Annotated in this window: 47 protein-coding genes (1 of these 47 cut by a window edge); 21 read left to right on the plus strand and 26 right to left on the minus strand. The window is 70.8% G+C overall.

Translation table 11 applies throughout. The features are described 5' to 3' along the window. Window positions 1-104: 104 nt before the first annotated feature. Window positions 105-947, minus strand: coding sequence for an NmrA family NAD(P)-binding protein (locus ACFY1E_RS28260; protein WP_389080458.1), 843 nt, complete (start codon window positions 945-947; stop codon window positions 105-107). 80 nt (window positions 948-1,027) lie between these two features. Here ACFY1E_RS28260 and ACFY1E_RS28265 point away from each other — a divergent pair, with 80 nt between their 5' ends. Then, on the plus strand, window positions 1,028-2,002 hold the full coding sequence (locus ACFY1E_RS28265; protein WP_389080459.1) for a cupin domain-containing protein: 975 nt from the start codon (window positions 1,028-1,030) through the stop codon (window positions 2,000-2,002). A 194-nt stretch (window positions 2,003-2,196) separates the two neighbouring features. After that, a complete protein-coding gene (locus ACFY1E_RS28270; protein WP_389080460.1) occupies window positions 2,197-2,883 on the plus strand; it encodes a helix-turn-helix domain-containing protein in 687 nt (228 codons plus the stop codon). On the opposite strand, the gene ACFY1E_RS28275 is transcribed toward ACFY1E_RS28270, so the two are convergent. From ACFY1E_RS28275 to ACFY1E_RS28285, 3 genes are all read right to left on the minus strand, one after another. Continuing rightward, complete coding sequence (locus tag ACFY1E_RS28275; RefSeq protein WP_389080462.1) at window positions 2,866-3,267, minus strand: VOC family protein; 402 nt, start codon at window positions 3,265-3,267, stop codon at window positions 2,866-2,868. The two genes, ACFY1E_RS28270 and ACFY1E_RS28275, sit on opposite strands and share 18 nt — an antisense overlap. A 53-nt stretch (window positions 3,268-3,320) precedes the next feature. Beyond that, on the minus strand, window positions 3,321-3,953 hold the full coding sequence (locus ACFY1E_RS28280) for a VOC family protein (protein ID WP_389080463.1): 633 nt from the start codon (window positions 3,951-3,953) through the stop codon (window positions 3,321-3,323). 157 nt (window positions 3,954-4,110) lie between these two features. Then, complete coding sequence (locus ACFY1E_RS28285; protein ID WP_389080465.1) at window positions 4,111-5,154, minus strand: LacI family DNA-binding transcriptional regulator; 1,044 nt, start codon at window positions 5,152-5,154, stop codon at window positions 4,111-4,113. A 312-nt stretch (window positions 5,155-5,466) separates the two neighbouring features. On the opposite strand from ACFY1E_RS28285, the gene ACFY1E_RS28290 reads away from it, so the two are divergent. Further along, a complete protein-coding gene (locus ACFY1E_RS28290) occupies window positions 5,467-7,053 on the plus strand; it encodes a carboxylesterase/lipase family protein (protein ID WP_389080466.1) in 1,587 nt (528 codons plus the stop codon). A gap of 199 nt (window positions 7,054-7,252) precedes the next feature. Here ACFY1E_RS28290 and mmuM read toward each other — a convergent pair whose 3' ends face one another. Next, window positions 7,253-8,176, minus strand: coding sequence for a homocysteine S-methyltransferase (gene mmuM / locus ACFY1E_RS28295; RefSeq protein WP_389080468.1), 924 nt, complete (start codon window positions 8,174-8,176; stop codon window positions 7,253-7,255). 125 nt (window positions 8,177-8,301) lie between these two features. Here mmuM and ACFY1E_RS28300 point away from each other — a divergent pair, with 125 nt between their 5' ends. After that, on the plus strand, window positions 8,302-9,690 hold the full coding sequence (locus tag ACFY1E_RS28300; RefSeq protein WP_389080469.1) for an amino acid permease: 1,389 nt from the start codon (window positions 8,302-8,304) through the stop codon (window positions 9,688-9,690). Window positions 9,691-9,706: 16 nt separating this feature from the next. Here the strand turns inward: ACFY1E_RS28300 and ACFY1E_RS28305 are convergent, their stop codons facing one another. After that, entirely contained in the window at window positions 9,707-11,806 is a 2,100-nt protein-coding gene (locus ACFY1E_RS28305) for an autotransporter (RefSeq protein ID WP_389080471.1), read from the minus strand. A 187-nt stretch (window positions 11,807-11,993) separates the two neighbouring features. On the opposite strand from ACFY1E_RS28305, the gene ACFY1E_RS28310 reads away from it, so the two are divergent. Both ACFY1E_RS28310 and ACFY1E_RS28315 read left to right on the plus strand, forming a co-directional pair. Next, window positions 11,994-13,082 (plus strand): family 43 glycosylhydrolase, encoded by a 1,089-nt coding sequence (locus tag ACFY1E_RS28310; RefSeq protein WP_389080544.1) that lies wholly within the window; start codon window positions 11,994-11,996, stop codon window positions 13,080-13,082. A gap of 1 nt (window position 13,083) precedes the next feature. Then, the gene (locus ACFY1E_RS28315; RefSeq protein ID WP_389080473.1) at window positions 13,084-14,496 is read left to right on the plus strand and encodes an RICIN domain-containing protein; all 1,413 of its coding nucleotides are present in this window, start codon (window positions 13,084-13,086) and stop codon (window positions 14,494-14,496) included. Window positions 14,497-14,498: 2 nt separating this feature from the next. On the opposite strand, the gene ACFY1E_RS28320 is transcribed toward ACFY1E_RS28315, so the two are convergent. After that, window positions 14,499-16,175: a rhamnogalacturonan lyase B N-terminal domain-containing protein gene (locus tag ACFY1E_RS28320; protein ID WP_389080475.1), complete on the minus strand. Its 1,677-nt coding sequence runs from the start codon at window positions 16,173-16,175 to the stop codon at window positions 14,499-14,501. Between the two features lie 201 nt (window positions 16,176-16,376). Here ACFY1E_RS28320 and ACFY1E_RS28325 point away from each other — a divergent pair, with 201 nt between their 5' ends. Beyond that, a complete protein-coding gene (locus ACFY1E_RS28325) occupies window positions 16,377-17,420 on the plus strand; it encodes a rhamnogalacturonan acetylesterase (protein WP_389080476.1) in 1,044 nt (347 codons plus the stop codon). Window positions 17,421-17,501: 81 nt separating this feature from the next. Then, window positions 17,502-19,208, plus strand: a complete 1,707-nt coding sequence (locus ACFY1E_RS28330) for a DUF2264 domain-containing protein (RefSeq protein WP_389080478.1) — start codon at window positions 17,502-17,504, stop codon at window positions 19,206-19,208. Between the two features lie 550 nt (window positions 19,209-19,758). Here the strand turns inward: ACFY1E_RS28330 and ACFY1E_RS28335 are convergent. Further along, window positions 19,759-20,763 carry an esterase/lipase family protein gene (locus ACFY1E_RS28335; RefSeq protein WP_389080479.1) on the minus strand — a complete coding sequence of 335 codons (1,005 nt, stop codon included), beginning with the start codon at window positions 20,761-20,763 and terminating at the stop codon, window positions 19,759-19,761. Between the two features lie 470 nt (window positions 20,764-21,233). On the opposite strand from ACFY1E_RS28335, the gene ACFY1E_RS28340 reads away from it, so the two are divergent. Continuing rightward, a complete protein-coding gene (locus ACFY1E_RS28340; protein WP_389080545.1) occupies window positions 21,234-21,653 on the plus strand; it encodes an NUDIX hydrolase in 420 nt (139 codons plus the stop codon). Here the strand turns inward: ACFY1E_RS28340 and ACFY1E_RS28345 are convergent. The 4 genes from ACFY1E_RS28345 to ACFY1E_RS28360 are packed head-to-tail and all read right to left on the minus strand — an operon-like array spanning window position 21,640 to window position 25,300. After that, entirely contained in the window at window positions 21,640-22,371 is a 732-nt protein-coding gene (locus tag ACFY1E_RS28345) for a hypothetical protein (protein ID WP_389080480.1), read from the minus strand. The genes ACFY1E_RS28340 and ACFY1E_RS28345 overlap by 14 nt on opposite strands. A 46-nt stretch (window positions 22,372-22,417) precedes the next feature. After that, the gene (locus tag ACFY1E_RS28350; protein WP_389080482.1) at window positions 22,418-23,779 is read right to left on the minus strand and encodes a hypothetical protein; all 1,362 of its coding nucleotides are present in this window, start codon (window positions 23,777-23,779) and stop codon (window positions 22,418-22,420) included. Window positions 23,780-23,838: 59 nt separating this feature from the next. Next, window positions 23,839-24,663, minus strand: a complete 825-nt coding sequence (locus ACFY1E_RS28355; RefSeq protein ID WP_389080484.1) for an alpha/beta fold hydrolase — start codon at window positions 24,661-24,663, stop codon at window positions 23,839-23,841. Next, the gene (locus ACFY1E_RS28360; protein WP_389080486.1) at window positions 24,656-25,300 is read right to left on the minus strand and encodes a TetR/AcrR family transcriptional regulator; all 645 of its coding nucleotides are present in this window, start codon (window positions 25,298-25,300) and stop codon (window positions 24,656-24,658) included. The genes ACFY1E_RS28355 and ACFY1E_RS28360 overlap by 8 nt, the downstream gene beginning before the upstream one ends. 158 nt (window positions 25,301-25,458) lie before the next feature. On the opposite strand from ACFY1E_RS28360, the gene ACFY1E_RS28365 reads away from it, so the two are divergent. Continuing rightward, entirely contained in the window at window positions 25,459-26,379 is a 921-nt protein-coding gene (locus ACFY1E_RS28365; protein WP_389080488.1) for an NAD-dependent epimerase/dehydratase family protein, read from the plus strand. A 7-nt stretch (window positions 26,380-26,386) separates the two neighbouring features. On the opposite strand, the gene ACFY1E_RS28370 is transcribed toward ACFY1E_RS28365, so the two are convergent. Continuing rightward, window positions 26,387-26,878, minus strand: coding sequence for a hypothetical protein (locus tag ACFY1E_RS28370; RefSeq protein WP_389080489.1), 492 nt, complete (start codon window positions 26,876-26,878; stop codon window positions 26,387-26,389). 381 nt (window positions 26,879-27,259) lie between these two features. Between ACFY1E_RS28370 and ACFY1E_RS28375 the strand changes: the two genes are divergently transcribed. From ACFY1E_RS28375 to ACFY1E_RS28390, 4 genes are all read left to right on the plus strand, one after another. After that, a complete protein-coding gene (locus tag ACFY1E_RS28375) occupies window positions 27,260-27,457 on the plus strand; it encodes a hypothetical protein (RefSeq protein ID WP_099932078.1) in 198 nt (65 codons plus the stop codon). Then, a complete protein-coding gene (locus ACFY1E_RS28380) occupies window positions 27,454-28,089 on the plus strand; it encodes a sigma-70 family RNA polymerase sigma factor (RefSeq protein ID WP_389080490.1) in 636 nt (211 codons plus the stop codon). The genes ACFY1E_RS28375 and ACFY1E_RS28380 overlap by 4 nt, the downstream gene beginning before the upstream one ends. A gap of 7 nt (window positions 28,090-28,096) precedes the next feature. Then, window positions 28,097-28,816, plus strand: a complete 720-nt coding sequence (locus ACFY1E_RS28385) for a hypothetical protein (protein ID WP_389080492.1) — start codon at window positions 28,097-28,099, stop codon at window positions 28,814-28,816. An 84-nt stretch (window positions 28,817-28,900) separates the two neighbouring features. Then, on the plus strand, window positions 28,901-30,199 hold the full coding sequence (locus ACFY1E_RS28390; protein WP_389080494.1) for an MFS transporter: 1,299 nt from the start codon (window positions 28,901-28,903) through the stop codon (window positions 30,197-30,199). Between the two features lie 263 nt (window positions 30,200-30,462). Here ACFY1E_RS28390 and ACFY1E_RS28395 read toward each other — a convergent pair whose 3' ends face one another. Next, complete coding sequence (locus ACFY1E_RS28395; protein WP_389080495.1) at window positions 30,463-33,834, minus strand: ALF repeat-containing protein; 3,372 nt, start codon at window positions 33,832-33,834, stop codon at window positions 30,463-30,465. 391 nt (window positions 33,835-34,225) lie between these two features. Here ACFY1E_RS28395 and ACFY1E_RS28400 point away from each other — a divergent pair, with 391 nt between their 5' ends. The 4 genes from ACFY1E_RS28400 (at window position 34,226) to ACFY1E_RS28415 (ending at window position 40,051) form a co-directional block, all read left to right on the plus strand. Then, entirely contained in the window at window positions 34,226-34,765 is a 540-nt protein-coding gene (locus tag ACFY1E_RS28400) for a hypothetical protein (protein WP_389080497.1), read from the plus strand. A gap of 55 nt (window positions 34,766-34,820) precedes the next feature. After that, window positions 34,821-37,034: a trypsin-like serine protease gene (locus ACFY1E_RS28405; RefSeq protein ID WP_389080498.1), complete on the plus strand. Its 2,214-nt coding sequence runs from the start codon at window positions 34,821-34,823 to the stop codon at window positions 37,032-37,034. A 135-nt stretch (window positions 37,035-37,169) separates the two neighbouring features. After that, a complete protein-coding gene (locus ACFY1E_RS28410) occupies window positions 37,170-39,056 on the plus strand; it encodes a DNA/RNA non-specific endonuclease (RefSeq protein WP_389080500.1) in 1,887 nt (628 codons plus the stop codon). 32 nt (window positions 39,057-39,088) lie between these two features. Further along, window positions 39,089-40,051 (plus strand): hypothetical protein, encoded by a 963-nt coding sequence (locus ACFY1E_RS28415; RefSeq protein ID WP_389080501.1) that lies wholly within the window; start codon window positions 39,089-39,091, stop codon window positions 40,049-40,051. A gap of 68 nt (window positions 40,052-40,119) precedes the next feature. Here ACFY1E_RS28415 and ACFY1E_RS28420 read toward each other — a convergent pair whose 3' ends face one another. The 12 genes from ACFY1E_RS28420 to ACFY1E_RS28475 form a co-directional block, all read right to left on the minus strand. Next, complete coding sequence (locus ACFY1E_RS28420; protein WP_389080503.1) at window positions 40,120-40,485, minus strand: signal peptidase I; 366 nt, start codon at window positions 40,483-40,485, stop codon at window positions 40,120-40,122. Window positions 40,486-40,642: 157 nt separating this feature from the next. Then, window positions 40,643-41,443, minus strand: a complete 801-nt coding sequence (locus ACFY1E_RS28425; RefSeq protein ID WP_389080505.1) for an ABC transporter permease — start codon at window positions 41,441-41,443, stop codon at window positions 40,643-40,645. 5 nt (window positions 41,444-41,448) lie between these two features. Next, window positions 41,449-42,252, minus strand: coding sequence for an ABC transporter permease (locus tag ACFY1E_RS28430; protein ID WP_389080507.1), 804 nt, complete (start codon window positions 42,250-42,252; stop codon window positions 41,449-41,451). A 1-nt stretch (window position 42,253) separates the two neighbouring features. Then, window positions 42,254-43,261, minus strand: a complete 1,008-nt coding sequence (locus ACFY1E_RS28435; RefSeq protein WP_389080508.1) for an ATP-binding cassette domain-containing protein — start codon at window positions 43,259-43,261, stop codon at window positions 42,254-42,256. Then, complete coding sequence (locus ACFY1E_RS28440; protein WP_389080510.1) at window positions 43,258-44,436, minus strand: MFS transporter; 1,179 nt, start codon at window positions 44,434-44,436, stop codon at window positions 43,258-43,260. The genes ACFY1E_RS28435 and ACFY1E_RS28440 overlap by 4 nt, the downstream gene beginning before the upstream one ends. Then, window positions 44,433-47,306, minus strand: a complete 2,874-nt coding sequence (locus ACFY1E_RS28445; protein WP_389080512.1) for a glycoside hydrolase family 2 TIM barrel-domain containing protein — start codon at window positions 47,304-47,306, stop codon at window positions 44,433-44,435. The genes ACFY1E_RS28440 and ACFY1E_RS28445 overlap by 4 nt, the downstream gene beginning before the upstream one ends. Before the next feature lie 28 nt (window positions 47,307-47,334). Continuing rightward, window positions 47,335-48,201 carry a carbohydrate ABC transporter permease gene (locus tag ACFY1E_RS28450; RefSeq protein ID WP_389080513.1) on the minus strand — a complete coding sequence of 289 codons (867 nt, stop codon included), beginning with the start codon at window positions 48,199-48,201 and terminating at the stop codon, window positions 47,335-47,337. Beyond that, window positions 48,198-49,166 carry a carbohydrate ABC transporter permease gene (locus ACFY1E_RS28455; protein WP_389080515.1) on the minus strand — a complete coding sequence of 323 codons (969 nt, stop codon included), beginning with the start codon at window positions 49,164-49,166 and terminating at the stop codon, window positions 48,198-48,200. The genes ACFY1E_RS28450 and ACFY1E_RS28455 overlap by 4 nt, the downstream gene beginning before the upstream one ends. Window positions 49,167-49,186: 20 nt before the next feature. Continuing rightward, window positions 49,187-50,461: an ABC transporter substrate-binding protein gene (locus tag ACFY1E_RS28460; RefSeq protein WP_389080517.1), complete on the minus strand. Its 1,275-nt coding sequence runs from the start codon at window positions 50,459-50,461 to the stop codon at window positions 49,187-49,189. A 237-nt stretch (window positions 50,462-50,698) separates the two neighbouring features. Continuing rightward, the gene (locus ACFY1E_RS28465) at window positions 50,699-52,549 is read right to left on the minus strand and encodes a glycoside hydrolase (protein ID WP_389080518.1); all 1,851 of its coding nucleotides are present in this window, start codon (window positions 52,547-52,549) and stop codon (window positions 50,699-50,701) included. Window positions 52,550-52,560: 11 nt separating this feature from the next. Continuing rightward, on the minus strand, window positions 52,561-53,802 hold the full coding sequence (locus tag ACFY1E_RS28470; protein ID WP_389080519.1) for an ROK family transcriptional regulator: 1,242 nt from the start codon (window positions 53,800-53,802) through the stop codon (window positions 52,561-52,563). Between the two features lie 129 nt (window positions 53,803-53,931). Then, window positions 53,932-55,185, minus strand: a complete 1,254-nt coding sequence (locus ACFY1E_RS28475; protein WP_389080521.1) for an FAD-binding protein — start codon at window positions 55,183-55,185, stop codon at window positions 53,932-53,934. A gap of 108 nt (window positions 55,186-55,293) precedes the next feature. Between ACFY1E_RS28475 and ACFY1E_RS28480 the strand changes: the two genes are divergently transcribed. The 3 genes from ACFY1E_RS28480 to ACFY1E_RS28490 form a co-directional block, all read left to right on the plus strand. Then, the gene (locus tag ACFY1E_RS28480) at window positions 55,294-56,301 is read left to right on the plus strand and encodes a hydroxyacid dehydrogenase (RefSeq protein ID WP_389080522.1); all 1,008 of its coding nucleotides are present in this window, start codon (window positions 55,294-55,296) and stop codon (window positions 56,299-56,301) included. 88 nt (window positions 56,302-56,389) lie between these two features. Continuing rightward, window positions 56,390-57,052, plus strand: coding sequence for a pyridoxamine 5'-phosphate oxidase family protein (locus tag ACFY1E_RS28485; protein ID WP_389080524.1), 663 nt, complete (start codon window positions 56,390-56,392; stop codon window positions 57,050-57,052). Between the two features lie 58 nt (window positions 57,053-57,110). After that, a protein-coding gene (locus ACFY1E_RS28490; protein ID WP_389080525.1) for a radical SAM protein crosses the window boundary here: on the plus strand, window positions 57,111-57,671 show its start. The gene runs 759 nt beyond the window's last position; only the first 561 of its 1,320 coding nucleotides appear in the window; its start codon is at window positions 57,111-57,113; its stop codon lies off the right edge, out of view.

The raw sequence follows: 57,671 nt of genomic DNA on the forward strand, positions 1-57,671 counted from the left end.
AAAGGGTCGCGGGGCTGTGGATCTTGCGGCTCCGCCGCGTGGGCTCGCTCAACCGCACACGGCCCGCACTCCGCGGACGTCCCGCGCCCCAACGGCGCTCCTCGTCAAGCCTTCCAGACCCCCGCAGCGGCGGCTTCCCGCACGAAATCCCCGAAGTCACGGGGCGCACGCCCCAGCACCCGCCGGACCCCGTCCGTGAGATGCGCATTGCGCCCGTCGAGCAGCCCCTCGAACACCTCCACCAGAAACTCCGCCTCCTCCGCCGGCACACCGAACCCGGTCAGCGCCTCGCCATAAGCCCGCGCAGGCACCGGCGCATAGGAAACCTCCCTACCGCTCGCCGCAGAGATCTCTGCGACCGCCTCGCGGAACGACAGCAGCCGAGGCCCGGTCACCTCCACCATCCGCCCGACATACCGCTCCCCGGCCGTCAAAGCCGCAGCGACCACGTCGGCGATGTCCCGCACATCGACGAACGGCTCCCGCACCTCACCCGCCGGAAACACCAGCTCACCCCTGCGCAACTCCTGCACCAGCGGCCCCTCGCTGAAGTTCTGCGCGAACCACGCGGCCCGTACCACCGTCCAGTCGGCACCCGAGGCCTTCAGCGCCTCCTCGGTCGCCAGGGCCTGCTCCTCGCCGCGCGCCGACAGCAGCACCAGCCGCCGCACCCCGAGCCCGACCGCCTCCCGGGCGAGCGCCCCGACGCTCTCGGCCGCCGCAGGGGCGCCGACGTCGGACGGGTGCACGAGGTACGCCGCGTCGGCGCCCCGCAGGGTCTGCGCCCAGGTCGTCGGGTCCTCCCAGTCGAAACCGTGGGCGCGGGACGCGGCCCGCACCGCGAACCCCGCCGCCCGTGCCGCCCGCACCACGCGGCTCCCGGTGCGCCCCGAGGCACCGGTCACCACCACCGTCATGTTCTGCGTGTTCGCTGCGTCGTCAGCCATGCCCCCAGTCAAGGGCCGCACGCCCCAAGACCCCATCGCCGAACGGCTCATTCCCATGCGCGGGCGTCTACGCTCACGGCATGGACCCCCTTGCAGGTCTCCTCGACGGACCCCGCGCGCGGGGCGCCTTCATGATCCGGGCGTGCTTCGAACCGCCCTGGTGCGTACGGATCGAGGACCGGGCCCCGCTCACCGTCATGCTGATGGTCCGTGGCGAGGCGTGGATCATGCCGGACGCGGGCGAGCGAAACGAGCTGGGGGTCCCCCCGGCCGAAGGCTGGGGGAGGGTGCTGCTACGGCCCGGCGACCTCGCCATCGCGCGCGGTCCGGACCCGTACACCTGTGCCGACGCCCCCGAGACGCAGCCGCAGGCGCTGATCCTGCCGGGGGCCGAGTGCCGCTACCCCGACGGACGTTCCCTCAACGGCGTCATGGACCTCGGTGTGCGCACCTGGGGCGACCGGCTCGACGGGTCGGCCGTGCTGCTGATCGGCACCTATCTGTGGCAGGGCGAGGTCAGCGGGCGGCTGCTGGACGCCCTGCCACCGCTGCTGTCCCTCACACCCGAGGTGTGGGACTGCCCGCTCACCCCGCTCCTCATGGAGGAGATCGTGCGGGACGAGCCGGGCCAGGAGGTCGTCCTGGACCGCCTCCTCGACCTGCTGGTCATCGCCGCGCTCAGGGCCTGGTTCGCCCGCCCTGAGGCGGCGGCACCGGCCTGGTACCGGGCGCTGGCGGACCCCGTGGTGGGCCGGGTCGTCCGCCTGCTCCACGACGATCCCGCCCACCCCTGGACGGTCGCCTCCCTCGCGGCCAAGGCGGGAGTCTCCCGGGCCGCCCTCGCCCGCCGCTTCACCGGCCTCCTGGGCGAACCCCCCATGACGTACCTGACCGGCCGACGCCTGGCCCTGGCCGCCGACCGGCTGCGCGACACGGACGACACCCTGGAGGCGATCGCCCGCCAGGTCGGCTACGGCAGCCCGTTCGCACTGTCCAGCGCCTTCAAGCGGGTGTACGGCGTGAGCCCGCAGGAGCACCGGACGCGGACGCCGTAGCCTTCCGCGGGGGTGTCGCGGGGCGGTCGTGCGGACGTACGGCCTGTCTGGCGGGAGCGGGGCGCGTGCTGCTCGATCGACGGGCTTGGGGGGCGGCCGCCGGTTGGCCGGCGCAGGGCGTTCGCGGTGTGCGGTGCCGTCGAGCGGCATGAGCCCGCAGGAGCACCGGATGCCGACGGCGTAGCCTTCCGTACGTGTACACGGAGAGGGCGTCACGGCTGACCGGGGCCGTCGTGTGGACGAACAGCCCGTCCGAGGCGGGGGCCGGGCGGGTGCTCCCCGACGGCTGCATGGACCTGCTGTGGCACCAGGGCCGGCTGTTGGTCGCGGGCCCCGACACACATGCGTACGTCACCGCGGGCGAGCCGGGAGTGTGGGTCGGCGTCCGCTTCTACCCCGGCACCGCGCCCGCCCTCCTGGGCGTGCCCGCGCACGAGCTGCGGGACCGGCGCGTGGCGCTCGGCGAACTGCGGCCGGCCGCGGAGGTCCGCCGTCTCACCGCCCGAGTGAACGCCGCCGTCGAAACGGCGGACGGTCTGGAGGAGCTGGCGCTGCGGCTGGCCGCCGACACTGACCCTCCTGACCCGCTGCTACGGCACCTCGTGACCGCCCTCGGCGAGGGCCGCCCGGTCGCAGCCGCCGCCGACGAACTCGGCCTGGGAGCCCGCCAGTTGCACCGCCGCTCCCTCGCCGCCTTCGGCTACGGCCCCAAGATGCTGGCCCGGGTGCTGCGGCTGCAGCGGGCGCTGCGGCTGGCCCGGGAAGGGGTGCCGTTCGCGGAGACGGCGGCCCGGACCGGGTTCGCCGACCAGGCCCATCTGGCCCGCGACGTCAAGGAGTTGGCGGGGCTGCGGCTCGGGCAGCTACTCGGCCGCGGGTAGCTGTGCGAACAGGTCGACGCCGTTGCCGTCCGGGTCGTGCACCACGGCGTACCGCATCCCCCAGAAGGCGTCCCACGGCTTGAGTTCGCCGTGGTACCCGGCGCCCACGAGGTCCTCGTAGACGGAGTCCACCTCGGTGGGCGACCCGCACTTGAAGGCGAGCGAGATCCGGCCGCCGGCGGTCGGCGGCTGCCACCCCGGGTGGAAGGAACGGACGGTCTCCTCGGGATCCAGGGCGAGGGTCAGCCCTCCGGGCAGTTCGGCCTCGACGTGCGGCTGGTCCTCGGAGCCCTCGGGGAAGACGAGCCCGAGACGACGGTAGAAGGCGAGCGAGGCGGCCAGGTCGGAGACGACGAGGCCGACCACGGCGAATCGTGGAGTCATGCCGTCACCGTAGGCAGCGCCCCGGCGGCCGGTCTTGAAGGAATCGGACACCCTCAGCCGAAGGTCACCGGCCCGCGAGGGGTGTCCACCGTGAACGAGAGACCCACCGGCCCCTCGGTCACGACCAGCTCGGCTCCGACGGCGGCCAGGAGAGGGCGTATCTCGTCCGGGTCCGGGGCAGTCGCCGACAGCCGGAGCAGGGGAGTGACGGGCAGCCCCGCAGCCGTCGGGTGGACCGAGGACCCCCAGTCGATGAGAAAGGGAACGAGACCGGACGGATGCGCGGTGTCACCGTCGGTCAGGCGCCACTCCAGCAGCGTCCCGTCCGGCCGACGACGACTCATCGGCCGCACCGGCCCGGGATCGTACCCCCGCGCCCGAGCCGCCACGACCGCCGCATCCAGATCCGGCGAACTGATCGCCCAGGTCACCGTCCGCGCGGAGGCCAGCTGGTCGACGTCGAACGGCCGGGGCCCCTCCGGCCCCGCCTGCTCCGGATCAGGGCCGATGATCTCCAGATAACTGGAACCACCCAACGACACCAGATGATTACGCGTACCGAAACCGACATGAGCCCCACCGGGCGCGGGCGTCACACCGGTACGCCGAGCGAAGTCGGCCACCGTCGCGGCGAGTTCGGGCGTCGCAAGGACAAGATGGTCCAGGCGCGCGGGAATGGGGTTCATCGAAGCCGAGATTACGCAGGACGACCACCGCAATGGAACACCCGTGCGGCGATGGCAGCGCCCCTTCAGGGGCGCGCGGCCGTGTCGATATGCGGCTCCGCCGCGTGGGCGCGACCGGCCCCACGCAGCCGCAGACAACCGACAACCCGCAACGGCACTACCGCCGGGGGCACCCCGTACTGCCCCGCTCCACCAGCCGAGTGGACAACTCCGTACGCGTCCCCTCCGGCCGATCCCCTGCCATCATCCGCACAAGCAGGTGCAACGCCCCCGCCGCCATCTCCGACAACGGCTGCCGAATCGTCGTCAGAGCGGGAGCGACCCACCGCGACTCGGGCAGATCGTCGAAGCCCACCACACTGATGTCGTCCGGAACCCGCAACCCCCGTGCGGCCAGGGCTCGGTACACCCCCAGCGCCATGTGGTCGGAGCACACGAACACCGCCGTCGGCGGCTCGGACAGGTCCAGAAGGTCCAGCATGCGCCGATGCGCGACGCCCTCGTCGAAGCCGGCGTGCCGGACGTACTCCGGCCGATGCCGCACCCCCGCCGAGGCGAGCGCCGAGCGGTACCCGGCGACCCGGGCGCTGCTGCACATCTTGCGCTGGTGGCCGGCGATGACGGCGATGCGTTCGTGGCCGAGGGAGAGCAGGTGCTCGGTCGCGGTGACCCCGCCCTGCCAGTTCGCCGCGCCCACCGACACCACACCCGGCGGGGGTTCGAGAACCGGGTCGATCAGGACGTACGGGATGCGGTGCGTGTCCAGCCAGGCGTACTGCGAGGGCGTCAGCTCGGCCAGGTTGAACAGCACCCCGGACGAACCACGCGCGATCAGCTTGTCCAGCCAGCCGCGCTCCGGGCGCCCGCCACGGGTGCGGGTGAGTCCCGCCGAGACGACCACTTCGAGACCCGCGTCGTGCGCCGCCGCCTCCACACCGTGCAGCACCGCCCCCGACCAGGAACTGTCCAGCGAGTGCACGACCAGGTCGACCAGCCCCGGCACCTTCGCCGCGTCGAACCGGGGTCTGCGGACATAGCCGAGCCGGTCGAGTGCCTCGGTGACACGGCGGCGCGTCTCCGGAGCCACGTCCTCCCGGCCGTTGACCACCTTGGACGCGGTCGGCACGGACACCCCCGCCGCGCGGGCCACGACCGCCAGCGTCGGCCCGGCCGCCACGCTCGCACTCCCCGTGCGAACCATCGGGAACCACCTCTCCGGCCCGCCCGAGGGCCATGAAAAGTTTCGACCAGCGCGGAAACGGTAAGCGCTTCCTACCCTAAGTTCACTGGATCACGTCGGGAAGAGGCCGTACTTCGCAGGCCTTCATGGTTTCGGACTTTCGAAACTTCGAACGCAGCTGAGGCGGCGCCGACCCGGGGCAGCTAGCTCGGCTTCGGCACCCTGGTGTACGCCAAGTAGCCGGTGAATCGCGCTCTGCACCGGAATACCGGAGCGATCTGTGGTGCTCTGGTGTTACCGGTGCAGTGGCGCGGTGAGGAGGCTGGTGGTCGTATGACGGCAGCAGTCCAGGCAGACCCGGTGGTGAGCACGCCGTACGGAGCCGTACGCGGCCGGTACGAGCACGGCGTCGCGGTGTTCCGCGGCATCCCGTACGCCGCGCCCCCCTTCGGCCCCCACAGGTTTCGGCCGCCGGTACCGCCCGAGCCCTGGGACGGCGTGCGCGACGCGGGCGCGTTCGGGCCGACGCCGCCGAAGCCGCCGTACTCCGAGGCCTTCGAGAAGTACCTGTCCGACCCGGTCATCCCCGGTGACGACTGCCTCAATCTGAACGTGTGGACGCCGGAGCCGGGCCCAGGGGCCCGGCTCCCGGTACTTGTGTGGCTGCACGGCGGCGCCCTGACCAGGGGATCCTCCGCGGTGCTCGTGTACGACGGGCGAAACTTCGCCCGGGACGGCGTCGTCCTGGTCTCGGTCAACTACCGGCTGGGAGTCGAGGGTTACGGACTGTTCCCGGACGCCCCCGCCAACCCCGGCCTGCGCGACCAGCTCGCCGCCCTGCGATGGGTGCACGAGTCGATCACCGCCTTCGGCGGCGACCCCGACCGGATCACCGTCGCCGGGCAGTCCGCGGGGGCCATCAGCATCGGCGCCCTGCTGGCCGCCCCGCAGGCACAGGGGCTGGTACGGCGGGCGGTCCTGCAGAGCGGGCCGCCCGAGGCGTTCGAACGGGACAAGGTACGGCGCATGGTGCGCCGCATGGCCACCCGCCTGAAGATCCCTGCGACCGCAGCGGCCTTCGCCGACGTCGACCGTGACCTGCTCCTGCGCACCCAGGCCGACGTCGGCAAGCTCAGCAGCCCGGTGCTCGGCGGTCCCTCCTTCGGCATCGTCGTCGATGGCGACCTGGTGCCGCGCGACCCCCTGGAGGCGCTCGTCGACGGCGACGCGGCGCACGGCGTCGACCTGATGATGGGGTGGACCAGCGACGAGTACCGCCTCTGGCTCGTCCCCGGCGGCCTCCTGGAACGCGTCGACCACCTGGGCGCGGTCGCCCTGGCCGGCGCCATGGCCCGCTGCCACTGCAACACCGAGGTACCCCGCGGCTACCGCAACCTGCACCCCGAGGCCGGTACCGCCGAGATCGTCGGCCAGATGGTCACCGACCATCTGCTGCGCCTCCCGCTGCACCACCTGGCCGACGCCCGCACCGGCACCTCGTACGTGTACGAGTTCGCCTGGCCCTCCAACCTCCCCGGCCTCGGCGCCTGCCACGCCCTGGAGCTCGGTTTCGTCTTCGACACCGGCGACGTACCGGAATCGCAAAAACTCGCAGGTGAGGGCGCGCCTCAGGAGCTGGCCGACGCCATGCACGCGGCGTGGGTGCGGTTCGCGGCCGACGGGGACCCCGGCTGGGAGCCCTGGGACGCCACGCATCCGGTGCGGATCTTCGACGCGGGCGAGCCCCGGACCGTCCACGGCCCGCGGGACGCCGAAATCGCCCTGTGGACCGCCGACGCCCTCAGGACTCCGCCCTCCCCACCCGCATCGGTCCGGGTCGACGGCTCACCCGCCCGCAGCGCGGAACTGCGGTCCGTCGTACGGCGGCTGCGGCTGCCCGGCTCGGTCCGCCGACAGTGACCACCGGGGCGGCTGCCTCCGGACTGCCGCCACTGCCGTCGTAACCGGCCGGCGGAACATCGCCAGACACGTGTCCGTCGCGGAGACCACGGCCGTGAACTCCAGCCTGCGCCCCGAAAGGGGCGCGGGGAACGGCGCGAGCAGCCACAGACAAGCGGCAGCCGCGACACAGAACCCCTACGGCGAAAAGGCGAACGCTTCAGCGACCCAGCGCCCCGGCAATCCCCGCGATGGCCTCCGGCCCCACCCGGCAGCAACCACCGATCAGCCGCGCCCCGGCACCCCGCCATCCCGAAACCTGTTCGGCGGCGAAGGAGGACCGCCCCGCCCAGGTGCGACCCTCCGCATCCCAGGCCTCCCCGCTGTTGGGGTAGACGACGACCGGTTTGCCAGTGACCCGGACGGCAGTCCGCACCGCACGGTCGACATCCTCCGGCGCACAGCAATTGACGCCGACAGCGATCACTTCGTCCACGTCGGCGGCAAGGCCGAACGCCTCCTCCAGCGACTGCCCCGCACGGGTGCGATCACCGTCCACGGTGTACGAGAGCCAGGCGGGGACGCCAAGTCCCCGCACCCCCCGCAGCAGCGCCGCCGCCTCCTCGGCATCCGGCACCGTCTCCAGCGCCAGTACGTCCGGACCGGCGGCGGCCAGCACCTCCAGCCGGGGCCGGTGGAAGCGCTCCAGCTCGTCGACGCTCAGCCCGTACCGCCCCCGGTACTCGGAGCCGTCCGCGAGCATCGCCCCGTACGGGCCGACCGACGCGGCCACCCACAGGGGCCGCGTGACCCCCTTGGCCTGCGCCTGCTTCGCCGCCTCGCGGGCCAACTCCACGCTCAGAGCGAGCAGTTCGGCGGCCCGCTCCCGCCCGATCCCGCGCCCCGCGAACCCCTCGAACGTGGCCTGGTAGCTCGACGTGATCGCCACGTCGGCCCCCGCCTCGTAGTACGCGAGGTGTGCCTCGGTGATCGCCTCGGGCCGCTCGGCGAGCAGCCGCGCCGACCACAGCTCGTCGCTCAGGTCGTGCCCGGCGGACTCCAGCTGGTTGGACATGCCGCCGTCGAGCACGACGGTTCCGGCGGCGAGGGCCTCGGCGAGGGAGGAAGGGGTGTCGCTGGTCATGGGAAGACGCTAACCGAAGGGGCCGGTGACGACCGTTCATGTCCAGCACGTGAACAGATCGCCCAGCATGTGGGACGCCGGGTTACGATCACGCACCCCCGGTCCCCCTCTGCACGGAAAGCACCATGACTGCCCCCAGCCCCACCGAGGCCACCGCATCCGAGCCGGCCGCCACCGCCACTCCCCGCCGCACCTTCGGCCTCGCCGCGGCCACCGCGCTGGTCATGGGCAACATCATCGGCGGCGGCATCTTCGCCCTGCCCGCCGCCGTCGCCCCGTACGGCACGGTGAGTCTGCTCGCGTTCCTCGTGCTGTCGGTCGCCGCGGTACTGCTCGCCCTGCTCTTCGGCAGGCTGGCCCGGCGCAGCCCGGTCACCGGCGGTCTGTATGTGTACCCGCGCGACGCGTTCGGCCCGTTCGCCGGGTTCCTGTCGGCCTGGTCGTACTGGACGATGTGCTGGGTCAGCATCGCCGCGCTCGCCGTCGCGGTCGTCGGCTACGTCGATGTTCTCGTCCCCCTGCACGGCAACCACGCCCTGGAAGCGGTCGTGGCCCTTGCCGCGCTGTGGCTGCCGGCGGCCGCGAACTTCGCCGGGACCCGCTGGGTCGGCGCGGTCCAGGTGGTGTCGACGATCCTGAAGTTCGTGCCGCTGCTGCTCGTCTCCACGATCGGGCTCTTCTTCGTCGACGCGGACAACTTCGGCCCGTTCAACGCCTCCGGCGACAGCACGCCCGGCGCGCTCGCCGCGGCGGCAGCCCTGCTCCTCTACAGCTTCCTCGGCGTCGAGTCGGCCGCGGTCAGCGCGGGCGAGGTGGAGAACCCGGAGCGAAACGTCGGCCGCGCGAGCGTCCTCGGCACCCTGGGCTCCGCCCTCGTCTACCTCCTCGGCACGGTCGCCGTCTTCGGTCTCGTCCCGCACGACAAGCTGGTGAACTCCGGCGCCCCCTTCGCCGACGCCGTGAACGCGATCACCGGCGGCTCCTGGGGCGGCACGGCCATCGCCCTGGTCGCCGTCGCGTCGATCACGGGCTGCCTCAACGGCTGGATCCTGATGGCCGCGCAGATGCCGTACGCCGCCGCCCGCGACGGCCTCTTCCCGGCACCGTTCGCGAAGGTCGGCAAGGGCGGGGTGCCCGGCTTCGGGGTCTGGGCCGTCGCGGTCCTCGGCACGCTCCTGATCGCCCTGAACTACACGGCGGGCCCCGACACCACCTTCCGCGTCCTCGTCCTGATCACGACGTTCACCGGCTGCGTGCCCTACCTGCTGTCGGCCGCCGCGCAGCTGTACTGGCTGGCCCGGGGCACCCGCGAGCGCGTCCGCCCGGCCGGACTCGCCCGCGACCTGACCGTCGCCGCCCTGTCCTTCGCGTTCTCCTTCTGGCTGATCGCGGGCGCCGGTTACGCGGCCGTCTACCAGGGTGTGCTGTTCCTGTTCGCGGGGATCCCGGTGTACGTGTGGCTACAGGGCCGGAAGCAGGAGTCGGAGGGGGAGACGGCCACGCTGTCCGCGTGAGACGACACAGCGCCGGCTAGCCGTGCGCAGCGTGCCGTCCACCCCTTCGCCCGCCACTGCGCCCGCGCCTGACCGCCGGCACCACGAGCCCGACCAGCAGCCCCGCCGCCAGCACGTACGGCCACCAGCCGAGGCCGCTGGTCGCGGTGCCGCCCGCCACCGCGCCGCCGGACGATGCCGTGTCCGGGCGGGCGGCGGTCGGGGAGTGGCTCCCGGTGGTCGCGGTCAGGGTGACGTCATTGCCGTCGCCGCCGTGGTAACTGATCCGGTACGTGGTGTCGGCGAGCTTCAGCCGTGTGCCTTCCTCGAGCCCCTTGAAGGCGCCGGTGGTCCTCGACCTCCCCGAATGCTCGATGACGGTGATCGCAGGGCCCGGTTTCGTCCCGGCGGCCGACAGGTCGAGGTCTCCGGCCAGCCGGACCGATGATCCCGTCACCTTCAACGGCGTGGCGCCCAGGACCAGTTCGCCCTTCGCGCTCTGTGTGTAGCTCCCGGAGACCGTGACCCCGCCCGCCACGACACCGTCGTTGGTCACGGCCCCCTTCACGGTGCCCTTGCCGGTGAGCGTGGTGGCCACGCGCAGTCCGGACGGCCCGGGGTCGAGGCGCGAGTCCGTCGAGTCGAGTCTGATCGCCTTGCTGTGGACGAGGGTCGCACCGGAGCGCAGCGCCAGGGTGCCCTTCTCGACCGTCGTGGTGCCGGTGTACGTCACCTGGCTTCCCGTCAGGGTGGCCGTGGCGGTCCCGGTCTGCGTCAGAGATCCGCTGCCGCTGATCCGGGACAGCGCCAGGGACTTGCCCGTGTTGTTCAGCACCAGCGAGCCGTTGTCGACCACCTTGTAGAGGTCACCCTTGGTGTAGAGCCCGCCGTCCCCGCCCGGCCTGCCGCTGCCCAGTCGCAGGACCGCGCCCTTCTCGACCGTCGTCGAGCCGTTGTAGTACTGGACGGCGGCGAAGGTCACGTCGTTGCCCTTCGTCCCCTTGACGACGATGTCCCCGGCGCCGGGCGCGGCCAGCGTGTCGTGGAACCTGCCGCCGCCGATGGGAGCGCCCAGCGTCACCGGCCCGTCGTAGTCGAACGTGAGCAGCGAACGGGACCGCGCCGCGAGCAAGTTGATGTAAACCGTCTCTGCCGTGCCCGGCATGAAGATCTTGTGGGTCGTGCCGTCGCCCCACTGGACGTTCGCGCCCTTGATGTTGGTGCCGCGCTTGTTGACGTTCTTGTGCGCGGGCGTCCAGTTCAGGGACGGGTCGCTGAGTGAGGGGTCGGTGTCGCCGCCCTGGTTCGACCAGCTGTACTGGCCGGTCAGGACCACCTTGCTGCCGGGCCGGGACTGGACGTTGATGTCACTGCCGTACTCGCGCTGGTAGAAGTCCATGCCCATGGTGACGGTCTGACCGAGAGGCGTGTCCACGGTCCAGGTCCCCTGGTTGAGGACCTTGCGCACGTTCGGCAGCGAGGTGGCGAACTCCGGCGCGCCGGCGCTGAGCTGGGTGCCGTTGTCGATCACCCCCGAGAAGGAGTGGGTGCCCGACAGGGCCCAGCTGCCCCAGAGGAAGCGCGGCTGTGTGATCAGGCCCGAGCCGCTGATCGTGCCCAGGTTGTAGGCGCTCGTCAGCGACAGCCGCAGCGTGCCGTCGACCCGGATGTTGTCCTGGTTGAGCCGGAACCCCGGGGTGTTGTACGGGAAGTGCCCGATCAGCCCGGTCGTCCCGCCGACGCCGTACTGCAGGGTCGCGCCCCGCTCGACGGTGATCGCGGGCGGGTCGTCGTCGGCCGTGGTGACGTAGGGGTGGTTGCCGCCCTGCGTCCTCACCACCTGCCGCTGACGGGACCGGGGGAGCGTGAAGTCGCTGTCCTTGGTGAGGACCAGTGTCCCGCCGCCGCGCACCGTGAGTGTGCCCTCGCCGCGGAACACCCCGTCGTACGTCGTCGTCCCGGACGGCACGGTGACCACGGCGTCGCCGGTGAGCGTCACGTCCCGGTCGGCGAGCACCTCGGCGGTGACGTCACGGGTGCCGGCGGCCGCTGCGGGGGGAGCGGTGGAGAGCAGGGCGGCGACGGCCGCGAGGGCTCCGGCGAAGGCTGCTGTCTGGTGGGGGGTATGGCTGCGCACGTAGAGGAGACGGGCCGGGAGGGCGGCCGATAACAGAAAAACTGCCGCACGGCCGAAATTGGGAAAGCGCTGTCTGTCAGTCGCGTCAGACCCGTTGACCTCCCCGTTCCACACCCTTACCTTTTCGGCGTTCGTAATCACAGATGTTGTTCGCTACCTCGAACGTCCCCCCATGAGAGGCAGCCGCATGAGCCGCAACAACGACCTGCCCCAAGTGCCCAGCCGTCGCCTGATGCTCAAGGGAGCGGCCCTGGCCGCGGGCACCCTGGCGGCCGCCCCCGCCGTGGCCACCGCCGCGCCGACCGCGAAGGCGGCCCCGTTCGTGAACCCCCTCGTCCGTCAGCGCGCCGACCCGTACATCCACCGCCACGCCGACGGCCACTACTACTTCACGGCCACCGTCCCCGAGTACGACCGCATCATCCTGCGCCGCTCCCGCACCCTCAACGGACTTGCGACCGCCGCCGAGTCCGTCATCTGGACCAAGCACGCCACGGGTGTCATGGGCGCGCACATCTGGGCGCCGGAGATCCACCGCATCGGCGGCAAGTGGTACATCTACTTCGCCTCCGCGCCCGCCGAGAGCGTCTGGGACATCCGCATCTGGGTCCTGGAGAACGCCAGCCCCGATCCCTTCAAGGGAACCTGGGTGGAGAGGGGCCAGGTGAAGACCGCCTGGGAGACCTTCTCCCTGGACGCCACCACCTTCAGCCACCGCGGCACCCGCTATCTCGTCTGGGCCCAGCACGAGCCCGGCATGGACAACAACACCGCCCTGTGGTTGTCGAGGATGGCGAACCCCTGGACCCTGACCGGCCCCCAAGTGCGGCTCTCCACACCGGAGTACGACTGGGAGACCATCGGCTACAAGGTCAATGAGGGCCCCGCCGTCCTCGCCCGCAACGGCCGTCTCTTCCTCTCCTACTCGGCCAGCGCCACCGACCACCACTACTGCATGGGCCTGCTGACCGTCGACGCGAACGCCGACCTGATGGACCCCGCCAACTGGTCCAAGTCGCCGACGCCCGTCTTCACCAGCAACGACACCACCGAGCAGTACGGCCCCGGCCACAACTGCTTCACGGTCGCCGAGGACGGCCGCAGTGACGTCCTCGTCTACCACGCCCGCCAGTACAAGGAGATCACCGGCGACCCCCTGAACGACCCCAACCGCCACACCAGGATCCAGAAGCTGGGCTGGAACCAGGACGGCACCCCCCACTTCGGCGTGCCCGTGGCCGACACGGTCGCCGGCTCCGCGATGGAGAGTGCGTGACATGAGACGTGCGTACGCGGTACTGCTCGCGCTCTGTCTGGCGTTGGCCGGGGCATTGGTGACCGCCGGCCTCGCGCAGGCCGCCGCCCAGACCGTCCCCAACGGCGTTCAGTTCACGGACACTTCGGGAGGCGCCGTCCATGCCCACGGCGGCGGCGTCATCAAGGTCGGCTCGTACTACTACTGGTTCGGCGAGGACCGCAACAGCGACAACACCTTCAGATACGTGGACGCCTACCGCTCCACCGACCTGAAGAACTGGGAGTTCAGGAACCACGTCCTGACCCAGTCGTCCGCCGCCGAGCTCGGCACCGCCTACATCGAGCGCCCGAAGGTCATCTACAACGCCGCCACCGGCAAGTTCGTCATGTGGATGCACAAGGAGAACGGCGTCGACTACAGCCAGGCCCGCGCGGCCGTCGCCGTCTCCGACACCGTCGACGGGAACTACACCTACCAGGGCAGTTTCCAGCCGCTCGGCCAGTACATGTCCCGGGACATCACCACGTTCGTCGACACCGACGGCACGGCCTACATGGTCTCGGCCGCCAACGAGAACTACGACCTGCACATCTACGAGCTCACCGCCGACTACACCGGCATCGCCTCGCTGGTCGCCAACCCGTGGCCGGGCGGCCACCGCGAGGCCCCGGCCCTGTTCAAGCGGGGCGGTGTCTACTTCATGCTGACGTCGGGCGCCACCGGCTGGAGCCCCAACCAGCAGCAGTACGCCACCGCCACCAGCCTCTCCGGCCCATGGACCTCGATGACGAACGTCGGCGACTCCACCGCCTACGGCTCGCAGACCGCGTACGTCCTTCCCATCCAGGGGACTTCCGGCACCTCGTACCTCTACATGGGCGACCGCTGGGGCAACTCCTTCGGCGGCACGGTCAACGACTCCCGGTACGTCTGGCTCCCGCTGACCTTCCCGAGCTCCACCTCGATGTCCATGTCCTGGTCCCCGGAGCTCACCGTCGACACTGCCGCCGGGACCGTCACCGGCACCAGCGCCACGTACAACACGCTGATCGCACGGCACAGCGGCAGGTGCGCCGACGTGACCAACCAGTCGCTGTGGCAGGGCGCCCAGATCAAGCAGTACGACTGCAACGGCGGCACCAACCAGAAGTACTGGTTCAAGTCCCTCGGCAGCGGCTACTACCAGCTGGTGGTCAGGAACAGCTCCCTGTGCGTGCAGGAGAACGCGAGCACCGTCACCCAGGAGAACTGCAGCAGCTCTGCCACCACCCAGCAGTGGTCACTGACCACCTCCGGCTCCTACGTCAACGTCACGTCCCGCGCGAGCGGCGAGTGCCTGGACGTGTCCGGCGCGTCCACCGCCAACTCCGCCGCGATCATCACGTACACCTGCAACGGAGGCACCAACCAGCAGTGGACGCGTGGAACCTGACGTCAGGTCAGGAGATCGATCGCGTCGATCGACGTGCCCGCACTGAGGAAGGACGTCGTCCCCGAGCCGCTCACCACATTGATCTTCAGCACGTTGTACTGGCTGGTGTCGGAGAGCCAGGCACTTGCCGGAACGCTGTATGTGAACGTGTGGTTGTTGCCCCGGTACGAGCCCACGGTCAGCGACCGGGTGCTTGGCTGGCCGGGCGGCGAGGGGATCGACGAGGTCCAGTCGTTGACGCTGATCTGCGGCCGGCCGTTGGCGTACGCCGTCGTCACACCGATGCGCAGGGTGTGCGCGGCGGCGGTCTGCGCGGCCGTCAGCTTGAAGTAGACGACGATGCCGCTGTTGACGTCCTTCCAGAGGTAGCAGGGGAAGGCCGAGGTCTCCGTCCCGCTGCCGATGACGACGTTGCCGGTCCAGGACGCGGCCCGGCTGTCGGACGGGTGCGCGTACGTCATCAGGTCCGCGTTCTTGAACCCGCTCGGGGAGCCGTTCCACTCCCCGATGCGCCAGATCGCGCTCGCGTTGCCGGGGTCGTTCGACGATGGGATCGCGATGGTGTTGAGGGTCGTCGTGCCGCCCGCGGTGACCGTCACCGAGCCGGTGTGGACGGCCAGTTCACCCTTGAAGACGGTGAGCGTGTACGTCCCCGGGAGCACCCCCGGGATGGAGAAGTAGCCGTCCGAGGCGCGGGCCGGACCCCAGTACTGCGCGGCCGGGTTGGCGAGTCCGACGGTGTACGGGAACGCCGTGTTCCGCCCGGTGATCCCGACGCCGGCGACCCTGCCGCGTCCGCTCGCCGCGACGTATCCGGAGATGCCGAGCGAGTCCGCCCAGGAGGTGGTGAGGTTCGCGTGGTACAGCGCGGAGGAAGGTGCGCTGCCGTCCGTGAAGGCGATGACGTACGGGCCCTGGAGGCCGAAGCGCTGGGCCTCCGTCTGGTTCTCGCCGTAGTAGAGGATCTCGTACAGGCCGCCGCCGTCGGCGCTCTGGTGGCGCAGCAGGGAGCGGTAGAAGGGGCCTCCGGAGGCCTTCTCGTGGTTGGAGCGGACCACGTACAGGCCGACGCTCCCCGTGGACCAGCCGATGTAGTCGTAGTCGATGACGCGGAGCTTCGAGTAGTGCTTGGAGCGGGTCTGGCCGTCGGACTTCTCGAAGACGTCCGAGGCCTCGACGGTGGTCGGCGCGTAAGTGTACGAGTCGGGCTCGTCGTTGAGGAACATGCCGGCCTTGACGCGCACGATGTAGCGGGTGGCGCTGACCGAGTCGTCTGCCTTGTTGGTCCACAGGTAGACGTTGTTCTCGCCGCTGCGGGCCGCGTAGTAGTGCTTGAGGGTGCCGTGGGCGACGGAGATGAGGATTGTCGAACCGGACTGCTTGATCGTCACCGTGGAGGTGCCGAGACCGGACTCGATGTGCGAGTTCTTGCCGCCGTAGCCCTGGTACTCGGTGCCCTTGTAGACCAGCGAGGTCAGGTCGCCGTTGGTCTTGCTGACCTTGAAGACGAGGCTCGCGCCGGTGTCGACGACGTAGTTCGAGCCGTCGTCGGAGTAGCCGAACCCCGCGGCCGACGCCGTGGCGGCGAGCGGTCCGGCGAGGGCGGCCGTCCCGGCGGCAGCGGCGGAACCGAGGACGAAGGTGCGGCGGCCGACCGGTCTGTTCGCGGTTTCGGACATGGGGGGTGCCTCCTCCGGAAGCCGTGTGGGGGTGGAGTGGTTGTGAGGGTGACAGTTGAATCGATTTCGCGAAAGAGCTTTCACGCGCAGGAGGTTGGCAATCTTGCGAAATCGGTTCAAGGTCTAGAAAGCGCTTGTGGCGAGCGGTACGGTCCCTGCCGCCAGGCCTTGTCGTCGGTCGTTTCCTCGGAGGGCACCCGAATGAGACGTTTCAAGCTCGCCTTGCTGGCGGCGCTGACACTGAGCACCGGCCTGACGGCCGCACCGGCCCAGGCCCACGAGAAGCCCCGTCCCCTCGGCATGGAGAACTGCACCGCCGGCGCCTGCCACTTCGCCGTACCGCCCGGCACGTACGACGTGAAGGTCCTCCTCGGCGGCGAGGCCGCGTCCAGCACGAGCATCAGCGGCGAGACCCGACGCTCCCTGCTGCCCGAGACGGCCGCGGCGGCCGGTGAGCGGGTCGCCCGCAGCTTCACGGTGAACGTGCGCACACCGGAGGGCGAGCCGATGGGTCCGGACGGAACTCCCGGTCTGGATCTGGCGGTCGGCGGCTCGGCCCCCGCGCTCGCCGGCATCAGCGTCACTCCCGCCCGGCACGCCCACCAGATCCTCCTGGTAGGCGACTCCACGGTCTGCGACCAGCCCGCCGCCCCGTACTCCGGCTGGGGCCAGCAGCTGCCGCAGTACCTCCGCAGGGGCCTGTCCGTCGCCAACTACGCGGACTCCGGCGAGAGTACGGTGACGTATCTGCGGAACCCGCAGCTCTGGGCCACCGTCCAGCCGCTGATCCGCCCCGGCGACCTGGTCCTGATCCAGCTCGCCCACAATGACAAGACCACGGACGAGGCGACGTACCGGGCCAACTTGGAGACACTGGTGGCAGGTGTACGGGAGAAGGGCGGCGAACCGGTGCTCGTGACCCCCGTCGTGCGGCGCTGGTTCAATGCGGACGGCACTTTGAACAACGACACCGCACTGCTGGTCAACGGCCTCGGAGTGGACCATCCTGCTGTCATCCGCTCGGTCGCCGCGGCGCAGCACGTGCCGCTCGTCGACCTGACGGCCGGGACGAAGGCGCTGGTGGAGTCCCTGGGCGTCGAGGGCTCCAAGGCGATCTACCTCTACCACGAGAAGAGGGACAACACCCACACCTCCGTCCACGGCGCCACGGTGTACGCAGGACTTGTCCGCGACGCACTTGTCGCCCAGCATCTGGTACCGGAGGGACTGGTGCGGGAGCGATGAACTCCTGGGGCGTCTCGACCGGAACCGGGGCGCCCCAGGTCCCACCCTTCGTCCGTCGCCGCAGCTCCTGAAAGAGAACCGATGCACCTGCCTGCCGAGGACCGCACCGCCAGTCCGCACACCGGCTGCACCCGGGCCCACTGGGAGGCGGCCGCGGACGCCCTGCTCGCCGCGGTCGAACCGTACGCCGCGGAGGGCGGCGCGCTCTACCACCTCCCCGGCGACCGCACGAGCTGGTCCGGACGGCTCTCCGACGGCCTGGAGGGCTACGCCCGCACGCTGCTCGCCGCCGCCTTCCGCCGTGACGAGACCGTGCTGCAGCGCTACGCCGACGGGCTCGCGGCCGGTGTCGCGGGTGTCTGGCCGCGGATCGAGGACCGCAGCCAGCCCCTGGTCGAGGCGGCGTCGATCGCCCTCGCGCTGCGACTGACCCGCCCGCTGCTGTGGGACCGCCTCGACGACGGCGTACGACAGCGGGCGGCCGGCTGGCTCGAGGACGCGCTGACCGCCGAAGCCTGGCCCTGCAACTGGGAGTTGTTCCCGGTGACGGTGGGCGGATTCCTCGCCGACATCGGTCACGAGACAGAGGCGTCCCGCAAGGCGATCGACCGCGGCCTGGAGCGCATAGAGGCCTGGTACGTCGGCGACGGCTGGTACACCGACGGCGACGGCCGCAAGTTCGACCACTACAACGGCTGGGCGATGCACCTGTACCCGGTGCTGCACGCCTGGCTGGCGCAGGACACCGCCCTGCTCGACCTGTACGGGGGCAGGCTCTCCCGCCATCTCGAGGACTACGCCCGCCTGTTCGGCGGCGACGGCGCCCCGATGCACCAGGGCCGCTCGCTCACCTACCGCTTCGCGACGACGGCCCCGCTGTGGCTGGGCGCACTGACGGGACACACGCCGCTGCCGCCGGGCGAGACGCGGCGGCTGGCCTCGGGGGCCCTGAAGTACTTCCTGGAGCGCGGCGCGATGGACTCCCGCGGCCTGCTCACCCTCGGCTGGCACGGCCCCGACACGGCCGTCCTGCAAGGCTATTCGGGCCCCGCCTCCCCGTACTGGGCGAGCAAGGGCTTCCTCGGCCTGCTCCTGCCGCCGGACCACCCGGTGTGGACGGCGACGGAGGAGCCGGGCCCGGCGGAGCGCTCCGACGCCCTCACCCCGATCGCGGCCCCCAACTGGCTCCTGCAGTCCACGTGTTCGGACGGCGTGGTCCGCCTCCACAACCACGGCAGCGAGGACGTCCGCTACGACCCGTACTACACGCGCCTCGCCTACTCGACGGTGACCAAGCCCTCCTCGTCGTACGACAACAGCGTGATCGTCGGGGGCGATCCGAGCCGGACGGACATCGAGCCGTTGGGCGTGGCGGAAGGGTGGGTCGCCTCCCGGCACACTGCGGGCGGGGGAGCCCGGGTGACCAGCGTGGTGCTGGCTCGCGGGGCCGTGGAGGTGCGGGCGCACCTGGTGGCGGGTGCCGAGCCGGGGACGGCGGTGCGAGTGACCGGGTGGGCGGCGGAAGAGGGCCTGCAGGCCGAGTTGTCGCCGGTCGTCGGGCTCTCCGACGCGCTCACCGGGGTCACCGGCGCGGAAGTGACCATGTTCGTGGCGCTGGCCCGGCTGACCGGGGAGAAGGATCCCGTGCCGCTGGGGGAAACGGTGAGCGTACGGGTCGACGGGGCCGGGGAGTTGACCGTGCGCTGGAGCGACGGGCCCGAGGTCCGGGTCCGGCTCCGCGGAGTGCGGGACGAGATCGTCGTGGAGGAGTCCCGTCCCACAGGGTGATGACTCACGACGGGGGACGCGCGAGCCTGCGGAGTGGCGGCGGCGCGCAGGGCTGAACCCCGCGCGCCGCGCGGCCGGGTCCGCGCACTCGCTGGTCCGTACGGGCGCGGGCCGGGTCCGCAGGCTGCCGCCGGACCTCGTCCGGTGCCCGGCCCGGACGAGGCCGTGTCCTGCCCCGTCCCCGCCAAGTCCTGCGACGACGCGCCGGCCGAACATGCCATCGCACGAACGGCAGCGGTCGCCGTCCGCGTCCCCTCCCGCGTGTTGTGGTGACCCGGCGAAAGACAGGGGAACTTGGCCGGCAGGCTCACCGAGCTGGTGGTGACCGAGAGCCCGCAGGCGGTCGGGTCGAGGCACCGGCCGTGGCGTACGGGCACCGGCGAACGCGGCGGTCGCGGCGAGTCCGGCGACGACGGGCTTACGGGCGGTCCGGACCCGGCGGTGCGTGGTCATGGGCCTTGCCGAAGTCATGTCCCCCTGTCGCCGCCGGGCGATCGCAAGGCCGCCGCCCCGGTCTCCCGGGGCGGCGGAGGTCACCGCGTGGCGGGATTCAGCCGCCGAGCACGGGCAGGGTGAGGCCGCACTGGACGGGCTGGGCGTGGGCGGGATCGAGGGCGTTGCGCACGAGTTGGGCGGCGTTGGAGTCGTAGGCGATCGAGACGTGTTCGGAGAGGTCCTGGCGGCAGACGTCCTGGATGGTGATGTTCTTGACGGTCGCGCCCGGTCCCGGGGTCAGGAACTGGTGCGTGTACGGGGTGACGACCTCGTCGAACCTGGTGGCGATGACGGTGTAGGAGACGCCCGGCTGTGTGTCCCCGTCCCGGTCCAGGGTCTTGTTCACCTCGGAGCCCACCATCTGGTCCGCGTAGGCCTGGCCGAGGAGGAGGGAAACGGGCTGGTTGAGGCCCAGCTTGGTGGTCAGTGTGCCGAGGCCGGAGGCGGTCGTGCCGTGGTTGGACGGCGCCAGGCCGATGAGGCTGTGCACCTTGTTCCGCTTCGGGTGCGCGGGATTCGTGCCGCCCTCGAACCGCAGGTACCAGCGGGGCGTCAGACCACCCCCCTGGGAATGCCCGACGAGGTCGACCTGCTTGGCCCCGGTGGCCTGCAGCACGCGGTCGACGTAGGCGGCGATCTGCCGGGCGGAGTCCGGGACGTGCGCGGTCGCCTTGACCGGACTGCCGGGCGCCCCGCCGTAGTTGACGGCGAAGACGCAGTAGCCCTGCTGCTTCAGGTACGGCGACAGCAGGCCCCAGTTGAGCCTGGCGTTCGCGAAGGTCCCGTGCACCAGGACGACCGGGCGCGGATGCTGACGCGTGGGCTTGCAGTTCCAGTCGTCGGCCCCGGCCGGTGACCCGTCCGGGTCGAGGAGCCCGCCGACCCCCGCCGCCGGGAGGGCCAGGATGTTCCGTGGTGGCGGAGGAGGCGCGGGACTGTCGGCCGCGACCGCCGCGCCCTGCTGCGCCACGGCCAGCGACAGGGCGAACCCCGCACAGACCGCGGCCCACCTGGCGCGCCGCCGGGCCGACCGCTTCCAGGGAACATTTCGATCAGTCATCGCGCCGCTCCTCGTCTCGGGCCGGCCGAGCGCCGACGCCGAGATGATCGAGGAGCGGTGTGCGCGCGGTGCGTGACGACCGCGCGCAACGCCCCTCATGGAGCAGCGATTTCACCCGTCCGGACCGTGTCCTCTCACAACTCGGCGAGGACGAAGGGGCCGGGCGTGACTCGAACGGATGGGGCGTGAGGCGAACGGTTTACGCACGGACAGTGCGGCCGTCACCGAAACGAGGTGCTCCTGGCCTGCCGGTATGACCGGGATTCCACGGGAAACACCCGCCCGGGCCGTCACCGGCATGGTCGACCGCGTCATCGAACCGGCCGCCACCTGGACGAACCGGGCCGGTAAACCCGCCTCTCATGACCCGGCTCACAGCGCTCGGCGGTGAGTCCTTGGTAGAGTGGGGGCTTTCGTGGGTATCAGACCCTTTGGGCTCATCTCCGGCGAGGGACCGAGGAACCATGGACATGGACATCCCCGGCGACAAGCGACTGGCGGCTGCCGTCGTCATGGACGACGAGGGCCGGGTGCTCCTGGTCCGCCGCAGTGAGACGGAGAAGTTCCTGCCCGGAGTGTGGGGCGTCCCCTGCGGCAAGCTCGATCCGGACGAGAGCGCCCGGGACGGCGCGCTGCGGGAGCTGAAGGAGGAGACGGGGCTCCTCGGGGAGGTCGTCCGCAAGGTCGGCGAGTCGTCCTTCGTCAGCGAGTACCGAGGGCGCGAGATCAAGAACTGGCAGGAGAACTTCCTGGTCAGGCCGTTGAGCGAGCAGATCACCCTCCCTCGGCCCGACCAGTCCTACGCCTGGCTCGCACGCTCCGAGCTGACCACGGTCGAGATCGACGAGTACAACCTCGACATCGTGGACCAGGCCTTCATGAGCTCCTGAGCAGTTCGGCGAGTCCGCTCAGCGCTGCCAGGTAGTCGTCCCTCTCCAGCGGCACCTTCGCTACGGCGCCCGGATGCCGGCCCGCCGCGGTGAACACGTCGGTGTGCCGGCGTCGTCCGCTCCCCGTCTCCAGGAACAGCGTCACCGTGGGCACGTCCGTGTCGCACCAGGCGCGGTGCAGGGTGTGCGCGGGCAGGGCGTAGGCGCTGCCCGCCGCGTACTGCCCCACATGCGTCATCCGCAGCCGCGCCGGACCGGCCGGCTCCAGCAGCCAGTCCGCCGAACCCTCCTTCAGCGACTCCTCGTACCGGGCGGCCGCGATGCCGTCCCCGCCGCCGCCCTCGACGTCGTACAACTCCATGGCGAGCCGCCCCCGCACGACGTAAGAGGCGAGCGGGGAACGGTGGTTGTGGATGTCCTCCTTGCCGATCGCGCCGGCGCCCGGGTGCCACACGTGGGCGCGGAGCATGAGCCGCGGTCCGCCGTCGATCAGCAGCAGCTTGTCGAAGCCGAGGACGTGCCGGTACGAGAGCCGGGCGCACCCTTCCGGATCCCCCTCCCCGGAGGCCAGTTCGGCGATCAGCTCCAACAGCCGCTCGGGGGAACCGAGTTCGGCGACGACGGAGCGGGCCGCGGCGACCCGTTCGTGTTCGGGCAGTTCACCGTCCAGCGTCCCGGTCAGCAGTCGTCGCGCCGCCAGAACCTGCCGACCGCCCATGCACACATACCTCCGCGCTCACTGCTCTCGGGTCACCGCTTCCGGTTCATTCTTCCGGTCGATACATCCATACGGCATGTGCCCGCAGCGCCGAAAGACCTTGGTAGGTCATCCACATGGGATGCCGCAGCTCACTGCTGTCGGTCCGGCCCCAGGACCAGATGCCGTCCGTCTGCCCGGCCCACACGGCGGCCGCCGCGCCGTCCAGCCGCTCCCGCCACGCCTCCTCCAGCCCGTCCTGCGCCGCGACCTCGCGGGCACCCGGGGTCATCAGCGCGCGCAGCACCCAGGAGGCGGTGAAGTGCCGTACGTTCAGCACCTCGTGGCGCTCGGGATCGTCGGTGCGGGGGCGGCGCACCTCCTCGCGCAGGTTCCGCAGGTCCGGGCAGCGGGTGTGGGACGCGGCGGCGCAGGCCAGCAGCCAGCGCACGCCGTCCTCGCGGGCGGAGCGGGCGCCCGCGCCCTCGGGTTCGTCCAGCACCCGGGCGGCCCGGTCGAGGGCCACCACCGCCTGCGCGGTGTGCAGTGCGGAGGGCATGCCGTACGGCGGGTCGAGACGGTAGCTCCAGCAGCGCAGGTGCTCACGGCGCGGGTCGCTGATCGCGCCGTCGGCCAGAGCCTCGCGCAGCACGGGCAGCACGGCGGAGTCGGGCGCGGCGCGCAGCAGCCCGCGCAGCACGGTCGTCACCACGTGGGTCGACTCCCGCCCGGCGCGGTCGAGTTCACGGGTGAAGCCGGCCGCGCAGCGGCTCACCTCCGCCGCCAGCCGCTCGCCGGACGCCCCCGCCCGGGCCAGCGCACCCAGCACCAGCGCGGTGACCTCGGGCCGTGGCTCCGCGCCCTGCGACCGTGCGGACCAGCCCCCGGCGGGCAGCCGCAGCCGCCACAGCGTGTCGACGAGATCACCGGTGCGCAGCCGTCCGTCGGGTACGCCGAAGTCGAGCATGATGTGCAGGCCGTACGCGGTCCCGACGGAGGTGGGGCGGGGCGGGCTGCTCTCGCCGAGGGAGTGCGACCAGCCGGTGAGCCGTCCGCGGACCGGGTCGTCGACCGCGCACACCTTGTCGACGAGCGTGCCGTACGCGGCGGCGAAGACCTGGGGGAGCGGGCCCGGCGCGGAGGGCTGCGTGGTGACGGGGGCGGTGGTGGCGGGCCGGGAGGGCCCGGCGGCGGCCCGGGCCCTGAGCAGTGCCGCCGCGAGCCAGGCGGCCACGCCGGTCCCGATGCCGCTGACCCCTGAGATCAGGTATTTGGCGGCCTCCCCGCCGAGGGAGCCGGGCAGCACCCCGAACAGGAACTGGAACACGGCATACCCGGCGGCGGCGCAGCCGAGGCTGCCCAGCCAGCCGACGAACCGTGCGGCCTCGCTCGGCCCGCCGGGTTCCGGTGCGGTGTCGTCCGATCTCAAGGGACCGCGTCCCAGCTGCTGTTGAGACAAGGCACGCTCCCTCCCCCGAAGCTTCCAGTCTAAGTGGTCAGCGGGACAGGTGTGCCGCCGTCTGCGAGCAGCGTCTCGGCGAGCAGGTCGGCGAACGCGAGGGGATGCTCCGCCACACCGACATGCCCGCCGGGGAACTCGACGAAGCGGCTGCCGTTGCCGCTGTGTTCGGCGAGGAACCGGGCGGTGCGGTGGAGGAGCTGACCGCGGGAGTCGGTTCCTGCGCCGAGCGTGAGGCGGGTGGCGGAGGCGGTGAGCGCGGGGAGGTCAGGGGCGTACGAGGTGAACTGCCGCAGGACATGGGCGAGGAAGAGGGCCATCGGGATCCCCAACTCCTGCTCCCGGGAGAGGGGTTGACCCGACGGACTCTCCTCCGGCTTCTGTCCCGCCAGTACGGCGCCCAGCCTGACGGCGGCCGCTTGCAGCCCGGCGGCGCGATACGTGTCGTACACCTCCTGGAACACGGCCTGCTGTCGTATCCCGTCCGGGAGCACCCCCACGCACGGCGGCTCGTGCGCCACGACGTGCCGCAGCCGCTCGGGGTGCCGGGCGAGCAGGTCGAGGACGGCGATACCGCCGGAACTGGTCCCGAAGACGTACGCGGACTCGCCCTCGGCGAGCACCTCGTCGAGGACCCGGCGCGCTCCGTCGCTCCACTCCTCCACCCGCTGGTCGCCGACGGGTTCGCCGAGCCGCCCGTGGGCGAGCCCGAGGGGGTCGTACGTCACGACGGTGAAGCGTTCGGCGAGCACGTCCGTCAGCGGGGCGAATCCCATGGGGTGCCCGGCCCCACCCGGGACGATCAGCAGGACGGGCCCCTTGCCGCGTACGTCGTGGTGCAGGTCCTCAGCCATTGCTCCGCTCCTCGCTGTTCTGCTCGTCGTTGTTCTCGCTGCTGTTCTCGCCGTTGTTCTCGCAGTTGTTCTCCCGGGGCCAGTTCTCGAGCGTCACGTGCAGGGCGTCGACGGCCTTGTCCCAGGACTTCTTTACCTCGCGTGCGGCGCCGAAGCCGCCGGTGGCCTCCAGGGCGCAGTAGCCGTGGAAGGTGCTGCGCAACAGGCGTACGGCATCGGTGAGATCGGGCTCCTCGAGGCCGTAGGCGCGGAGCATGCCGTAGGTGATCTCGGCGGTACGGCGGAAGTCGGGAGAGGCGGCGATCAGTGCCTGGTCCATACGGATCTGGGTGGCTGCGTACCGCCCGGGCCGCTCCAGCGCGTACTCCCGGTAGGCGCCCGCGAAGCCGGCCAGCGCGTCCCTGCCCGCCCGTCCCGCGACCGCGACGGCGATGCGGTCGATCAGCTCGGCGCCCGCGAACAACGCGAGGCGGGTGCGCAGGTCGTCGAGGTTCCTGATGTGCGAGTAGAGGCTCGCGTCCTTCACGCCGAAGTGGCGGGCCAGGGCGGACAGGGTGACGTTCTCGAAGCCGACCTCGTCGGCGAGGTCGGCTGCCGCCGCGACGATGCGGGCGGGGGTGAGGCCGGCTCTGACCATGGATTGAATTGCCCTTCCTAGGATCCCTAGGAAACAACCTAGTAGTCCAAGGTGCTTCTCGGCGAACGAAATTTGATTCCCGTGTCACAGGCGGTCGGGCTGTCTCGTCCCAGGTCTCGAAGAAAGGCTTCGGGAACAGGTTCGGGATCAGGAAGGTGATGGTCATGCGGGTGTTCGTGGCAGGCGGGAGCGGGGTCCTGGGGCGGCGCCTGGTGGGGCAGTTGGTGGCCCGGGGGCATCAGGTGACGGCCACGACGACGAGTCCGGCCAAGCTGGACCTGCTGACGCGGCTGGGTGCCGAAGGGGTCGTGATGGACGGGCTGGATGCGGTGTCGGTCGGTCAGGCGGTGGCGGGGGCCCGGCCGGACGTGATCGTGCATCAGATGACGGGTCTTTCCGAGGCACACGCGGGCAAGCCCGACATGAGGAAGGCCGAGCGGTTCTTCACCACCACCAACCGGCTCCGCACCGAGGGGATCGACCATCTGCTGGCCGCCGCCGAGGCGACCGGTGTCTCGCACGTCGTCGCGCAGAGCCACGCCAGCTTCAACGGGAACCGAGAGGGCGGCTGGGTCAAGACCGAGGAGGACCCGCTGCAGGAGGTGGAGGGCACCAAGGCGATCGGCCACCTCGAGGACGCCGTCGTCAAGGCCGGCGGTGCGGCCCTGCGCTACGGCGCGTTCTACGGGCCGGGCGCCAACGACGATCAGGTCAAGATGGTGCGCAGGCGGATGTTTCCGCTCGTCGGGGGCGGCACCGGCTACACCTCGTGGGTGCATCTCGACGACGCGGCGAGCGCCACCGTGCTGGCCGTGGAGCAGAAGGCCAGGGGTGTCTTCAACATCGTCGACGACGAGCCGGCGCCGGTCGCCGAGTGGCTGCCGTATCTCGCGCGGTGCGCCGGTGCCAAGCCGCCGCGGCGGCTCCCGGCGTGGCTGGCGCGGCTGCTGGCCGGGGAGATGGTGGTCGGCATGATGACCGAGGGCCGCGGGTTCTCCAACGCCAAGGCGAGGCGGGAACTGGGCTGGGAGCCGCGGTACCCGTCGTGGCGCCAGGGGTTCCGTGCGGAGTTGGCGTGACCGTCGGCTAATTCTGCTTCCGCTTGCGGTTCGGGCGCAGCGGCCGGTGGACGGTCTCGAGCTCTCCCACCGCCGCCCGTACGTGCCCCGGGTCCCGCCCGGCTCCGGCGCAGCGCCACACGGGCCGCCCGTCCGCCTCGCCCAGATGCATCCCGAGGTCGTGCACGGTGCACACCGGCCAGGCCTGCCACAGGCACTCGGTGACGGTGTCCTGCGCCGCCTCGGCGACGGCGGCGAGGGCGCTGAGGGGCTCCCCGCGGGGTGAGTCGGGGGAGTACTGCCAGAGCGGGCTGCCCCACCACTCCCCGTTGGGCAGCGTGACGTACACGTTCTCCGGATCGCCCTCCTCCCAGGGCGGCAGGGCCATCAGCCGGAGCGGACCCTGACCCGGCAGGGTCGCGGCAACATCCCGGTTGACCAGGGCGAGGGCCTCGTCCAGCGCGGGGTACTCGCCCGGCTGGACCTGACGGGGCGTGGGGTCGTCGAACGGCCTGTGCATGGACCCATCCTCTGCGGTGGGCCGCACCCCGCCCGTGCGAATGTGACCTATGGCACATCACTTGAGGGCCGCACCAAGTCACGTTCGCGCAAACGGCGTTCGAAGTTCTTCGCTTTCGGTGGATGCGCAGTTCGGCAGGGGTGGCGCATGAGGCGCGAGAGTCGGCGAACCGTGGCGGTACGCGGTCGTGAATTCGCCGCTGGCCAACCGTCAGCGGAAAGCTACCCTCCGTTATAAAGATCTGTTCGTAGGACTGCACGTTTTCCGGGTCGCGTCCGGTTGTCTGTTTCCCAGAGCAACGAGGCTCTAGGTGCCAGGCCCGTCCAGTGCGGGGGACCGGGCGGTAACGGCACTGTCTGAAAGAGAAGGAAAACAGTCACTGTGAACTACGACGTAGTCAGCCTCGTGCTGGCCTTCGCCGCCGTGGCGCGCTCGTACGCGCCCGACGTGTGGTTCTTAGTGCGGCGTCTGCTCGGCGCCGGAGTCCGCGTAGGGGCCCTCGCCCTGAGCGAACAGCAGCCTCCCCCCGCTCCGACACCCCCCGCCCCGGCCTCCTGGACCGAAGGAGGCCATCGATGACAGGCCCGCACCCCGACCCCGCAGGACGCACCAGGCGCAGTGCCGACTTCGTCATGCCGCCCGAGTTCTGGGACTTCCACGCCCGCTACGACCGCGCGTGCTTCGAGTACAGCCGCATCCACCTCGGCGGCAACGCCCTCGCGGCCCGTCGGCTGGTCAACCGCACCTTCCTGTACCTGGCCACCATCTGGCCCCGCCTGGAGGCCATGGAGAATCCCGGCGCCTACGCCTGGGCCCTGTTCAAGCAGCGTGTCCACGGCGAACTCGCCGCCCAGGGCCGCAGCCCCGCCACGACCGAGACCCTTGCCTTCGCACGGGCCATCCGTGCGGCCAGCGCGCCCCTGCTCGGCGCCTTCCGCAGCGCCTTCCAGGCCGAGTACGGAGAGGAGATCGCCGAACTCGAGGAAGGACTGGGCCTGTTCCGCCAGATGTCACGGCTGAGCGAGCGCCAGTTCGACGTGATCCTGCTGCGGGACGTGCTGGAGTTCGACACCAGGGACACGGCGCTGATCATGGGCATCCGTGAGGCCACCGTCCGGTCCACCCGGCGCACCGCGATCCACCGGCTCGCGACCGCCATGGGCTACCGGACCGAGAACGCCCCGGACACCGCCGACGACGAGAAGGAGTGACCCACCCGTGAACCGCACCCCGCGCAGCATCGAGGAGGCCCTGCGCCGTTCCCGCGTCTTCCGGGGCGAGTACGGCTACGCCGACCTGGAAGCCGCCCGGCACGACCTCGCACGTGACCTGCACGAGCTGCGCTGGATGCGGTTCCTCAACACCGCCGCGCACTGCGGCCACACCGCCGGGGCCAACCCGCTCCCGGCCGCCCTGCACGAACAGGCGGCGCACGACCTGCGCCTGCTGTGCCGCGGCACCGTCCACCACCACGGTGCCGCGCGCCGCATCACCGCCTTCGACACCGAACGCGACCCCGACGGCGCCCTCACCTTCGCCTGTCTGCTGTACCTCGCCGACCAGGAGGAGGGCGCCCAGTTCTGGTGGCGCTACACCGCGGGCGCCGGCAGCGTCACCGCCGCCCTGTGCCTGTATCTGCTCCATCTGCGCCGCGGTGACATGCGTGACGCCCAGCACTGGGCCGACCAGATCCACCGCCTCAACAGCCTCGACTGGACCAGCTACACACCCGTACCGCACCACGCCGACACCACCCCCCACACCTGCGACGGCCCGGGCGTCCGCTACACGCTGCCTCCCGTTCCGCCGGCCGTCTCCGAACGGGCGGTCAAGGACGCGGTCGACGAGCTGGAGGCGCCGTACGACGGAGGCCTCGGCCCCGTCCCGCAGCCCATCCCCGCGCTCGCCGACCACTGGGACGACCTGGTCACCGCGTGAACGGCGGCCGAAATTCGGTTGCCGGAGATCGGGACGGACATAGGGTTGCCCGGCCAGGGGGCACGAGGCGGCGAGGGGGAATGCGTGACTCACGAGGTGCGCAGGCAGGACGGTGAGTCCGGCAACCGTGACGGCGAGCCCGGGAGCAGCGCACCCGACACCGCACCCCCGGCCGACCGACCCCTCTGGCGGCAACGGGACTTCGGTGTCTTCTGGGCCGCCCAGACCCTGTCCGTCCTCGGTGACTCCTTCGCCCTGATCGCCCTGCCCCTGCTGGTCCTCCAGGCCACCGGGTCGGTGGCCCGCATGGGTCTGCTGACGGCCGTGGGCACGGCCGCCGCCGTTCTCGCGGCGGTGTTCGCGGGGGTCGTGGTGGACCGTGCCGACCGCCGCAGACTCCTCATCGCCTGCGACCTCGTGAGGATGCTGCTGTACGGGCTGATTCCCGCCGTGTGGCTGTTCGGGCCGCAGCTGTGGCTGCTGTACGTGGTGCTGCCGCTGTGCGAGGCCGTCGGCACGTTCTTCGCCGTCGGCTACGTCACCGTCGTCCGCAGTCTGGTGGGCGGCGACCGGCTGACGGAGGCCAACGGCCACCTGAACGCCACGGCCGCCGCGGCCGGGGTGCTCGGACCTCTGGGTGCGGGACTCGTCGCCGCCTGGACCGGGCCGGCCGCTGCCGTCGGCGTGGACGCGGCGAGCTTCGGGGTGTCGGCGGCCTGCATGCTCCTCGTGCGCTTCCGCGCCCGCCCCTCCGACGGGAACCCACCCGAGCGCACCGGCCTCTGGCGGGACCTGCGCACCGGGATGTCCTTTCTCTACGGTCACCCGGTCCTGCGTTGCCTCACCGCCCTTCTCTTCGTCTTCAGCTTCCTCACCCTCGGCCTGACCGACCTGGTCATCTACCACCTCAAGCACGACCTCGGCCACGACGACGGCACGGTCGGCACCGTCATGGCCTGCGGCGCGCTCGGCACCATCACCGGCTCCCTGCTGGTCGCCAGGATCCGCCGCCGGCTCGGCTTCGGACGGACCTGGACGGGCGCGGTCGCGGTGTGCGGTCTGGCCTTCGCCGGCCTGGGCTGGGCGCGGGACGTACGCGTGGTGGCCGCCCTGGGCGCCACCTTCCTGGCCTGTGTCGCCGTCGCGGGCACCTGCTCCATGTCCCTGCGCCAGGAGATCACCCCCGAGCCCCTGCTCGGCCGTGTCACCTCGGCCTTCTGGACCCTCCACTACTCCGCGGCCCCGATCGGCGCGGCCGTCCTCACCTGGTCGGCGGAACATCAGGGCACGGCCCCGGTGGGTGTGGTGGCGGGCGGCTGCTGCGTACTGATCGCGGGCGCGGCCCTGTTCACGCCGATACGGCGGGCAGGGCGCGGCGGTTGACCGGCGTAGGGCCAGGCGCATGCCTTGGCTCGGACCTCGCCGGCCATCGCCTCCCACCGCACCGGGCACAGCCGCGCAGCTCCCCGACACGATCAGCGTCGCCGGTGCACCCGCGACCGGCGCCCGCCGGCCGGGGGAGATCACAGAGACGGCTGTCCTGGGAACGAACCAAGAATCAGCGGGTCGGGTGAACGGCGAGGTGAAACACCGGGCCAGTCACCCGACGGGACGCCGGGACGCCGGGACGGCTCACGGGACGGTCGTCAGAACATCGACGACAGTCCGCTGGTGATCGAGGACACGAGCTCCTTGCCCTCCTCGGCGACCTGCTTCACCACGGGAGCCACCCTCTTGGCGACCGGGGTGACCCACTTCGACTGGCCGTAGGTGACCAGACTCAGCGCGGTTCCTGCCGCGGACCACATGAACTCGCTGCTGGTGAAGCCGTGTTCGATGCCGGTGAACAGGGTGCTCAGCGCACCCGCTCCCATCGAGATGCCGCCGAAGATCGCCGCGGCCGGGACACCGACGACGGCGAACGGGGGAAAGACGGCGCTGGCGAGCCCGAGGCCCGCGGCGATCAACCCCGCTCCGACGCTGACGTAGTTGAAGGCGTCGGCCCACCAGCCGGCGTCCGTGTACCACTCGTCGTTGTCGCCGTTGCTGCCGTTCTGGTTGACGTCGTCGTTGGCGTCGTTGTCGGCCGGGTTGCTGCCGTTGTTCCGGTCCTCCTGCGCCTTCTCCGCGGCCTCCCGGGCGGCCTCGCGGGCCTCCGCCTGGCGCTTCTGGACGACGATGGCGCGCGCCTGGTTCGCCGCAGCGGCCGCCGCGGCCGCGTCCCGGCCCGCTTCGAGTTCGGACTGGCGGGCACTGGCCGCGGACTGCTGGGCGCTGTAGGCAGAGGCCAGGGCCGAACGGGCCGCGTCGATCGCCTTGTTCGCGGAGTAGTTCGCCGCACGGGAGGCGGTGCGCGCCGTCGCCGCGGCGGCCGAGGCCTTGTTCGCCGAGGCCCGTGCGTCCGCGGCCGACTTGTCCGCCGCGTCGGCGTTCTGCCGGGCCTGGTCGGAGTACTGGCCGGCCGTCTTGCCTGCGGCCACGGCCGCGTCGGCCCACTCCTGCGCCTTTTCGCCGGCGTTGCGGGCGGTCGCCGCCACCTGCGACGCCAGTGCCGCGGTCTGCTGCGCCGTGTAGGCGGTCTTGGCCGCGGCGGCGATCGCCCCCTGGATCGCGGCGACATGGGTGGCGGAGTCATGGTCGAGCTGGGCTGCCGAATGCTGCACGACCTGGACGAAGTTCCGGCGCATCCACGTCGGCCCCTCCAGGGCGACGTCCCCGTAGGCCTTGGTGTAGTCGCCGCCGTTCGCCACCGAGGTCGCGGTCTCGACCGCATCGTCCTCCCGTACCGCGGCGGGGTAGGTGCGGTCGAAGAAGTCCTGCAAGGCCTCCGGGGTGTTCTTGTCCAGTGCGTCGTTGGCCGCCTCGGTGACCGCCTTGCCGGGCTTCTGGTCGAGGATGCGGCCGATCTGCACCCGGTTGTCGTCCTGCGAGGCCTTGATCACCCCGGAGGTCAGGAAGTCGCCCACCGCCGTGGAGCTGGTGCTCGCCAGAGCCGCGTGCGCCGCCGCGGCGATGGCGGGGTTGGATATCTGCGCGATGTAGAGGACCGTCTCCCGGTCGTCCTGGTGCTGGGCGACGCCCCGGTCGAGGTCGATCCAGGAGAACACGTCGTCGTCGCTGCCGGACAGCGCGAACTGGGCGGCCTCCCGCGTCCAGGCGCCCTTGGCGTCGAGCAGCGCGGTGGCGGCCCTACGGCCCAGGGTGGCGGCCAGCGACAGGTCGCCGTCCGTGAGCAGGGCCTTCTCCGCCGCGCTGATCAGGTCCTTGGTCGCCTTGTCGGTCTGCGCCTCCTGGGCCCGCTTGTTCGCGTACTCGGCCAGCTCCGCCACCTCGATCTCGGCCAGCAGCCGGGCCTCGTCCACCCCCTGCAGCCGCTCCTGCTCCAGGCGCGCCAGCTCCGCGTCCCGGGCCGCCTTGGCGACCGCCATGGCGTCCGTCACGGCCTTGGTGGCGGTGTCGGCGGCCTTGATGGCCTCGGCGGCGTGGGCGGTGGACTTGTTCGCGAAGTCGATGGCCTTGCCCGCGTTCGCCACGGCCTCGTCGACGGCGGCGGCCGCCTTCTCGGCGTGCGCGGCGGCCGAGTTGGCGGCGTCCCGCGCGGCGCTCGCGGCGGAGGCCGCCGTGTTGGCGAGGGCCTGGGCTGTGGAGGCGGCGTTGGTGGCGCGGTTGGCGGCGGCGCTGGCGATGGCGGCCTGGCGCTTGGCCTCGGCGGCCTGCGACTGGGCGACTCCGGACGCGGCCGCGGCCTGCGCGGAAGCGGCAGCGGCGGCCGCGGAGTCACGGGCCGCGGAGGCGGCCGAGGCACTGGCGGTGACGGACTGCGCGCAGGCGGCCCGCGCGTAGTCGGCGGCCTTGGCCGCGGTACGGGCCTTGGCGGCGGAGTTGCGTGCCGCGACCGCCGCGTCCTTGGCCGCCTGGGTCTTGCTCGCGTCCTTGGAGGCGGCGATCGCCGCGTTGTAGGCACGGGAGGCGGCGCCTCCGGCGACGGACGCGGCGTGGGAAGCGGCGGTGGCCGCCCAGGAGGCGCGGCGGGAGGCGTTCACGGCCGCGTTGGAGGCGTTGATGGCGATGCGGGCGGCGTTCGCCGCGCCCGTGGCCGCGCTCGCCGCCTTGCGGGCGGCCGCGGCGGACTTCTGTACGTCCTCCTTGGCGGCCTCGGCTTCGGCCGCGGCTTTCTCCGCCGCCTTCTTCGCCTCGGCCGCGGCGGCCACGGCCCGTTCCGACGCCTCGACGGCCAGGTCGGTCTCGGCCTGGGCGCGCTTGCCCTCCCGGTCGACGACCGCGACGAGTTCCTCGATGGTGGCCGACTCCTGGTCACGGGCGCGCGCGATGTGCTGGCCGGTGTCGAGGAACCACTGGATGTCCGTCGCGGAGCCGTTCAGGGCGCGGTTCGCGTACTTCTGCACCTCGGGCCCGGCGTTGACCAGCATGGCGGCGACCTGGACCTGCGAGTCCTCAAGGCGGGCGCTGTACTGGCCCTCCGTCAGGAAGGTTTCCAGCGCTGCCCGCGTGCCCGTGTCCAGGGCGGCGGACGCCTTGCGCTGGACCGCCTTTCCACCGGTGGCCGACAGGATGGCGGTCGCCACCCGCAGGTCTTCCAGGAGCGCCGGCTCGTAACCGCCCGCGAGGAAGGCGGCGATGGCGCTGTCGCCGTTGTCGAGAGCGGCGACCGCCTCGCGGCGCAGGCCCTTGCCGGAGCGGGCGAGGTAGCTCGCGATCGCGACGCGGTTGTCCTCCGTCGTCACCTTCGGCAGCGTCTGGGCGAGGAAGGTGCTGATGTCGGCGTCGGTGCCGGAAAGGGCGTCGGCCGCTGCCGACTTGGTGGCTCTGCCGCCCGTCATCCAGGCCCTGACCACCTTGCCCCGGTCGGTGTTCGGCAGCGCGAGCGGATCGGCCGTCGTCGCTGCCGCATCGGCTGCGCGGGCCACGGGCGCCCATGTCAGGGGCGCGGTGGCGGCGGCCGTCACAGCGGCGAGCGAGCCGAGGACTCGTCTGCGGCTCCAGAAGATCGTCTGCATGTGTTTTCTGTCCCCGTGATTTCTGTGTGACCTGGTGAGGCGTAAGTGTCGCCTGCGCAATGACGTGACCATACCAATGCATCTCCTTTTGGCAATCAAATCGGCAACGCAGATCAAAGCCCGCGCCGAATCCTGCACGCCAAGCGCTCTTTGCGATGTCTTTACCGTGACCCGTACAACCTTGCGGGAATCGTGTTGAGCGTCACATGAAACCTCCAACTCCCGTCCGTTTTATGGCTGTTGGAGGAGTGGACAAACCCGAGAAAGCGAGGTGGCATCGAGGCGGGGGGAATGCGATGTGGAAGCACTCGCGGCTTTGTCGATTTCCTTCACGTCTGCCTTGAACCACGTCAAGGTCATAGATCCGCAAGCAATCGATTTTGGGAAATTAATGAAGTCGCGTATCAGATTTGCGGCACAGCCGCGCAAGAGATTCCTGACCCGCGCCCTGGGCACGGCGGCGGTCGGCGCCCTGGCGTGGGCCGCCCTGGCGGTCGGCCTCCCCGGCGGGTCCCCTGCCGAGGCGGGTACTGCCACGACGGTCGCGGGCAGCGCCCCCGGTTATGCCGTCGAGAACTTCGACTACCCGCAGGCGGACAAGATCCTCGCCGAGAAGAACATCCAGCTCAAGCGGGGTGACGGCCACATCACGCTGGCCGACTGCGCGAGCGGCACCGGTCAGCTGGAGGTCCAGGCGCGGGACAAGAGCAAGGTCTGCTTCGACGTCAAGGGCAACTCCGGCTGGCTGACCCTGGAGCTGCCGTCGGTCTACCTCATCCGCGGCAACGACTACTCGACCCAGGCGGACATGACGGTCGGCACCGAGCAGCAGTCGTACGACATCGCCAAGAACGCCTGGACCCCGGTGGGCGAGAGCGCGGACGACCAGGCCCGTGAGTGGACGCTCCTGGAGCTTCGGACCTCCAAGTAGAGCCCCGCGAGCCCTTCTGCCCGACTCCGCCACCACCCAGCAGGGAACCGACTTCATGACCTTTGCCAGACCTGTGCGCCTCGCCGCACTGGCCGCCACCCTGACCCTCGGCGCCGCCGTGCTCGCGGCCGCCCCCGCCGCCGCCGTCACCGGCCCCGCGGTCGCCGCCGCCGACACCACCTACGCCTACACCGCGCAGATCACCGTCGGCGATCACGACCGCGGCTGCTCCGGCGTCCTGGTCGACCGCGAGTGGCTGCTGACCGCGGCCAGTTGCTTCGCCGCCGACCCGGCCACCAGCCTGAGCGTGCCCGCGGGCAAGCCGGCCGTGAAGACCACCGCCGTCGTCGGCCGCTCCGACCTGACCGGCACCGCCGGCGCGGCCCGCGAGATCGTCCAACTGGTCCCGCGCACCGACCGCGACGCGGTCCTGGCCCGCCTCAACCGCCCGGTCACGGGCGTCGCCCCGATCTCCCTGGCCACCGCCGCGCCCACCGCGGGCGAGAGCCTCACCCTCGCGGGCTACGGCCGCACCAAGAGCGAGTGGGCGCCGCTGAGCCTGCACACCGGCGCGTTCACCGTGGACTCCGCCGCCACCACGACCGCCTCGGTCACCGGCACCAGCGGCACGGCCGCCTGCATGGGTGACACCGGCGGGCCCCTGGTCCGCACCGGCAGCGGCACCGCCCAACTGGCCGCCCTCGCAAGCCAGTCGTACCAGGGCGGCTGCTACGGCATCGACGCCGGCGTGACCAGCACCGGCGGTGTCGTCACCCGCGTGGACGACCTCGCCTCCTGGGTGAGCGCGACCACCGGCGCGGTCCGCATCACCGACTTCAACTGCGACGGCGTCGAGGACATCGCCATCTCCGACCCCAGGGCGACCGTCGGAGGCGTCGGCTCGGCCGGCCTGATCCGGATCGTCTACGGAGGCGGCAAGGGCACCGCCGAGATCAACCAGAACCTCGACTGGGTTCCCGGCGCCGCCGAGGCCGGCGACTGGTTCGGCGAGTCCATCGACACCGTCGACTACAACGAGGACGGCTGCACCGACCTCGTCGTGGGCACCCCGGCCGAGGACCTCGGCAGCACCGACGCCGCCGGCATGGTCGACATCCTGCACGGCGCCCCCGGCGGCCTCGGCACCGGCACGGTCAAGAACACCCACTTCGAGGAGGGCTACGGCACCGGCTCCCTGGCCACCGCGGTCCCCCAGGCCGGCGACCGGTTCGGCGACTCCATCGCGGCCGGCGTCACCGCCGCCGGTGAGCCGTTCGTGGTCGTCGGCGCGCCGGGGGAGACCGTCAACGGTCAGGCGAAGGCCGGTGCGGCCTTCTACATCCACGGCGGCACCAACATCATCTTCCACCAGGACAGCACCGACGTGCCCGGTGCCGCCGAGGCGAACGACGGCTTCGGTGGCTCGATCACGGCCGACGCCAACTTCTTCGCCGTCGGCGCGCCCGGCGAAGCCATCGGCACCGACGCCAACGCGGGCACCGTGGCGGTCTTCAGCCACACCCTGACCTCCGCGGGCCTGCCCACCCCGAAGTTCGGCCTCGACCAGGACCTCGACACCGTCTCCGGCGGCGCCGAGGCCGGCGACCAGTTCGGCTACGCCCTGGCCCTGGCGCCGTACCGCCCATCGGGCGCGGCCGGCGCCACCGACTCGATCCTCGCGGTCGGCGCCCCCGGCGAGGACCTGGACATCGACGGCGCCGCCAAGGCCGACGCCGGCACCGTCTCGACCTTCCGCATCACCGCCGCCGGCACCTTCACCCAGCTCAACACCCTCTCCCAGGGCACCGGCGACGACGACGTGACCGGCGTCTCGGAGGCCGGGGACCGCATGGGTGCCGCCCTGACCGCGATCAACACCGCCCCGCGGGCCCTGAGCACCACCGCCACGATGAAGCTCGCCGTGGGCGTCCCCAACGAGGCCATCGACACGGCGGCCAACGCGGGCGCGGTCCACACCTTCTCGCTGCTGGGCAGCCCCGGCGCGAACGACCGCTGGCTGGAGGCGGGCGACGGCGACGGCATCCCCACCGCCCCCGGCGCCGACCAGCAACTCGGCACGAGCATCCACTACACCGGCACCAAGCTGTACGTCGGCCTGCCCCTCGGCCCGAGCACCTACGGCACGCTGTACGCCCTGCCGCTGTCCAACGTCACCGCGGGCGGCACGGTGGCCCCCGTCACCACGTACCAGCCCGGCGCGGGCGGCCTCCCGGCAGCGGGCGACCGCTTCGGCTTCGCGGCGCGGTAACTCCCATGAGCCCCCTGGGGACCGGCGACCGCCGGTCCCCAGGGGGCTCGTCCGTCCGGTGCCCCCGCCAAGAGGAGAGACATGACGATGACACGTGCGCAAAGACCTGGACGAATACGTGCCAGAAAGGCCGTAGTGACCCTGCTGACCGTGGTGACGCTGGGGCTCACGACCGGCATGAGCCAGGCACAACAGCAGGGAGCTGAAGGGCATCTGCGACAAGCGGGCAGCGTTGGTCCGGCGGATGCGCCGACCACGCCCCAGACCAGGACCAGCGCTTTCCGGGCGAAAACCGGGGAGCAGTGCGAGCCCACGAAGGCTCGCTCCAAGGAACGCCGGGCCGGTGCCGTCGAGGCCTGTGTGACCACGAGCCCCGCCCCGGCCCAGCCCACGGCACCACAGCAGCGGACCCTTGCCGCGGCCACGGCCGCCGCCGGCAGCTGCGACATCACCACCCCCGGCAGCTACTCCTACCAGCGCTTCGAGTACTGCGTGACCGGGATCAACGTCGTCTACATCCTGCGTGACAGCAACGGCAAGGAACTCGGACGCGGCACCCTGGCGGTCTCCACCAGCGCGACGCTCCCGAAGGCGGGCAAGTCCTGGAACGAGCAGGTCACCGTGACGATGACCAGCGCCAGCGGCGAAGTCGCGGCCCTGAACGCCAAGTTCCGTGCCGCCTGCGGAACCGGCTGCACGGCGACGAAGACCGCCCCGTGGTACGGAGGTGACCTGACCGTCGGCCAGACCCTCACCGGAAACGTCACCTACTCCTCGGCCCCCGCCGTGGGCGCCGTCGCGGAGTTCGACACCTCGTACAAGATGTACGTGACCTCACCGGGCGCCATGGCCGTCGACCCGAACGCCTCCTGGGCGAACCCGCGCAAGGTCCGTTGTGACAACGCGGTCGGCGGTTCGTCGACCGCGGGCTGTGCCGTCCCCTCGGTCATGCCGGTCGTGAAGATGAGCGCGACGTCGTCCGATCCTGGTGGCGCCGTGGCCGCGTACGAGTGGGCGCAGAAGAACCTCAACGACGGCTGGGGCAACGGCAAGCCGCTGACCCGGTCGACGAGCGGCGTGGCCGACCGCTCGGCCCGCACCTGCGGGGGCTTCACGGCGCTGACGGACCTCGTCGCCACCGACACCTGCGGCGACTTCCCCTTCGCCGAGGCGAAGGAAGGCGGCACCTCCGGCGACCAGTGCGTCGAGGTGATCGCCAACCTCGGCAATGGCGAATGGGACTCGTACGTCCTCGGCGACAGCCGGGAGCTGGACAGGACCCGGCCCTGTGTCCGCGCCCATGTCCCGGCCGCCGACAAGCAGTTCGCCGACGCGCAGCTCGCCGAGGGCTTCACGGACCAGCGGGTGATCGACGCCGATCAGTTCAAGGTGACGTTCTCCACGCCGGACACCGGCCCGCACGGCCGCTGCCTGGACACCACACCGGCAGGTTCGCTGCCCAACGGCGACGGCTGGATCCTGAACACCACCGAAGCGGTCGCCCACGTCAACAAGACGACCGACCCGCTCGGCCCGGCCGGTACGCGGCCGACCCGGGCGCAGGCCTGCCTCGGGAAGGGGCCCGTCAAGGGCAGCGGAGCCTCCGGCGACATCACGGGCTGGCAGGACGCGCAGCTGTTCAACCAGGCGAACCCGCCGACGTCCTCGCAGGCCCGGTGCCACCTGATCGCGAACATCCTCGGCGGCAAGGGCCAGATCCTGGACGGCGGCCAGAACAACCTCGTCCCCTGCTGGCAGACCGGCATGAACACCGGCACGCCCAGCATGCGGACGTACGAGTCGATGGCGCAGAACATGCTGAAGGACGGCTCCTTCGGACCGGACGACGCGATCTTCTACCAGGTGACGCCCGTCTACACGGACGCGACGAGCACGATCCCGGTGGGTGTCACGATGACCGCTAACATCGAACGGGCGAACGGGACGACCGAGGAGCTGTTCCCCAGCGTCTACGTCCCCAACACCAAGGGGAACACGGGGTTGTTGAACCTCGGTAACTGATCACCCCCCAGTTCGTACCAGCAGGAGCCGGAATGAGTTTCACCACCCCGCCGCGGCCACTCGACGTGACCGCGCTCTTCCCTCAACTGGCTCCGCTGGCGCGGACGGCGACCCGGCTGCACCCGCGGCCGGGTTCGCCGACGGTGCATGACAGCTCCGTCGGCGGGCCGCTCCTGTGGCCCGCCGACGAGCCGTGGCCGCACTGCGACGGGGAGCACATCTGGGACAAATGGACCCCGGCGTTCTCGCCGGACGACATCCGGCGACAGCGCCGCGGGGCGGCAGCCGGTGAGGGCCGCCCGCAGCCCGAGGGCCCTATCCCCATGCTCCCCGTGGCCCAGCTGTACGCCCGGGACGTTCCGCTCCCGACCCCGCCCGGGGCCGATCTCCTCCAGGTCCTGTGGTGCCCCTTCGACCACCCGACGCATCCGCGCACCGCGCTCTTCTGGCGCTCAGCGGCCGAGGTCACCGACGTCCTCGCTGCCCCGCCCGAACCGTCCGCGGTCCAGCTCGTCACCTATCTGCCGGAGCCGTGCGTGCTCGCGCCGGAGCAGGTCACGGAATACCCCAACCCCATGGAGCTGAGCGAGGACCTCCAGCGGCAACTGAACGACGTGAGCCGCTGGGAGACGGCCGGCCCGGCCTGGAACCCCGCATACGCGGTCGCACCCCACGAGTTCTACCGGAACGAACTCGCCCACGCCCCCGGCTGGAAGACCGGCGGCTGGTCCTCCTGGGGTCTCACCGACCCCATGCCCCGCCCCTGCCCTGCATGCGGCACGGAGGCGCTCCCACTCCTGACGATCGCCAGCACCGAATGGGACGGCGGCAGCGAGAGCTGGGCCCCGCAGGAGGAGCACACCGACCCCACGCCTCTCCCTCCGGGCTACCCGACGGCGAACTTCACGATGATCGACATCGCCAGCGGCTACAACCTCCAGCTCCACGCCTGCCCGGCATCCCCGGACCACCCGCACATCGAACTGGTCCAGTGAACGAGGCTGACGCGTGAACCACCGTAGGCCCCAGCACGGTCACCTGCTGTCGGCCTCGCACACGCTGCTCACCCGGCTACTGCGTAGCCGGGCACGGACGGCCACCGAACGGTCAGTACGACCGATTCCTCCTCCGCGAACCATGAGTGGTCGACCCCGCGCCCCCACACGACGTAATCGCCCTGCTGCTCCAGAAGCACACTGCGGCCAGGAAGTTCAATGCGGAAGCGACCACTGATGAGAACCAGCAGAGCGGTGCGTTCCTCGCCCCTGACCCACTGCAGTCGCTCGTCGCCGCGCGGGTGGACGCCCCATTTGATCTCCACAGCCTCGCTGTGACGAGGATCGCCCACGTCCTTGAAATGGCCCAGAAGCCACCCCCGGTCCAGTGCCGCATCCTTGCCCGCATTGCCCACGTACACGCTGTTGTTCACGTGGCTGGACTTTAGTGCGCGCCAGGCTGCAGACCTCTGCCGCCCCCGCTGTGCGCGGCAGGATGATCAGGACGATCGCGACCCCCCGAGGACGACGAACACGAGACGCGGGTCGGGAGGCGGGCACGCAAGTCGCCGCGGGCCGTTGCAGTCGCCGTCAGCCGTTCACCCCCGTGTAGTGGTCGAGACTCCAGCGCCACAGCAGCCGTGCTCCGAGGTACGCGAGCAGACCCAGCAGTGGGGAGGCCGCCGCCAGCCAGTACGGGACGCCCGTGTCGTGTCCGTGTCCGGTGAGCACCGCAGCCGGGAAGTAGGCGACGAACGCGAGCGGCAGGCCGAAGGTGAGGAAGCCGCCCACCGCCTTGGGCAGCACGTTCAGCGGGTAGCTGCCGAAGGTGCCGAGCAGCTCCTCCAGCCAGCGGCCCCAGTAGTCGGCGGCCGGGAAGCGGAGCGCGGCGCAGGCAACAGCCGTGAACAGGGCGGCCTCCAGCAGCATGCCGCCGAGCACACAGGCGATGAGATACGCGGCCCGCCCCGCCGTCCAGTCGAGGTGGCTGCGGGACAGCGCGCCGACCATCAGGCCCACGGCGACCGTCAGGTCACCGAAGGCGTTGGTGGGGAAGAACTGCAGCTGCACCTGCCGGTGGACCGGCATCGGCCGCAGCAGATAGATGTCGATCCTCCCTTCCTGGACGAACCGGCCCAGCTGGTGCACCCGGCCCAGGCACAGCACGAACAGCCCGTGGGCCAGCATCCGTGTCGCCGGGATCAGCAGCACCTGAGAGCTGTCCCAGCCGCCCATCCCGGTGAACCGGGTCAGCAGCACGGTCGCGAACACGATCACCGACACCTGCCAGATCGCTCCGATCGCGATGTTCAGCAGGAACTCGATGCGGTACTCCATCTGGGCGCGGATGTTGAGGTGTGTGATGCGCCAGGCGATCCGGACGGCATTCATGGGCCTCAGCCTCCCTGGGAGACGACCCGGTGGGCGGCCCGCCGCCACAGGAACCGGGTGAGGAAGAAGAGCAGTACGACCCAGACGGCCTGGATCGCCAACTGCCCGCCCGCGTCGGCCAGTCGGATCCGGCCCACGTACAGCGACAGGGGCACGCTGAGCGTCGCCTGGAAGGGCAGGAAGGTGCTCATGGTGCGGAACCAGCCGGGGAAGAACCACAGCGGGGCGTACACCCCGGACAGCAGGTTCTGCGCGAAGAGCAGGATGAGCATCGCGGAGGTGTTGCGGATGGTCCAGAAGCACAGCTGGTCCAGGAGCAGCATCACGAAGTAGAGGACCAGCTGGCCCAGCAGCAGGCTGACCACGAACACCCCGGCCACCGCTGCCGACCCGGGCGGCTCGATCACCCCGGCCGCGAGGCACACCGCGTATCCGGCGAGCGCCCAGGCGGCCCCGTAGACCTGCTCGCCGAGGGCGCGCAGCGCGTGGTAGCGGGCGGGCGGCAGCGGACGCAGATACCAGTAGACGATGGTGCCGAAGTGCATGTGCTGCAGAACCGTGTCCCGGCCCGCGTACTGGTCCAACTCCCGCAGCCGGGAGGCGAGTACGGCCAGCACGGCGTAGGTGATGGCCTGCTCGCGGGTCATGCCGGCCGTGGCGCCGGAGTGTGCGTACAGGCCGCTCCACAGGGACGCCACCAGCACCACCTGGACGACCAGCCGGACCAGGACGGCCGTCATCCGGGGCGGGGCGTGCAGCTCGCCGAGCGGGGTGACGCGGGCGGCCCGCCACGCGTGCAGAACGGCCATGTCAGACCTCTTCCGCCGCGGGCTCCGCATGCGCGTACGCCACCCGCATCACGTCCTCCAGGTCCGCCTCGTCGATGGCGATGCCGGTCACCTCGTACCGCTCGATGACCGCCTTGAGCGCCTGGTGGACCGTGGGCGCCTCCGGCCCGTCCGGGCCGAACACCACCTGCGGGCCGTCCTGTCGCAACAGGGCGATGCCCAGGGGCGGTACGACGTCGGTGTGCCCGTCGGCGAGCGTCGCCCGCACCTGCCAGGTCGAGCCGAACTTGCGGCGGATCTCGTCGAGAGTGCCGTCGAGGACCAGCCGCCCGTGGTTGATCAGGACGACCCGCTCGGCGAGCCGCTCGACCTCCGTCATGTCGTGCGTGGTCAGCAGCACCGTACGGCCACGCTCCTCGACCTGGTGGCGCAGGAACTCCCGGACCTGCTCCTTGACCACCACGTCCATGCCGATGGTCGGTTCGTCGAGGAAGACGACCGGCGGGTCGTGCAGCAGGGCCGCCGCCAGGTCGCAGCGAACCCGCTGGCCGAGGGAGAGATGGCGTACGCGGGTGTCCCAGAAGGCGGACAGTTCGAGGATGTCGTCGAACTCCCGCAGCCGGGCGGTGTGTTCGGCATCCGGTACGTCGTAGATGTCCCGCAGGATCGAGAACGACTCCCGCACCGGCAGGTCCCACCACAGCTGGGTGCGCTGCCCGAACACGGCGCCGATGTTGCGGGCGTTGCGCTCCCGCTCCTCGTACGGCACCACGCCCGCCACCCGGGCCTCGCCGGAGGTGGGCGTGAGGATGCCGGTGAGCATCTTGATGGTGGTGGACTTGCCTGCGCCGTTCGGGCCCAGCAGGGCGAGGAGTTCGCCCGGCGCCACGTCGAAGCTGATGTCGGAGACGGCGTGCTTGACCGCCCGCTCCGGGTTGACGAGCGATCTGAGCGCGCCGGCGAAACCCGGACGGCGCACGGTGGTGTGGAAGGAGCGGGAGAGGGAGCGGACCTCGATACTGCCGATCACTCGACGAACCTCCGGGTGAGCTGGATCAGCCAGACGGTCACCGCGAGCGAGACGGCGGAGAGCGCGGTCAGCAGCCAGGGGACGGCGTGGATGCCCGAGGCCTCGATGCCCGCCCCCAGCAGCGGGGGAGCCGCCACTCCGCCGATCATCGACGCGGCGATGACCCAGGCACCGGCGCGCCTCGCCTGGGGAAGCGCCCTGTTCAGCCAGGGCAGTCCGGTCGGGAAGACCGGTGCGATGAACAACCCAACACCGGCGTAGGCCACCGGCGCCACTCCTTTTACACGTGCCAGCAGCAGACACACCGTCATGCCGGCCGCGCAGATCGTCAGGATCCGCTCGGGGGAGTACTTCAGGGTGATCGGCACGACGAGGAAACGGCCCGCCGTCATCATCAGCCAGTACACGGAGGTCGCCGAGGCGGCCACGGCCGTGCTGTAGCCGACGGTCTCCAGATGCGTGGGCTCCCAGCCGCCCACACCCGCTTCCACGCCGACGTTCAGGATGTACAGGGCGAGGAAGCCGACGAGGACGCGGGAGAGGCCACCGCCCAGCGAGCCGGGCTGCTGCTCCTTGTCCGTCGGCTCGACAGGGCGCGTACGCACCCCGCTCGATCCCAGCGGAACCAGCACCGCGGCCAGCACCGCACACACCCCGAAGGCATACGCGTACGCGTCCGGCCCCAGCCAGGCCACCACCGCCGGGCCGAGCACCGCCCCGATGCCGAAGTGGGCGTTGAGCACGTTCAGCATGGCCGTGGAACGGTCGCCGAAGCCGACCGCGAACAGCTGGTTGAGGCCGTAGTCGATGCCGCCGAAGCCGAGGCCGCCGAGGAAGGCGGCGGCGAGCGCGAGGGGCCAGTTCGGGGCGAGCGCGAAGCCCGCACCGCCCAGCGCCATCAGGCCGTAGCTCGCCGCCAGCAGCGCCCTGTTGCTGATCCGGGAGTGGATCGCGTTGAAGGCCAGGACGCCCGCGACACCACCCGTGAAGTGCAGGCTCAGACCGAGCCCGGCACCGGACGGGGACAGGCCGAACTCCGCACGCAGGCCCGGCACCGAGGGGCCGTACAGGGCCTGGAGCATGCCGATGAGGACGAAGCCGGCGCACGATGCCACCGCGGCCGGCCGGTTGAAGAGCCGGCCGGCCGCAGTGGACCGTATGTCCGTGTCCGTCAACTGATCTCCGAGAAGACGAAGGAGAACTCGGCCGGCTCGGCGCGCAGCTGGTACTGCGGCAGCACGCCCGGGCCGCAGGACCCGGTGCCGATGCCGTGCAGGGCGTGGTCGAGGTTGACCCAGACCGTGTCACCGGGCGTGAGATCGGTGCGGTGCGAGGCCGCGTCCAGCTGTTCGGTGGTCCAGCGCCGGGCACTGAAGGAGAACTCCGGGTCGCCCTCGATGCGCAGCCCGCCGATCTCCGCCCAGCGGACGTCGGCGCGGGCGCCGTTCTCCTGCGGGCGGAGGTACGGCGTCTGCAGTCCGTCGACCGTGGACTCCCAACGGCCGAGCTGCGAGGCCGACTTGGTGTCCGCGTACGCCTCACCGGGGCCGCCGCCGAACCAGCGCACGCGATCGGCGGTCGCGTCCAGCCCGAAGCGGACGCCGAGCCGCGGCAGCGGCACCGTCCACTCACCCTCCGGACCCACCGAGACCGTCAGCTTCAGCCGGTTGCCGTCGGACGTCCAGCGGTACACCGTCGCGAGACCGAACTCCCATGCGGCGGGGGCCACCCGGGTCCGCACGGTCAGCGCGTCGTCGCCGAGCTCCACCCCGTCGAGCCGGTGCCGCATGCGGTGCAGTCCGTACTTGCGCCACAGCTCCGCATAGCGTGTCTCGGTCTGCCATTCGGCGCCCTCGTCGTTGTCGGTGGTCGCCCGCCACACATCGAGGCGCAGACCGTCCACCGCGACCCCGCCGATGGTCCTCAGCGCACCGGTGCGGGCGTCGAAGGACGCCGGGCCCAGGGTGATGACCCGCTCGCCCAGGACGGGTCCGTCGGTCGCGGCAACCCTGGGCAGCGGCCGCGCGGCCACCGCGAACTGCCCCCACGCCACCGGGTGGCCCTTGGGTGCCCACGCCGTGTCGGCCGCGAGCGAGGCCCGCACCGTCCACTGCGTCTCGCCGCCGCCACCGTCGGCGGGCGGCTCGGGCAGCTTCACATCGCCCGACTCACCCGGGGCGAGCGCGGGCACCGACAGGGAACCCGACTCGACGGTCTCCCCGTCCACTTGGTACGACCACTCGAACGCAAAGGCGGACAGGTCGGCGAAGTCCTGCTTGTTCGTCACCCGTACGGTGCCGGCGGAGCCGTCGCCCTCGATGCCGACCGGCTCGACGACCTTCTTGAACTCCAGCAGCCCCGGCGACGGGGTCCGGTCCGGGAACAGCAGTCCGTCACAGACGAAGTTCCCGTCGTGCAGCTCCTCGCCGAAGTCGCCGCCGTAGGCGTAGCCCAGCTCGGGGTGGGTGATGCCGTGGTCGATCCACTCCCAGACGAAGGCGCCCTGGAGACGCTCGTACGTCTCGAACAGCCGCTGGTAGTCGGCGAGTCCGCCGGGGCCGTTGCCCATGGCGTGTGCGTACTCGCACAGGATGAAGGGGAGCCCGCGCCGCTTGTGCGTGCCTCCGTCCAGCTCCTGCCCGATCTGCTCGACCTCGGCGTGGCTCGCGTACATCCGCGAGTACATGTCCGTGTCACGGCAGTTCCAGTCGCCCTCGTAGTGCACGAGGCGCGAGGCGTCCCGGTCGTGGATCCACTCGGCCATGGCGGTGAGGCCGCGCCCGGTGCCGGCCTCGTTGCCCAAAGACCAGATGACGACCGACGGGTGGTTCTTGTCCCGCTCGACCATGCGGGCCGCGCGGTCGAGGAGGGCCGGGTTCCAGCGGTCGTCGTCGACCGGGTTGTCCCGCCAGGCCTGCTCGGTGAAGCCGTGGGTCTCCAGGTCGCACTCGTCGATGACCCACAGCCCGTACTCGTCGCACAGGTCGAGGAAGGCCGGGTGCGGCGGGTAGTGGGAGGTGCGGACGGCGTTGACGTTGTGCCGCTTCATCAGCAACACGTCCTCGCGCATGGTGTCGAGGTCGAGGGCGCGGCCCTTGTCGGGGTGCCACTCGTGGCGGTTGACGCCCTTGAAGAGGACCGCCCTGCCGTTGACCTTGATCAGGCCGTCCTCGAGGACGACGGTCCGGAAGCCGATGCGCAGCGGGACGCGCTCGCCCTCGGTCACCAGCTCGCCGTCGTACAGCTTCGGCGTCTCGGCCGTCCACGCCTCGACCGGGACCGTCACCGGCTCGCCCGTGGCGACATCGATGTCCAGCGCGGGCACGGTCACCCGCCCGTCCACGTCGGAGTCGACGCGCAGGGTGCCCTCGCCGGTGACGTGGTCGTAGGAGGCGTGCACGAAGAAGTCGAGGGCGCTGCCCGCCGGGCGGTGCAGCAGCGTCACGTCACGGAAGATGCCGGGCAGCCACCACTGGTCCTGGTCCTCCAGGTAGGAGCCCGCGGACCACTGGTGCACGCGTACGGCCAGCACGTTGCCGCTCGGCTTCAGCAGGTGCCCGACCGCGAACTCGTGCGGCAGCCGGGAGCCCTTGAACTCGCCGATGTCCGTGCCGTTCAGCCAGACGCGGGCGCAGGACTCGACACCGTCGAACCGGATCACCGCACCGCCGTCGGCCGGCCAGTCCTCGGGCAGGTCGAAGACGCGCAGGTGGTCGCCGGTCGGGTTCTCCGTCGGGACGTGCGGCGGATCGACCGGGAAGGGGTAGAGGTGGTTGGTGTAGATGGGCAGGCCGAAGGCGCCGTCGCCCTGGAGAACCCAGTGACCGGGGACCGTGACCTCGGGCCAGCCGCCGGCGTCGAATCCGGGCTCGGCGAAGGAGTCGTCCTCGGCGTCGATGGTCGGTGAGACGCGCAGGCGCCAACTTCCGTTCAGAGAAAGCGACTTGGCGTCGGAGGTGGCGTACCAGGCGCGGGGCGGAAGGGCGCCGCTGCCGGGTGAGACGTCCTCGACGTAGTCGATGGCCGTGGTCGTGCGGGAAGTCATCGGTCTCCAGGTCTCGGGATTGCGGGTGTCAGCCCTTGATGCCGGTCTGCGCGATCCCCTGCACCAGCCAGCGCTGGAGGAAGAGGAACACGAAGATCAGGGGCAGGATGGAGATGGCGGTGGCCATGAAGATCAGATGGAAGTTCACGGTCTGGTTGGTCATGAAGGAGGACAGCGCGATCTGGACGGTCCAGGAGCTCGGGTCCTGGCCGATGACCAGCGGCCACAGGAAGGAGTTCCAGGCGCTGATGAAGGTGATCGTGGCGATCGCCGCGAAGAAGTTCAGCGAGTTGGGCACGACGATCCGCCAGTACGCGCCCCAGTAGCCGAGCCCGTCCACACGTGCCGCCTCCTCCAGTTCCTTGGGGAATCCCAGGAAGTACTGCCTGAAGAGAAAACACGTGAAACCGCTGAACAGGCCCGGGATGATCAGTCCGCGGTAGGTGTCCACCCAGCCGAGTGACGAGACCAGCACGAAGCTGGGCACGAAGGTGACGGCCGTCGGGACCATCAGGGTCGCCAGGACCGCGTAGAAGACCTTGTTGGCGTGCTTGTACGGGATGCGGGCCAGGCCGTAGCCAGCCAGTGAACAGACCAGGAGGGTGCCGAAGGTGGTCAGGACGGCGACCACCAGCGAGTTGATCATGGAGCGGCCGAAGTCGACCGTGGGGTCGTCGAACAGCTCGGAGATGTTGCCCCACTGGAAGGAAGGCAGCACCTTCCAGTTCTCGCCCGTGATCTCCAGGTCCGTGGACAGGGAGTTGCGGACGATCAGGTAGAACGGGATCAGGAAGAGCAGCGCGGCGACGCCGACGGCGATGTACAGCCCCGTGTTGCCGAAGACGCCCCGGCCCTTCTTGGGCTGCTTGCCGACCTGGGGTGCGGTGGTGGTCACTTGGACTCGTCCCCCCTTCCGAAGCCCATGAACTTCCCCTGGATCAGGGTGACGACGCAGATGAGCAGTGACAGGATGACCGCGCCCGCGCTGCCGGCGCCGTAATCCTGGCTGGTGCCGAGGGCCGATTTGTAGAGGATCATGAGCGGTGTCTGGGCCCATGTCGCCTTCTGCCCGATGATGTTGAAGAACTCGTCGAACGCCTGGTAGGCGGCGATGAGCAGCAGCAGGATCACCGCGGTCGAGGTGGCGCGCAGCTGGGGCAGCGTGATGTACCGGAAGGTCTGCCAGCCCTTCTTCGCACCGTCGATGGCGGCGGCCTCGTACAGCTCGGCCGGGATGTTCTGCAGCGCCGCCAGGAAGAGGATCATGTAGAAGCCGGACTGGATCCACAGGCGCAGGGTCACGATGACCAGCCAGTACCAGGGCGGGGTGGGGTTGGACATCCATGCGATGGTGTCGGCGCCGAACCAGCCGATGACCGTGTTCGCGAGTCCGAAGCGGACGCCGCTGAAGATGGACATCTTCCAGATCAGGGCCGCGGCCACGTAGGAGACGGCGGTCGGCAGGAAGAACACCGAGCGGAAGAACGCCCGCATGAAGCGCAGCCGGTTGACCAGCAGCGCGAGGCCCAGCGACAGCGCCCAGGTGGTCGGCACGATGAACGCGGCGAACACGGTGAACGTCACCAGCGAGTCGGGGAACTCGCTGTTGGTCAGGATCTGCTTGTAGTTGTCGAAACCGATGAAATGGCTCGGCGTGACGGTGTAGCGGGCGTCGAAGAAGCTGAGCCAGATGCTCCAGACGATCGGCACGAAGACGAAGATCGCCAGGCCGATCAGGAAGGGCCCGGTGAAGAGCCAGAAGTTGACGGTGGCGTTGCCCCGCAGGCCCCGCCGCGGCCGGGCCTGGGAGGCCTTGGCCGGGGCGGGCTGGGCGACCCCGCGTGTGGTGGTGGTCGACATGTCGTGGTCTTCCCGGCGGCCTATCCGAACAGCTTCTTGAGCTCGACGTTGACCTTCTTGTCGCAGGTGTCGAGAGCCTTCTCCGGGTCGCCGTTCTTACGGACGGAGGACGCGATCACCTCGGCGAACGCGTTCTGCATGGTCTGGTCGTAGGCGATGTTGTCGAAGTGGCCGTAGTCGGTGAAGAGCTTCACGCCCTCGGCCGGCAGACCCGACTTGAGCTTGGTGGCCTTGTTGGCGATCGAGGTGCGCGGCGGGATGTGGAAGCCGTACGAGGTGGCCCAGTCCTCCTGGTACTGCGTCTGGTCGATCCACAGCCACTTCACGTATTCCTTGGCCTCCTCGACGTGCTTGCCCTTGGCGTTGACGAAGATCGACCAGCCGCCGTTGTAGACGGACGGCTTGCCCGCGCTGCCGATCTTCGGGAACGGGAAGATGCCGAGGTCGTCGCCGAGCGCCTGCTGCATGGCCGGCATGGACCACATGCCGCCCCACTGGATGGCGCACAGGCCCTGGTTGAGCGCGGACGGGTCCCAGAAGTCGGTCGGGGCGTCGAGGAGCACGTTGCCGCTGGTGAACAGCGTGCGGAGCTTCTTGAGGCCCTCGATGACGCCGTCCGTGTGGTAGGCGATCTCGTTCTTCTCGTTGATGGTGTCGGCACCGGCGGACCAGATGATGGGGTTCTGGATCGCGCTGAAGTCGTTGCCGAGGAAGACGCCCTTGACCTTGCCGGTGGTGAGCTTGGCGGCGGCCTCGACCAGCTCGTCGAGCGTGGTCGGGACGTCGACCTTCGCCTTCTCCAGCATCGACTTGCGGTAGTAGAAGAACTGCGGGTCGTCGATCATCCGGATCCCGTAGATCTTCCCGTCGACCGTGTGGGACTTGATGTCGTTCGGGTTGAAGTCGCTCTTGACCGGGTCGATGAGGTCGGTCAGGTCCGCCACCTGGCCGCTCTTGACGAGCTGAAGCTGCGGGTGGAACTCGAAGACGTCGGGTGCTTTCGAGGTGAGCAGCGCCGCGAAGAGCGCGGACTCGAAGTTGTTGCCCGTGATCCAGTTGGTGTTGACGTCGGCCTTCTTGTAGGCCGCCGCGTACCGCTTGAGGGCCTGCTCCGTGCCCGCCTCGCCGTAGGCGTGGAAGTACTGGGTGAGCGGCGTGCCCGAACCGGACCCGCCGGACCCGCCCCCACGCCCGTTGTTGCTGCCGCACGCAGCCAGCGTGCCGGCCGCGGCCATGCCCGCGGCGGCCCGGAATATGGACCGACGGGAGAAGTTGCTGTTGCTCATTGCCGACATGCTGACGTCCTTGTCTCGATTGCGGCTGCGGCTCCACGGCTCCAGCGCACCTGGCTGCTGCGTGGCTCGAATTGCGTTGTGGTGCGGGGACGTTAACCTTCGGCTAAGGCTTCGGCAAGGGGTTGGACGAAGTCTGTTCGAAGCGTTAAATCCGGTTCGGAATCCCGAACATGGGGGTGGTGCGGGGGGTGAGGGCCGCCGGGTCAGCGTGTGGCCGGCGGCCCTCGATACCGGTGGCTAGGCCTTGTTCCAGACCTCGTTGGTGCCGCCGTTGCAGCTGTACAGGATCACTTTGCCGCCGTCGGCGGTCGCCTGCCCGCTGACGTCCAGGCACTTGCCGGACGCCTCGCTGAGGATCTGGCCGTTGGCGTTGAGGAGCCAGCGCTGGCTTGCGTCACCTGTGAAGTCGGCGGTCGTCGTCAGGCCCGAACCCCCGGCCGTGAGATAGCCGTTCGGGCCCTTGAGGGCGCCCTTGCCGTCGTACGACCACGACTGCTCGGTCCCGCCCGTGCAGGTGCTGATGGCGGCCCCGGTGGCGCCCGCGGTCAGGCACTTGCCGGACTGCTTGCCCTGCAGCGCACCCGTGATCGCCGAGCTGCCCTTGCCCTTCTGGTCGAAGACGTACGTCGTGATGGAGCGGGCCGCGAGGGTCGTGGACGCCGTGCCGCCGCTCACCGTCGGCCTGGCGACGTCCGCCCAGTCCTCGGTGGCCGAGGTCCGCACGGCCTGCACGGCCCGCACCGGCGTCTTGTTGTTGAAGTGCAAACTCAGCGGTGTGTCGGTGGAGTTGTGGTTGTTGACCACGACGACCCACTTGCCGTTCCGGTCGTACGACGACACCTCGACGCCGTCCGGCGCCCCGGTCACGTTGTGCGCGACCGAGCCCGGCCTCACGAACCTGCTGTACTGGCCGAGCGCGTAGTACCGCTTGGTGAAGTAAAGCTTCTGGTTGCCGTTCGTCGCGTAGTCGGGGTCGTAGTAGATCAGGCCGTCGTTCCAGCCCGTGTCGTTGCGTTCGGTGGGTGAGGTGCCGTAGCCGCTGGCCAGGGCCACCCACCACTGGAACGCCGAGTCGTGCGAGCTCGCGAAGTCCTTGTAGATGATCCGCGACATCAGCAGGGCGTTGTCGATGGTGGGGTCGTACTCCTGGTTCCAGCCCGTGGTGCCCTTGCCGAAGCAGCAGATCTCGGTGGCCCAGGACTTCTTGCCGACCGCCCTCGACGTCTCGTAGACGTTGCCCAGCTGGCCGTCGTTGGGGTTGTTGTACGTGTGGTGGGCGAGCGCGGACACATACTGCGCGGTGCCCGGCTGCGAGATCCACTGCGGCAGCTCGTCGGTGAACTGGGTGGTCTTGCTGGACTCGTCCGCGATGATCGACGTCCGCTGCTTGCGGGCCCGCTGCTCGGCGCCGAGCGCCCGCACGATGTCGTCGCGCTGGTCGACGGTGACCTGCATGCCCTCCTGGCCGCAGTCCCCGAAGTCGTTGTCCGGCTCGTTGAACGGGCTGATGTGGTCCAGCTTCACGCCCTGCTCGGCGAAGTGGTCGGTCACGTCCGCCACGTACTTGGCGAAGTCCGGCTCGCTGCCCGCCTTCAACTGGCCGCCGCAGCTCTGGCCGTTGGTCGTCCACTGCGCGGGCGCGCTGTTGACGAAGCCGATCAGGTCCTTGACGCCGTACTTCGCGGCGTACTTGAGGAAGGTACGGCCCCCCTTGTCATTGCTCCAGTCGTACGAGCCGTCGGGGCCCAGGAAGTCCTGGGCGGCGCGGGCCGGGGTGGTGACCGCGACGCCGCCACCGCCGAGGTTGTAGCGGTACGAGGAGAGGGCCAGGCCCTGCCGGGAGAAGAGCAGGCCCGCGACCCGGGCCTGCACCTCGGGCTTGAAGTGCTGCAGGTCGTTGACCCACCAGGCGCCCGAGGCGCCGATGTCGTCGATGGTCTGGGCGGCGTGCGGGGAGACCTCGGCCGCCGTGGGGGTGGCGGCCGAGGAGGACGGGGCGGATATCAGGGGACCCGCGACGGCGAGAGCGGCTGCGGCCGTCCACAGGGCGGATCTGCGGGGGTGGGGGTGGGGGTGAGACACGTGCATCCCTTCCGTCGTCATGAAGGTGGTGCGGTACGGCTCCTTGTGGGGGTGCGTTTGGCATTCCTCTGCCCGACGGACTGCAGCGCGCCTTCCAGCGCGAACGTCGCCGCACCCAGACATGCCGGGTCGGTGGGGATCGGGGAGAGGACGATCTCGGTGGCGGCCATCGGTCGCGGCAGCGCGTGCCGGGCGACGGCCTCGCGCACCTCCGCGACCAGGGGCTCGCCCAGGGCGGCCGCGACCCAGCTGCTGAGCACGACCACTTCGGGGTTGAAGAGATTGACCAGGTCGGCGATACCGGCGCCGAGGTAACGGGCGGTGTCCCGGACCACCTTGACCGCCACCGGGTCGTGCTCGCGCATCCCCTGGGCCAGCGCGGAGACGGTGGCCGTCTGGTCCTCCGGGTGCAGCAGCGGGCTGCCGGGGCTCAACTCCCGCAGGTTCAGCATGATTCCGGGCGCCCCGACATACGTCTCGACGCAACCGTGGTTGCCGCAGTGGCACAGCCGGCCGTCCAGGACGATCGTGTTGTGCCCCCACTCGCCGGCGCTGTTGCTGATCCCGCGGTGCAGCCCACCGCCCAGGACGAGCCCGGCGCCCACACCGGTGCCGAGGGTGACCACCACGGCGTCCCCGCGCCCGCGGGCGGCCCCGAACCACAGCTCGGCGACCGCGACGGCGCGGAGCGGGTTGTCCAGGTACAGGGGGTAGGCGATGTGCTCGGTGAGCAGGTCGAGCAGCGGCACGTCGTGCCAGTCCCAGTTGGGCGCGTACTCGGCGACGCCGGTGTCGCGGTCCACCTGTCCCGGCACGCTGACGCCCACGCCCAGCACCCGCGCGCCCTCGATGCCGGCCTGTGCGACCACCGAGCCGACGGCGGCGGCGACATGGCCGACCATCTCCTCGGGGAGGCTCTCACCGGGGCGGACGTCCTCGTCGGCGCGGGCGAGCACGTTCAGCGCCAGATCGAACAGCTCGACATGGACGTACGTCTCCGCGATGTCGACGCCGATCAACGCGCCCCCCGACGCGTTGACGGCCACGAGGCCCCGGGGGCGGCCGCCCGCCGAGTCCTCGAACCCGACCTCGGTGATCATCCGCAGATCGAGCAGCTCGCCGACGAGCGTGGCGACCGTGGCGAGACTCAGACCGGTGGCGGCCGCCAGCTCCTGCCGGGAGGTGGGGGACGCGGCGATGATCTGGCGCAGCACCTCGTAGCGGTTCGCGGTGCGGATGTCGCGTGATGTGCGCTTCACCGGTGGGGTACCCCCGTCCCTTCGCTCAGGCGCACCGGACACCTCGGCACCGGCGCGGCGCAAGGCTATGGCCTGCGGGGGACTTTCGACAAGGGGTTAGGAAAGGGGGTTTATAAAGCCCTTCACAGGTCAGTCGCCCAGCACCGTCCGCACGAAGGGGTTGGCGAATTTTCCGTCCGGGTCCAGTGTCCGCGCAAGCGACCGGAAGTCGGCCAGCCGGGGGTACCGGCCGTGCAGGACCGCCGGGGGCGTGGTGAAGACCTTGCCCCAGTGCGGACGGGCCTCGAACGGGTCCAGCGCCTCCTCCAGCCGCCGCACCACCGGCAGCACCGCCTCCGTGTCCTCCACCCAGGTGAAGTGCGCCGCCACGGAGTCCCGCCCGTACGCCGGGCTCAGCCACTGCCGGTCGGCGGCGACCGTCCGTATCTCGCAGGTCTGCAGCACGGGCGCCACCGTCGCCCGGATCCCGTCGAGGGCGTTCAGCACGTCGACGGCGTGCTCCCGCGGCAGCAGGTACTCCGACTGCAGCTCGGCCCCGCTGCTCGGGGTGAACTCCGCCCGGAAGTGCGGCAGCCGCTCGTGCCACGGCCCCGGCACCCCGAACTGCTCCGTGCAGTTCACGGCCGGCATCCCCGGCACGGGGTGCAGCTTCTCAGCGGCGGGCGCGGCCCACGGGAATTCCGGCAGCGGCTGGTCGGTGCGCCGCTTGAGCCACACCTGCCGGAAGCCGGGCTCCCGCCAGTCGGTGAACAGGCTCACGCTGTACGCCGCCGAAGCGATCGTCTCGAACGTCTGCGGGTCGAGCCCGGCGAGGGGGAGTTCGGTGAACACGTGCTGCTCGACCTCGAAGGCCGGCTCCAGGTCGAGGGTGAGGGCGACCACGACGCCGAGCGCGCCCAGCGAGGTGACCGCGCCGTCGAACCGCGCGTCGCCCCGCCCGATCCGCAGTGTGTCGCCGTCGGCCGTGACCAGCTCCACCTCGCGCACCGGTGCCGCCAGCGAACCGTTGGTCACCCCCGAGCCGTGGGTGCCGGTCGCCACCGAACCGGCGACGGAGATGTGCGGCAGGGACGCCATGTTGGGCAGCGCGAGCCCATGCGTGTGCACCACGCGGGCCAGTTCCGCGTACCGGACGCCGCCGGAGACCCGTACCGTGCGGGCCGTGGTGTCCACGTCGATCACCGGCGGCAGTCCGGCGATCGAGAGCAGGGTGCCCTCGGGGCCCGGTTCGGCGATCTCGTTGAAGGAGTGGCCGCTGCCCAGGACGCGGACCTTGGCACTGTCGGCCACGAGGGTCCTGAGCGCGTCGAGCGAGTGGGGGCGGTGCAACTCCTTGGCCGTATAGGTGATGTTGCCTGCCCAGTTGGTGACCGTCTCCGTCATTCCTGTCGTCCCTCCGGCGGGTGCGTGTGCATTGACCCTCTCATCTGCCGCGACCTACCGTGAGAGCGTTTTCTACAACTTCGTCGCCGAAGTCGGAGGGCCACCCCCTTGCCCGAGCGTCCCCAGGCTCTGTTCGCCATGACCGCCGGCAACCTGCCGCTCGTCTTCCCCGCAGAGGTGCTCGGGCGACTGCGCGAGGCGGTGGACATCGATCCGGGTCTGATCGCGGAGGACTTCGCCCAGCCCGCCGTCCGGGAGGCGCTCGCGCGCACCGAGATCCTGGTCACCGGCTGGGGCTGCCCCCGCCTGGACGCGGCCGTCCTCGACGCGGCGCCGAAACTGCGCGCGGTCCTGCACTCGGCGGGCTCGGTCAAGGGTTTCACCACGCCAGAGGTCTGGCGGCGCGGCATCGCGGTCTCCTCGGCCGCCGCGGCCAATGCGCTGCCGGTCGCCGAGTACACGCTCGCGATGATCCTGCTCGCCGGGAAGGACATCCTGGGCGCCCGGGAACGCCTGCGCACCACGCGGGCCCACCCCGGCTGGGGCGTCGTCCCGGGCATCGGCAACCACGGCCGCCGTGTCGGTGTGATCGGTGCCTCCCGGATCGGCCGCCGCGTCATCGAGTTGCTGGCCCCCTTCGACCTGAGGGTGAGCCTCACCGACCCGTATGTCACCGAGCCGCGAGCGGCCGAACTCGGCGTGGCGCTCCTGCCGTTGGACGACCTTCTGCGCAGCTCGGACATCGTCACGATCCACGCGCCCGAGACCCCGGAGACCCACCACCTCGTCGGCCGCCGGGAACTCGCCCTGATGCCGGACGGGGCGACCCTGATCAACACCGCGCGCGGCGGCCTGGTCGACCACGAGGCCCTGGTCGACGAGGTCCGCACCGGCCGTCTGAACGCCGTCCTCGACGTCACCGACCCCGAGCACCTCCCTGCGGACTCCCCCCTCTACGACCTCCCGGGCGCCTTCGTCACGCCGCACCTCGCGGGCTCCCAGGGCAACGAACTGGCCCGCCTCGGCATGACGGTCGCGGAGGAGGCCGTACGTCTGTTGTCGGGCGGGGACCTGGCTCACCCGGTGGATCCCCGGGTGCTGGAGCGGGAAGCGTGACCGCGGATTTCGTAGATCATTACCGGTATGGCATAGCTATTCGTAAAGATCTGGCGTAGTAGCTGCGATATCAGTAGCGTCCATCCGTATGGCGCTCGAACCGCTCCCCGAGACCGACCTCACCCGACACCGCCGTCTGCGCGAGCAGGGCAGCCTCGACCGCGCCGATCTCGACGCCATCCTGGACGCGGGGTTCGTCTGTCATCTGGGTGTGGTGGTCGAAGGGCGGCCGCTGGTCGTGCCCACGGTCTACGGGCGGGACGAGCGGCAGCTGTACCTCCACGGCTCGGTGGCCAGCCGCAGCCTCGCCGGCGGCACCCCGGTCTGTGTCACCGTCACGCACGTCGACGGTCTGGTCCTCGCCCGCTCGGTCTTCGAGCACGGCGTCAACTACCGCAGCGCGATGATCCACGGCGAGGCCCGCAAGGTCACCGACCCCGAGGAGAAGCTGGAGGGCCTGCGCCGGCTCACCGAGCACGCGGCGCCGGGCCAGTGGTCGTACGCCCGGCTGCCCGACCGCAAGGAACTCGCGGCCACCACCCTCCTCGCCCTGTCCCTCGAAGAGGCCTCGGTCAAGATCCGCACGGGCGCCCCCGACGACGGCGACGGACCGGACGCGGAACTGGGTCTGTGGGCCGGAACCCTGCCGCTGACCTCGGTCTGGGGCGCCCCCGTCCCCGACCCCCTGCTGCCGCCGGACATCCCCGTACCAGGACACATCGCTCGCCGCGGGGGGACCCGGCACGGCTGACGCGCGCGCCAGGGCATACCGTGAGGAGTCGAACGCCTGAGCCGGAAGGAGAGTCGGGATGGGCAGCCGTACCGCACTGGTCGAGGATCTGATGGAGCGTTTCCCGCACGTACCGCGGGAAGCCGTCTTCAAGGAGGACCTGCTGCGTGGAGGCGTGGCCTTCGACCCGTCCGCGCTCAGCGACAACGAGTCCGGCGAGGTCAAGCCGAAGTCGTACTTCATCTTCTCCTTCGACCACGGCACCCTGCCGGAGCTGGGCGAGGCCGCGCTGAGGCGTCCCCCGGAGGAGATCATCCTCACCGGCGGCCCGTACGACCTGCGCCGCACCGTCGTCTCCGTACGCGTGAACCCGGCCTCGCCCTACCGCGTCGCCGCCGACGACGAGGGGGTGCTCGGGCTCTACCTCGACGGCAAGCGCATCGCGGACGTCGGTGTGCCGCCGATGCCGGAGTACTACCGGCACACCCTCTCCAACGGGAAGTCGGTCATGGAGGTCGCCCCGACCATCCAGTGGGGCTACCTGATCTACCTGACCGTCTTCCGGGTCTGCCAGTACTTCGGCGCCAAGGAGGAGTGCCAGTACTGCGACATCAACCACAACTGGCGCCAGCACAAGGCC

This window comes from Streptomyces sp. NPDC001604, from assembly GCF_042893475.1.
Taxonomy (GTDB): Bacteria; Actinomycetota; Actinomycetes; order Streptomycetales; family Streptomycetaceae; genus Streptomyces.

Excerpts from the sequence above, each read along its gene's own strand:
- ACFY1E_RS28265 (WP_389080459.1), top strand. The coding sequence starts at position 1,028 with ATGGACCCCCTTGCAGGTCTCCTCGACGGACCCCGCGCGCGGGGCGCC.
- ACFY1E_RS28370 (WP_389080489.1), bottom strand. The coding sequence starts at position 26,878 with ATGCACAGGCCGTTCGACGACCCCACGCCCCGTCAGGTCCAGCCGGGC.
- ACFY1E_RS28360 (WP_389080486.1), bottom strand. The coding sequence starts at position 25,300 with ATGGTCAGAGCCGGCCTCACCCCCGCCCGCATCGTCGCGGCGGCAGCC.
- ACFY1E_RS28445 (WP_389080512.1), bottom strand. The coding sequence starts at position 47,306 with ATGACTTCCCGCACGACCACGGCCATCGACTACGTCGAGGACGTCTCA.
- ACFY1E_RS28475 (WP_389080521.1), bottom strand. The coding sequence starts at position 55,185 with ATGACGGAGACGGTCACCAACTGGGCAGGCAACATCACCTATACGGCC.
- ACFY1E_RS28315 (WP_389080473.1), top strand. The coding sequence starts at position 13,084 with ATGAGACGTGCGTACGCGGTACTGCTCGCGCTCTGTCTGGCGTTGGCC.
- ACFY1E_RS28415 (WP_389080501.1), top strand. The coding sequence starts at position 39,089 with ATGAGTTTCACCACCCCGCCGCGGCCACTCGACGTGACCGCGCTCTTC.
- ACFY1E_RS28330 (WP_389080478.1), top strand. The coding sequence starts at position 17,502 with ATGCACCTGCCTGCCGAGGACCGCACCGCCAGTCCGCACACCGGCTGC.
- ACFY1E_RS28310 (WP_389080544.1), top strand. The coding sequence starts at position 11,994 with ATGAGCCGCAACAACGACCTGCCCCAAGTGCCCAGCCGTCGCCTGATG.
- ACFY1E_RS28290 (WP_389080466.1), top strand. The coding sequence starts at position 5,467 with ATGACGGCAGCAGTCCAGGCAGACCCGGTGGTGAGCACGCCGTACGGA.
- ACFY1E_RS28325 (WP_389080476.1), top strand. The coding sequence starts at position 16,377 with ATGAGACGTTTCAAGCTCGCCTTGCTGGCGGCGCTGACACTGAGCACC.
- ACFY1E_RS28300 (WP_389080469.1), top strand. The coding sequence starts at position 8,302 with ATGACTGCCCCCAGCCCCACCGAGGCCACCGCATCCGAGCCGGCCGCC.
- ACFY1E_RS28455 (WP_389080515.1), bottom strand. The coding sequence starts at position 49,166 with ATGTCGACCACCACCACACGCGGGGTCGCCCAGCCCGCCCCGGCCAAG.
- ACFY1E_RS28400 (WP_389080497.1), top strand. The coding sequence starts at position 34,226 with ATGAAGTCGCGTATCAGATTTGCGGCACAGCCGCGCAAGAGATTCCTG.
- ACFY1E_RS28275 (WP_389080462.1), bottom strand. The coding sequence starts at position 3,267 with ATGACTCCACGATTCGCCGTGGTCGGCCTCGTCGTCTCCGACCTGGCC.
- ACFY1E_RS28260 (WP_389080458.1), bottom strand. The coding sequence starts at position 947 with ATGGCTGACGACGCAGCGAACACGCAGAACATGACGGTGGTGGTGACC.
- ACFY1E_RS28380 (WP_389080490.1), top strand. The coding sequence starts at position 27,454 with ATGACAGGCCCGCACCCCGACCCCGCAGGACGCACCAGGCGCAGTGCC.
- ACFY1E_RS28320 (WP_389080475.1), bottom strand. The coding sequence starts at position 16,175 with ATGTCCGAAACCGCGAACAGACCGGTCGGCCGCCGCACCTTCGTCCTC.
- ACFY1E_RS28460 (WP_389080517.1), bottom strand. The coding sequence starts at position 50,461 with ATGTCGGCAATGAGCAACAGCAACTTCTCCCGTCGGTCCATATTCCGG.
- mmuM (WP_389080468.1), bottom strand. The coding sequence starts at position 8,176 with ATGACCAGCGACACCCCTTCCTCCCTCGCCGAGGCCCTCGCCGCCGGA.
- ACFY1E_RS28425 (WP_389080505.1), bottom strand. The coding sequence starts at position 41,443 with ATGAATGCCGTCCGGATCGCCTGGCGCATCACACACCTCAACATCCGC.
- ACFY1E_RS28485 (WP_389080524.1), top strand. The coding sequence starts at position 56,390 with ATGGCGCTCGAACCGCTCCCCGAGACCGACCTCACCCGACACCGCCGT.
- ACFY1E_RS28355 (WP_389080484.1), bottom strand. The coding sequence starts at position 24,663 with ATGGCTGAGGACCTGCACCACGACGTACGCGGCAAGGGGCCCGTCCTG.
- ACFY1E_RS28430 (WP_389080507.1), bottom strand. The coding sequence starts at position 42,252 with ATGGCCGTTCTGCACGCGTGGCGGGCCGCCCGCGTCACCCCGCTCGGC.
- ACFY1E_RS28345 (WP_389080480.1), bottom strand. The coding sequence starts at position 22,371 with ATGGGCGGTCGGCAGGTTCTGGCGGCGCGACGACTGCTGACCGGGACG.
- ACFY1E_RS28405 (WP_389080498.1), top strand. The coding sequence starts at position 34,821 with ATGACCTTTGCCAGACCTGTGCGCCTCGCCGCACTGGCCGCCACCCTG.
- ACFY1E_RS28335 (WP_389080479.1), bottom strand. The coding sequence starts at position 20,763 with ATGACTGATCGAAATGTTCCCTGGAAGCGGTCGGCCCGGCGGCGCGCC.
- ACFY1E_RS28465 (WP_389080518.1), bottom strand. The coding sequence starts at position 52,549 with ATGCACGTGTCTCACCCCCACCCCCACCCCCGCAGATCCGCCCTGTGG.
- ACFY1E_RS28340 (WP_389080545.1), top strand. The coding sequence starts at position 21,234 with ATGGACATCCCCGGCGACAAGCGACTGGCGGCTGCCGTCGTCATGGAC.
- ACFY1E_RS28395 (WP_389080495.1), bottom strand. The coding sequence starts at position 33,834 with ATGCAGACGATCTTCTGGAGCCGCAGACGAGTCCTCGGCTCGCTCGCC.
- ACFY1E_RS28285 (WP_389080465.1), bottom strand. The coding sequence starts at position 5,154 with ATGGTTCGCACGGGGAGTGCGAGCGTGGCGGCCGGGCCGACGCTGGCG.
- ACFY1E_RS28365 (WP_389080488.1), top strand. The coding sequence starts at position 25,459 with ATGGTCATGCGGGTGTTCGTGGCAGGCGGGAGCGGGGTCCTGGGGCGG.
- ACFY1E_RS28280 (WP_389080463.1), bottom strand. The coding sequence starts at position 3,953 with ATGAACCCCATTCCCGCGCGCCTGGACCATCTTGTCCTTGCGACGCCC.